General features: G+C 65.0%; 57 protein-coding genes (1 of these 57 only partly in view). 31 read left to right on the top strand and 26 right to left on the bottom strand.

All coding sequences use genetic code 11. The features are described 5' to 3' along the window. Positions 1 to 248 (bottom strand): hypothetical protein (locus BA190_RS24390; protein ID WP_156771689.1); only part of this gene is annotated, 248 nt, incomplete at its 3' end. Positions 249 to 576: 328 nt separating this feature from the next. Between BA190_RS24390 and BA190_RS24395 the strand changes: the two genes are divergently transcribed. Both BA190_RS24395 and BA190_RS24400 read left to right on the top strand, forming a co-directional pair. Continuing rightward, on the top strand, positions 577 to 822 hold the full coding sequence (locus BA190_RS24395) for a hypothetical protein (RefSeq protein ID WP_068293733.1): 246 nt from the start codon (positions 577 to 579) through the stop codon (positions 820 to 822). Positions 823 to 931: 109 nt separating this feature from the next. After that, entirely contained in the window at positions 932 to 1153 is a 222-nt protein-coding gene (locus tag BA190_RS24400) for a hypothetical protein (protein ID WP_068293736.1), read from the top strand. A gap of 186 nt (positions 1154 to 1339) precedes the next feature. On the opposite strand, the gene BA190_RS24405 is transcribed toward BA190_RS24400, so the two are convergent. Then, positions 1340 to 2077: an SDR family NAD(P)-dependent oxidoreductase gene (locus BA190_RS24405; protein ID WP_068293739.1), complete on the bottom strand. Its 738-nt coding sequence runs from the start codon at positions 2075 to 2077 to the stop codon at positions 1340 to 1342. An 81-nt stretch (positions 2078 to 2158) separates the two neighbouring features. Here BA190_RS24405 and BA190_RS24410 point away from each other — a divergent pair, with 81 nt between their 5' ends. The 4 genes from BA190_RS24410 to BA190_RS24425 all read left to right on the top strand — a co-directional run bounded on the left by BA190_RS24410 (position 2159) and on the right by BA190_RS24425 (position 5780). Beyond that, a complete protein-coding gene (locus tag BA190_RS24410) occupies positions 2159 to 2827 on the top strand; it encodes a TetR/AcrR family transcriptional regulator (RefSeq protein WP_068293742.1) in 669 nt (222 codons plus the stop codon). Positions 2828 to 2928: 101 nt separating this feature from the next. Continuing rightward, positions 2929 to 3660, top strand: a complete 732-nt coding sequence (locus BA190_RS24415) for a DUF2459 domain-containing protein (RefSeq protein WP_068293744.1) — start codon at positions 2929 to 2931, stop codon at positions 3658 to 3660. Positions 3661 to 3862: 202 nt separating this feature from the next. Then, entirely contained in the window at positions 3863 to 4645 is a 783-nt protein-coding gene (locus BA190_RS24420; RefSeq protein ID WP_068293747.1) for a L,D-transpeptidase, read from the top strand. Positions 4646 to 4883: 238 nt separating this feature from the next. Then, positions 4884 to 5780 carry a DUF937 domain-containing protein gene (locus BA190_RS24425; protein ID WP_068293749.1) on the top strand — a complete coding sequence of 299 codons (897 nt, stop codon included), beginning with the start codon at positions 4884 to 4886 and terminating at the stop codon, positions 5778 to 5780. Positions 5781 to 5970: 190 nt separating this feature from the next. Here BA190_RS24425 and BA190_RS24430 read toward each other — a convergent pair whose 3' ends face one another. Together BA190_RS24430 and BA190_RS24435 are read right to left on the bottom strand one after the other, a co-directional pair. After that, positions 5971 to 6228, bottom strand: coding sequence for a DUF1150 domain-containing protein (locus tag BA190_RS24430; RefSeq protein ID WP_068293752.1), 258 nt, complete (start codon positions 6226 to 6228; stop codon positions 5971 to 5973). Positions 6229 to 6277: 49 nt separating this feature from the next. Then, positions 6278 to 6706 (bottom strand): Hsp20 family protein, encoded by a 429-nt coding sequence (locus BA190_RS24435; protein WP_068293755.1) that lies wholly within the window; start codon positions 6704 to 6706, stop codon positions 6278 to 6280. A 369-nt stretch (positions 6707 to 7075) separates the two neighbouring features. Between BA190_RS24435 and BA190_RS24440 the strand changes: the two genes are divergently transcribed. Beyond that, complete coding sequence (locus BA190_RS24440; protein ID WP_068293758.1) at positions 7076 to 8419, top strand: cobyrinate a,c-diamide synthase; 1344 nt, start codon at positions 7076 to 7078, stop codon at positions 8417 to 8419. A gap of 160 nt (positions 8420 to 8579) precedes the next feature. Here BA190_RS24440 and BA190_RS24445 read toward each other — a convergent pair whose 3' ends face one another. Continuing rightward, positions 8580 to 9131, bottom strand: a complete 552-nt coding sequence (locus tag BA190_RS24445) for a DUF924 family protein (protein WP_202908519.1) — start codon at positions 9129 to 9131, stop codon at positions 8580 to 8582. Between the two features lie 147 nt (positions 9132 to 9278). On the opposite strand from BA190_RS24445, the gene hrcA reads away from it, so the two are divergent. Next, entirely contained in the window at positions 9279 to 10352 is a 1074-nt protein-coding gene (gene hrcA, locus BA190_RS24450; RefSeq protein ID WP_371260387.1) for a heat-inducible transcriptional repressor HrcA, read from the top strand. A gap of 47 nt (positions 10353 to 10399) precedes the next feature. Here hrcA and BA190_RS24455 read toward each other — a convergent pair whose 3' ends face one another. From BA190_RS24455 to BA190_RS24480, 6 genes are all read right to left on the bottom strand, one after another. Further along, positions 10400 to 11389, bottom strand: a complete 990-nt coding sequence (locus BA190_RS24455; protein WP_068293768.1) for a GlxA family transcriptional regulator — start codon at positions 11387 to 11389, stop codon at positions 10400 to 10402. A 119-nt stretch (positions 11390 to 11508) separates the two neighbouring features. Next, the gene (locus tag BA190_RS24460; protein WP_068293770.1) at positions 11509 to 11916 is read right to left on the bottom strand and encodes a VOC family protein; all 408 of its coding nucleotides are present in this window, start codon (positions 11914 to 11916) and stop codon (positions 11509 to 11511) included. A gap of 34 nt (positions 11917 to 11950) precedes the next feature. Next, positions 11951 to 12478: a molybdopterin adenylyltransferase gene (mog, locus tag BA190_RS24465; protein WP_068294058.1), complete on the bottom strand. Its 528-nt coding sequence runs from the start codon at positions 12476 to 12478 to the stop codon at positions 11951 to 11953. 5 nt (positions 12479 to 12483) lie between these two features. Next, positions 12484 to 13362 carry a transglutaminase family protein gene (locus tag BA190_RS24470; protein ID WP_068293773.1) on the bottom strand — a complete coding sequence of 293 codons (879 nt, stop codon included), beginning with the start codon at positions 13360 to 13362 and terminating at the stop codon, positions 12484 to 12486. A 77-nt stretch (positions 13363 to 13439) separates the two neighbouring features. Continuing rightward, positions 13440 to 15971, bottom strand: coding sequence for a circularly permuted type 2 ATP-grasp protein (locus BA190_RS24475; protein ID WP_068293775.1), 2532 nt, complete (start codon positions 15969 to 15971; stop codon positions 13440 to 13442). A 229-nt stretch (positions 15972 to 16200) separates the two neighbouring features. Next, a complete protein-coding gene (locus BA190_RS24480) occupies positions 16201 to 19560 on the bottom strand; it encodes a DUF2126 domain-containing protein (RefSeq protein ID WP_068293778.1) in 3360 nt (1119 codons plus the stop codon). Positions 19561 to 19766: 206 nt separating this feature from the next. Here BA190_RS24480 and BA190_RS24485 point away from each other — a divergent pair, with 206 nt between their 5' ends. The 3 genes from BA190_RS24485 (at position 19767) to BA190_RS24495 (ending at position 20982) form a co-directional block, all read left to right on the top strand. After that, the gene (locus BA190_RS24485; RefSeq protein WP_068293780.1) at positions 19767 to 20096 is read left to right on the top strand and encodes a hypothetical protein; all 330 of its coding nucleotides are present in this window, start codon (positions 19767 to 19769) and stop codon (positions 20094 to 20096) included. Positions 20097 to 20416: 320 nt separating this feature from the next. Beyond that, positions 20417 to 20671: an antitoxin gene (locus BA190_RS24490; protein ID WP_068293783.1), complete on the top strand. Its 255-nt coding sequence runs from the start codon at positions 20417 to 20419 to the stop codon at positions 20669 to 20671. Further along, positions 20668 to 20982, top strand: a complete 315-nt coding sequence (locus tag BA190_RS24495) for a type II toxin-antitoxin system RelE/ParE family toxin (RefSeq protein WP_068293786.1) — start codon at positions 20668 to 20670, stop codon at positions 20980 to 20982. Before BA190_RS24490 ends, BA190_RS24495 begins: the two co-directional genes overlap by 4 nt. Positions 20983 to 21236: 254 nt before the next feature. Here the strand turns inward: BA190_RS24495 and BA190_RS24500 are convergent, their stop codons facing one another. Continuing rightward, positions 21237 to 22319 carry a cobalt-precorrin-5B (C(1))-methyltransferase gene (locus BA190_RS24500; protein ID WP_068293788.1) on the bottom strand — a complete coding sequence of 361 codons (1083 nt, stop codon included), beginning with the start codon at positions 22317 to 22319 and terminating at the stop codon, positions 21237 to 21239. A gap of 171 nt (positions 22320 to 22490) precedes the next feature. Here BA190_RS24500 and BA190_RS24505 point away from each other — a divergent pair, with 171 nt between their 5' ends. Beyond that, on the top strand, positions 22491 to 23111 hold the full coding sequence (locus BA190_RS24505; RefSeq protein WP_068293791.1) for a 2,3-bisphosphoglycerate-dependent phosphoglycerate mutase: 621 nt from the start codon (positions 22491 to 22493) through the stop codon (positions 23109 to 23111). Positions 23112 to 23234: 123 nt separating this feature from the next. Then, complete coding sequence (lldD, locus tag BA190_RS24510; RefSeq protein WP_068293794.1) at positions 23235 to 24368, top strand: FMN-dependent L-lactate dehydrogenase LldD; 1134 nt, start codon at positions 23235 to 23237, stop codon at positions 24366 to 24368. Between the two features lie 85 nt (positions 24369 to 24453). On the opposite strand, the gene BA190_RS24515 is transcribed toward lldD, so the two are convergent. Both BA190_RS24515 and BA190_RS24520 read right to left on the bottom strand, forming a co-directional pair. Then, on the bottom strand, positions 24454 to 25356 hold the full coding sequence (locus BA190_RS24515) for a bifunctional helix-turn-helix domain-containing protein/methylated-DNA--[protein]-cysteine S-methyltransferase (protein WP_068293806.1): 903 nt from the start codon (positions 25354 to 25356) through the stop codon (positions 24454 to 24456). A gap of 85 nt (positions 25357 to 25441) precedes the next feature. Next, positions 25442 to 25927, bottom strand: a complete 486-nt coding sequence (locus tag BA190_RS24520; RefSeq protein ID WP_082980025.1) for a DUF2244 domain-containing protein — start codon at positions 25925 to 25927, stop codon at positions 25442 to 25444. Between the two features lie 55 nt (positions 25928 to 25982). Here BA190_RS24520 and nth point away from each other — a divergent pair, with 55 nt between their 5' ends. From nth to BA190_RS24555, 7 genes are all read left to right on the top strand, one after another. Continuing rightward, a complete protein-coding gene (gene nth / locus BA190_RS24525) occupies positions 25983 to 26765 on the top strand; it encodes an endonuclease III (protein ID WP_082980013.1) in 783 nt (260 codons plus the stop codon). A 222-nt stretch (positions 26766 to 26987) separates the two neighbouring features. Further along, on the top strand, positions 26988 to 28205 hold the full coding sequence (locus BA190_RS24530) for an MFS transporter (RefSeq protein ID WP_068293810.1): 1218 nt from the start codon (positions 26988 to 26990) through the stop codon (positions 28203 to 28205). A gap of 162 nt (positions 28206 to 28367) precedes the next feature. Further along, positions 28368 to 28937 carry a peptide deformylase gene (def, locus tag BA190_RS24535; protein ID WP_068293812.1) on the top strand — a complete coding sequence of 190 codons (570 nt, stop codon included), beginning with the start codon at positions 28368 to 28370 and terminating at the stop codon, positions 28935 to 28937. A 4-nt stretch (positions 28938 to 28941) separates the two neighbouring features. Then, positions 28942 to 29868: a methionyl-tRNA formyltransferase gene (gene fmt, locus BA190_RS24540; RefSeq protein WP_068293815.1), complete on the top strand. Its 927-nt coding sequence runs from the start codon at positions 28942 to 28944 to the stop codon at positions 29866 to 29868. A gap of 261 nt (positions 29869 to 30129) precedes the next feature. After that, positions 30130 to 30873 (top strand): tRNA pseudouridine(38-40) synthase TruA, encoded by a 744-nt coding sequence (gene truA / locus BA190_RS24545; RefSeq protein WP_068293818.1) that lies wholly within the window; start codon positions 30130 to 30132, stop codon positions 30871 to 30873. A gap of 99 nt (positions 30874 to 30972) precedes the next feature. Beyond that, positions 30973 to 31278 carry an NIPSNAP family protein gene (locus BA190_RS24550; RefSeq protein ID WP_068293821.1) on the top strand — a complete coding sequence of 102 codons (306 nt, stop codon included), beginning with the start codon at positions 30973 to 30975 and terminating at the stop codon, positions 31276 to 31278. Positions 31279 to 31334: 56 nt separating this feature from the next. Further along, a complete protein-coding gene (locus tag BA190_RS24555) occupies positions 31335 to 31898 on the top strand; it encodes a sugar O-acetyltransferase (protein WP_068294064.1) in 564 nt (187 codons plus the stop codon). A 47-nt stretch (positions 31899 to 31945) separates the two neighbouring features. Here the strand turns inward: BA190_RS24555 and murJ are convergent, their stop codons facing one another. Further along, positions 31946 to 33517, bottom strand: a complete 1572-nt coding sequence (murJ, locus tag BA190_RS24560; protein ID WP_068294067.1) for a murein biosynthesis integral membrane protein MurJ — start codon at positions 33515 to 33517, stop codon at positions 31946 to 31948. Between the two features lie 102 nt (positions 33518 to 33619). On the opposite strand from murJ, the gene BA190_RS24565 reads away from it, so the two are divergent. Continuing rightward, the gene (locus tag BA190_RS24565) at positions 33620 to 34636 is read left to right on the top strand and encodes an adenosine kinase (RefSeq protein WP_068293826.1); all 1017 of its coding nucleotides are present in this window, start codon (positions 33620 to 33622) and stop codon (positions 34634 to 34636) included. Between the two features lie 105 nt (positions 34637 to 34741). Here the strand turns inward: BA190_RS24565 and BA190_RS24570 are convergent, their stop codons facing one another. After that, positions 34742 to 35332, bottom strand: a complete 591-nt coding sequence (locus BA190_RS24570; RefSeq protein ID WP_068293836.1) for a nucleoside 2-deoxyribosyltransferase — start codon at positions 35330 to 35332, stop codon at positions 34742 to 34744. A gap of 199 nt (positions 35333 to 35531) precedes the next feature. Then, positions 35532 to 36536, bottom strand: a complete 1005-nt coding sequence (locus BA190_RS24575) for a D-glycerate dehydrogenase (protein WP_068293839.1) — start codon at positions 36534 to 36536, stop codon at positions 35532 to 35534. A gap of 150 nt (positions 36537 to 36686) precedes the next feature. Between BA190_RS24575 and BA190_RS24580 the strand changes: the two genes are divergently transcribed. The 3 genes from BA190_RS24580 (at position 36687) to BA190_RS24590 (ending at position 38654) form a co-directional block, all read left to right on the top strand. Beyond that, entirely contained in the window at positions 36687 to 37406 is a 720-nt protein-coding gene (locus BA190_RS24580) for an SH3 domain-containing protein (protein ID WP_082980016.1), read from the top strand. 9 nt (positions 37407 to 37415) lie between these two features. Continuing rightward, positions 37416 to 38021 (top strand): hypothetical protein, encoded by a 606-nt coding sequence (locus tag BA190_RS24585; protein ID WP_068293844.1) that lies wholly within the window; start codon positions 37416 to 37418, stop codon positions 38019 to 38021. Positions 38022 to 38132: 111 nt separating this feature from the next. Further along, positions 38133 to 38654, top strand: a complete 522-nt coding sequence (locus BA190_RS24590) for a YegJ family protein (protein WP_068293847.1) — start codon at positions 38133 to 38135, stop codon at positions 38652 to 38654. A gap of 45 nt (positions 38655 to 38699) precedes the next feature. Here the strand turns inward: BA190_RS24590 and BA190_RS24595 are convergent, their stop codons facing one another. Beyond that, the gene (locus tag BA190_RS24595) at positions 38700 to 39614 is read right to left on the bottom strand and encodes an alpha/beta fold hydrolase (RefSeq protein ID WP_245314947.1); all 915 of its coding nucleotides are present in this window, start codon (positions 39612 to 39614) and stop codon (positions 38700 to 38702) included. A gap of 82 nt (positions 39615 to 39696) precedes the next feature. Here BA190_RS24595 and BA190_RS24600 point away from each other — a divergent pair, with 82 nt between their 5' ends. Then, positions 39697 to 40377 carry a TetR/AcrR family transcriptional regulator gene (locus BA190_RS24600; protein WP_082980017.1) on the top strand — a complete coding sequence of 227 codons (681 nt, stop codon included), beginning with the start codon at positions 39697 to 39699 and terminating at the stop codon, positions 40375 to 40377. 192 nt (positions 40378 to 40569) lie between these two features. After that, positions 40570 to 41214, top strand: a complete 645-nt coding sequence (locus BA190_RS24605) for a dihydrofolate reductase family protein (protein ID WP_068293852.1) — start codon at positions 40570 to 40572, stop codon at positions 41212 to 41214. A gap of 5 nt (positions 41215 to 41219) precedes the next feature. Here BA190_RS24605 and rtcR read toward each other — a convergent pair whose 3' ends face one another. After that, the gene (gene rtcR / locus BA190_RS24610; protein ID WP_068293856.1) at positions 41220 to 42815 is read right to left on the bottom strand and encodes an RNA repair transcriptional activator RtcR; all 1596 of its coding nucleotides are present in this window, start codon (positions 42813 to 42815) and stop codon (positions 41220 to 41222) included. A 276-nt stretch (positions 42816 to 43091) separates the two neighbouring features. On the opposite strand from rtcR, the gene BA190_RS24615 reads away from it, so the two are divergent. After that, complete coding sequence (locus BA190_RS24615; RefSeq protein ID WP_068293870.1) at positions 43092 to 44648, top strand: TROVE domain-containing protein; 1557 nt, start codon at positions 43092 to 43094, stop codon at positions 44646 to 44648. Between the two features lie 1494 nt (positions 44649 to 46142). Here the strand turns inward: BA190_RS24615 and BA190_RS24625 are convergent. After that, positions 46143 to 46610, bottom strand: coding sequence for a MarR family winged helix-turn-helix transcriptional regulator (locus BA190_RS24625; RefSeq protein WP_068293875.1), 468 nt, complete (start codon positions 46608 to 46610; stop codon positions 46143 to 46145). A gap of 53 nt (positions 46611 to 46663) precedes the next feature. Here BA190_RS24625 and BA190_RS24630 point away from each other — a divergent pair, with 53 nt between their 5' ends. Continuing rightward, the gene (locus BA190_RS24630) at positions 46664 to 47089 is read left to right on the top strand and encodes a DUF1772 domain-containing protein (RefSeq protein ID WP_068294076.1); all 426 of its coding nucleotides are present in this window, start codon (positions 46664 to 46666) and stop codon (positions 47087 to 47089) included. Here BA190_RS24630 and BA190_RS24635 read toward each other — a convergent pair. Next, positions 47068 to 47979: a LysR substrate-binding domain-containing protein gene (locus BA190_RS24635; RefSeq protein ID WP_068293878.1), complete on the bottom strand. Its 912-nt coding sequence runs from the start codon at positions 47977 to 47979 to the stop codon at positions 47068 to 47070. The genes BA190_RS24630 and BA190_RS24635 overlap by 22 nt on opposite strands. A 94-nt stretch (positions 47980 to 48073) precedes the next feature. On the opposite strand from BA190_RS24635, the gene BA190_RS24640 reads away from it, so the two are divergent. Beyond that, on the top strand, positions 48074 to 48331 hold the full coding sequence (locus BA190_RS24640; RefSeq protein ID WP_068293883.1) for a hypothetical protein: 258 nt from the start codon (positions 48074 to 48076) through the stop codon (positions 48329 to 48331). Positions 48332 to 48359: 28 nt separating this feature from the next. Here the strand turns inward: BA190_RS24640 and BA190_RS24645 are convergent, their stop codons facing one another. Beyond that, a complete protein-coding gene (locus tag BA190_RS24645) occupies positions 48360 to 48839 on the bottom strand; it encodes a VOC family protein (protein ID WP_068293886.1) in 480 nt (159 codons plus the stop codon). Between the two features lie 246 nt (positions 48840 to 49085). After that, complete coding sequence (locus BA190_RS24650; RefSeq protein ID WP_068293889.1) at positions 49086 to 49976, bottom strand: LysR family transcriptional regulator; 891 nt, start codon at positions 49974 to 49976, stop codon at positions 49086 to 49088. A 182-nt stretch (positions 49977 to 50158) separates the two neighbouring features. Between BA190_RS24650 and BA190_RS24655 the strand changes: the two genes are divergently transcribed. Continuing rightward, positions 50159 to 51691 carry an MFS transporter gene (locus BA190_RS24655; RefSeq protein ID WP_068293890.1) on the top strand — a complete coding sequence of 511 codons (1533 nt, stop codon included), beginning with the start codon at positions 50159 to 50161 and terminating at the stop codon, positions 51689 to 51691. 99 nt (positions 51692 to 51790) lie between these two features. On the opposite strand, the gene BA190_RS24660 is transcribed toward BA190_RS24655, so the two are convergent. The 3 genes from BA190_RS24660 to hutC all read right to left on the bottom strand — a co-directional run bounded on the left by BA190_RS24660 (position 51791) and on the right by hutC (position 55988). Beyond that, entirely contained in the window at positions 51791 to 52981 is a 1191-nt protein-coding gene (locus tag BA190_RS24660; protein WP_162275206.1) for a porin, read from the bottom strand. 446 nt (positions 52982 to 53427) lie between these two features. After that, positions 53428 to 55101 (bottom strand): urocanate hydratase, encoded by a 1674-nt coding sequence (hutU, locus tag BA190_RS24665; RefSeq protein ID WP_068294078.1) that lies wholly within the window; start codon positions 55099 to 55101, stop codon positions 53428 to 53430. Positions 55102 to 55184: 83 nt separating this feature from the next. After that, positions 55185 to 55988: a histidine utilization repressor gene (gene hutC / locus BA190_RS24670; protein WP_068293892.1), complete on the bottom strand. Its 804-nt coding sequence runs from the start codon at positions 55986 to 55988 to the stop codon at positions 55185 to 55187. A gap of 113 nt (positions 55989 to 56101) precedes the next feature. Here hutC and BA190_RS24675 point away from each other — a divergent pair, with 113 nt between their 5' ends. Then, on the top strand, positions 56102 to 56274 hold the start of the coding sequence (locus BA190_RS24675; protein ID WP_068293897.1) for a formimidoylglutamate deiminase. 1234 nt of this gene lie beyond the right edge of the window; 173 of the gene's 1407 nt are visible here — the first part of the coding sequence; the start codon lies at positions 56102 to 56104; the stop codon falls past the right edge of the window.

A 56274-nucleotide genomic window follows, 5' to 3' on the forward strand; every position in this document is an offset into this window, starting at 1 on the left:
TCGCGGGCTTCAGGGGGGATCGGCAGCAGGCCGGAGCCCCGCAGCATCGCCTCGATCGCCGTGTTGGCATGGTCGAGCGCGCTGCCGGCGGCATAGTCTCCGTCCAGCCAGTCCGGCAATTCGTTCAGCACATTGGTGAGGCAGGCGAGCAGCATCGCCTCGTTGTCGGACAGGCTCGCCTTGATACGCTGATACTCGGCCGCGAGAACTGTCGGGTGCTCGTCATAGTCCAAGGGTCGAAATGCCATATACTGCAGCCCCGTCGCGATGTTGCAGGCCTGGCAAATTGCGTTCAGGCGCGCGTCAGAGCGTTTTGCGATTTGGCGGTGACGCCAAGAATCGCAAAACGCCTCGAACCAAAGAGTGAGAGCAAACAAGCGTTGCCATCTAAACGCGCCTTGCTCTGGAGATCACTGGCTTATCGCGTGTGACCGCCACGTTACAAGGCTCGCGATTGTCTCCGGGACAGACGACTTTGCACAAGGCCTGCGACGGAAGGTCCCAAAAGCCCGGTCACGCCCCTATCACGCCCCTGAGGGATTGTTAGCCTACAAACAGAACCAGGGGAGAATAACGATGGCAATACATCTGACCGGTCCGCGCAGCGGCCAGGAACCGTGCCTGTTGTTCGAGGATTGCGGCGTTCTCTCCGCCGAGCGGCTGGAGCGTGGCATTCCCTGTCTCTACTTCGCCTCTCCGAATTGCGCGACGAGCGGCGTCGCCGCCCTGAAGGCCAAACTCGCCGTCCGCAAGGCCATGGCGCGCGTGCATGATCGCCTGAAGGCAATCGATGCCGAGCGCAATAGCCGCGGGCCCGGTTGAACGACGGCCTCGACAAGATTCGTGCCCGCGAACCGCTGCGTTATGGTATGGAGCCGACGATCACGCTACCGCCACGAAGTTCCGCGACACTCCGGCCGAATGCAAGGCCATGCCGGATGTGGCCGTCTGGGGAGAACTCACCATGCGCGCCATTCTATCCTTGTTGATCATCGTCTATCTGATCGGGGTGGGCGTCGAACTGGCGCCGGTGGTCCAGGGGCAATGGAGCAGCGGTTCGGCCTCTGATTTTGCCAGCAGCATCGCCCGAGCGCTTCCCGATGCCCTGACCTGGCCGGCCAAGGTCTATCGCAGCCTGACCGACAAGGCCTGAGCGCGCGCTTCGATACGCGAAAGCGGCTGGTTCGTTCAGTTGGACCCGCTGTCCGGCCGACCTGTCCGAGATACCTCTATCGTGCTTGGAGAATCGGCCCCGAACGATCCTGGCAGATTGGTCCTTGCCGAGCCGCGGGCGGAAGAGACCGGCCATTGGCCGGTCCCCGTGCGACAGGCCCCCACCTCAGGTCGTCTGTCCTCCATCCACCGTCAGAATGGCGCCCGTGATCTGCCGTGAGGAAGGGCTCGCCAGAAAGGCGACAGCGGCGGCGACATCCTCCGGCGTGCCATAACGCCCAAGCGGGCTCAGGCTGCGCTGGAAGTCGGAGAACTCGCCATTGGCGGGGTTCATGTCGGTGTCGGTCGACCCCGGCTGGACCAGGTTGACGGTGACATCGCGCGGTCCGAGCTCCTGGGCAAGGCCCCGCGTGAACGAGTGCAAGGCAGATTTGGTCATATAGTAGAATGTGCCGGGATGTCCGACGATACGCTCGGCACCCGCGGAGCCGATCGTGACGATGCGTCCGCCAGCGTTAAGATGCGGAATGGCGGCCTGCGCCGCAAGCACAGGGCCGCGTACATTGACGTCGAGCATCGCATCGATCGTCTCTACGCTGATCTCGGCGGTCGATGCATAAAGCGCAATCGCGGCATTGTTGACGAGGATGTCGAGACCGCCCAGCGCCTCGGCCGCTTCGTTGACAGAGCGCTTGATCGCAGCCGGATCGGCGCTGTCCGCTTGAATGGCGACAGCCTTGCGCCCCTCGCCCTCGATCGCCCGAACGACCGCGGCAGCGCGATCGGCTGACTTCTCATAGGTGAGCGCCACATCCGCGCCCTTTTGCGCAAGCGCGATCGCTATTGCGGCGCCGATGCCGCGAGACCCGCCCGTCACGAGCGCACGCTTTCCAGACAATTCCATGGCAACAGCCTTTATCTAGTGATCGATACAGAAATGCTAAAGCCATTGCCTCGAGCGGTCAACGGATTTATGTAGTGATCGATGCAAAATTCTGATCCGAGCCCCGACACACCCCCTGCGCCTCCCCCCCTGCGCGGGCGGCCGCGTGCGTTCGACCGGAACGCTGCACTGGCGCAGGCGACCCGCCTGTTCTGGACCAAGGGTTTCGAAGCGACCTCCATTGCCGATTTGACGCACGCCATGGGTATCGGCGCGCCCAGCCTCTATGCCGCATTCCAATCGAAGGAGGCCCTTTATGCCGAGGCGCTCCGCCACTATGCCGAGACCAACGAGGGATATGTCTGGGCAGGGTTTCATTCCGCAGCGACTGCGCGCGATGCCGTCCGGTCTCTCCTGATGGATTCGGCCGCTGCCCTGACCGGCTGCGTCGCGGATATTCCCCGCGGTTGCATGATCACGCTTTCGTCGGTCGGCAGCGAAGGCCATACGGAATTGGGCGAGTTGGTGCGGTCCGCGCGAGCCGTCACGCTCGAACGGCTATTGACGCGCCTCGACAAGGCGGTGGCGGATGGCGAGATCGCAGCCTCGACCGATCTTCGCGCACTCGCGCGCTTCGTACAGACCATCCAGAACGGCATGTCGATCCTTGCCCGCGACGGGGCGAACTGCGCCGAACTGGAGTCGGTAGCCGATGTCGCCATGGCGGGATGGGACGCCCGGACCGTCAGACCTGAGGACGGCGCGGGTTGACCCATCGCCTTTCCCCCAACCGGGACTTATGATCCGATCGGCTCGTTCGGTTCGCGCGCACTGTGTCATCATGGGGGAAGCCTTGCAGGCGTCTTCGCAGCATGCCTGATCCCGCCGGCGGATTTGCAGCCGGAACGGTGGCACGCACCAGGCTTTCGCACAGCCTGCGCCTTCTTTTCGCGCTTGCGGCCCTGCCGTTCCTGGCCGTCATCGTCTTCATGCTCGTCGCCATCGGCTTTGCCCTCCTGCCCGCAACAGGGCGAACCCAGCAGGCCGGTGGAGAGCCGACGCTCTATTTGTGCGCCTCCCTCGCCCATGCCGACATCGTGATGCCGAGCCGGGATGCGCTGGTCGATTGGGCGGGGCTGTTTCCGGCCGTCATGCCCCCCAATCTGCCCAGCGAGGCCTATCTGGCCTTCGGTTGGGGCGATCTCGTCTTTTTCCAGGAAACGCCGACCTGGGCCGACACCAGGATGTCGACGGCCCTGGCGGCACTGGCCGGCCGGCACGACACCGCCCTCCGGGTGGTCGCCGTCAATCCGCCGGTGGCCAACCCCGATTGCCTGCCGCTTGCGGTCGACAGGGAGGGGCGGCAGGCCCTGATCGCCCATATCCGCGCAAGCCTCCAGCCGGACGGCGCCGGCAGGGCCCAGCAGCGCCCCGGCGGCATGGGGCTCGAAGCCTTCTATCTCGCCAGGGGCCGCTACGGACCGTTCAACACCTGCAACCAATGGGTGGCCGAGGCCCTCGCGGCCGCCGGCCTGCCCCATGCCCGCTTCGCCCCCTTCAGCTTCAGCGTGACCTGGCCTCTCGGGAAAGGCCGTACCGGATAGAGCAAGCGGCACGTTGCGCACGAGAGTCCTTGTTGCCGGAAGAACACACCCTCGGGCGCTTTTGCACCCGCCGCCGACAAGCTCGCTGCGGGCGCACAATCCTGCCGCAATGGCTACCTACGCCGACCTCACCGAGACGCCGCCGCCGCTCCCAAGCCCGGCAGGCGCCGACGAATAAGAACAGCACATATCTGGACTAGAAATGATACTGGCACGAAGCATTATCCTTCTGGCCTTGCCGCTGATGCTTGCAAGCTGCGTCACGACAAGCGCGAAGATCGACACCTCTCTGGCAACCCCGGCCGTTGCGCCGCAGGCGGGCGCAGCCGCACAACTCGCAGCCTTGCCTGCGATCAAGCCCGAGGAGGCCCAGAACGCCCCCACCGCTGCACCGGAAACGGCCGAGGCGATCGACCCCCATTACGCCGCCCTCTATGCCGGTTCCAAGGACGGCGCCTATGCGATCAAGGCCGTCAACCTGGCCAGCGTGGCACCGCGCTTCTGGCGCCGCGAGGTTGCCTACGACTCGTCGGAAAAGACCGGCACCATCATCGTCGATCCCAACAAGCGCTTTCTCTATCTGATCCAGGGCAACGGCAAGGCGCTGCGCTACGGGGTCGGCGTCGGCAAGGTCGCGGACTATAATTTCCAGGGCGAGGCGATCATCGCGCGCAAGGCCACCTGGCCGCGTTGGACCCCGACGCCCACCATGATCGCCCGCAATCCCAAGCAATATGGCCGCTATCGTGCCGGCATGGCCGGCGGCCCCGGCAATCCGCTGGGCGCCCGTGCGCTCTATCTCTATAGCGGAGGCCGCGACACGCTGTATCGCCTGCACGGCACCACCAATCCGTCAGCCATCGGCACCAAGGTTTCGTCCGGCTGCATCCGGCTGACCAACCAGGACATCATCGATCTCTACAAGCGCATTCCCGTCGGCACCAAGGTGATCGTGCTGCCGGTGGGCAGCAGCCGTTCGGCCTGACCGATCAGAGAGCTGGATGGCCTTCGATCGGCCAGGCGGCCGCCCACGAAGCGGCACCCGGCGCCGCAGGCGAAATTCAAATCTTTTCCATTCCGTAAAGGAATTTGAATTCTATCAGAAACTCATCCTGCCGGGCACTTGCCCGGCAGCAAGAACAGCCAGCCCGGCGTCATTGAATTTTGCAACGGAGACGATTGGGTACTAAGGTATCCATAAATTTTCTGACACGAGGAATGAAATGGCCATCAATCTTCCCAGCCTCGTCTCCCAGTTGATCACCCCCGACCTCATCGAACGCGCCGCCGCAATCATCGGCATCGACCCGGCACTGGCCGGAAAACTGGTCGGCGCCGCCATTCCCTCCGTGCTGGGGGCCTTCGCCAGCGAAGCCTCTTCTCCCGATGGCGCCAAGGGCATTTCCGATCTGATATCCAGCCAGGATCCGGGCCTGTTCGACACGCTGTCCGCCGGCGTGACCAGCGGCGATGCCAACGCCCTGGCCAGCGGCGGCAACGTGCTGACCTCCCTGCTGGGCGCCGAAGGCGTCAACCAACTGGCCAATGTCCTCGGGCAGGCCACTGGCGCCCCGCCGCAGGCTGCCGCTTCCATATTGAGCCTCGTGGGCCCGGCCGTCGTCGGCGCCCTCGGCAACCAATCGCCGGAGAACTGGGCGGACGGCAATGCGGTGGCCTCGCTCTTTGCAGGCGAGAAACAGGCGATCACGGCGGCACTCCCGGCCAGCCTCGCGGCAGGGCTTGCCGATAGCGGCTTCCTGCAGGGCCTGGACACGGCGGTAAGCGGCGCCTTCCGGACCGCGCCGCCCCAATCCACGCTGGGTTCGGCAACACCGGGACCTCAGGCGGGCACGTCGACCCTCGGATCCGGCGAAACGGCAGCACCAGCCGGCCGCTCGACACTCGACACCAAGCCGTCTCCCAGCCCCCAGGTCCAGCACCAAGCCGCCCCGCCGCCACCACCACAATCGAGCGGCAGCATGACCTGGCTCTATCTCATCATCGCCATCCTGGTCGTCGGCGGCCTCGCCTGGTACTTCCTCTACAAGCGCCCCCAGGCGAGCACACCGGCCACAACCGGACAGATCGAGATGCCCACCGCATCACCCCCGCTCGGCTGAAGCGCGACGACGCCGAGGCATATCCCGGTATGAAAAAGGCGACGAAGCTTGCGCTTCGTCGGTTGATCTCGGCACAAGAAAGGCGACGAAGCTTGCGCTTCGTCGGTTGATCTCGGCACAAGAAAGGCGACGAAGCTTGCGCTTCGTCGCCCTGGATCCGCTCCTGGCGGATACACTTCCCGTGAGCTGATCAGTGCAGGGAAACCGGCTCCAGTTCCTGTTCCCAGGCATTGGCCACCGCACCCTCGGCCGAATCAGAAATCATGATGGGCGTGCCGTCGGCGGCGTTGAGAGTGAACAGCTTCAAGCCGGGACGGATTTCACCGATCTGCGGGTAGAGGCGCATGGCATCCTCCGACATGATCGGCTTGACATAGGCGACATGCCCGGCGCCCAGGGCGGCCAGCATCTCGGGAGTAGGCACAGAAGTCTTGTCGTTCCGGATCATGGGACCCTCCTGAACGTTGAAAATGATGAAAATAGGGGCAAGCGGTTCGTCAGTCCCGCACCGCAATGTCGATGCGCTTGGCGACGCGCTCGGGCTCCGGACGGATCAGGTCGACGGAAAGCAGGCCGTTCTTCAGATCCGCGCCCATCACCTCCATGCCGTCGGCAAGGAGAAAGGTGCGCTGGAACTGGCGGGCTGCGATACCGCGATGCAGGAAGACGCGGGATTTGTCGTCCACCTGGCGCCCGCGGATGACGAGCTGGTTTTCCTCGATCGAGACGTCAAGCTCCTCGCGGCTGAAGCCAGCGACGGCAAGCGTGATTCTCAGCCGCTCCGGTGGCCGATCACAGGAACCGACCCGCTCGATATTGTAAGGCGGATAGCCGTCATTGGCGGCTTTGGCGACCCTGTCCAGCGCTCGTTCGATCTCGTCGAAACCGAGCAGGAAGGGCGAATTCAAGGTTGGTACGCGCGACATTGCAAAGCCCTCGCAGGAAGCGACTTTGGAGTGGGACCCTGACGGCATCCCCGTTCCGGCAACTCCGGAACAATCTCAATATGGGCAAGCGCAAGGGGGTTTCAAGAGGGGCCCGGAAATGCGGTGAGGATTTCCGGATCGAGCCCTCCGGAGTAAGGCGCGTTTTGGTGAAAAACGCGGTTTTTCTACCAAGTCGCGAAACGATTGACCGATGCATGTCGCTTCTGGGATCGCAGGTATCCTTGCCTGCTCTTGGAAACACTCCGTCAGACGGATGGGAAGAGCAGGCAAGGATGCCTGCGATCCCAGGATTGCCTCCTGTCGCAAAACGCTCTTGCGCGCCGCTCCGGGGCGGGGCAGGAACGGCATATGATCCCTCCCGGCCTTCTCATTGCCGCACCCCGCTCCGGTTCCGGCAAGACCACCCTGGTGCTCGGCCTGCTGCGCGCCCTTGCCCGCAGCGGCATTGCCGTGCAGCCGATGAAATGCGGCCCCGACTATATCGACCCCGGCTTTCATGCCGCGGCCGCCTCCCGCGTGAGCTATAACCTCGACAGCTGGGCGATGCGCCCGGCCCTCCTCGACAGCCTGATCCACCAGGCCGGCAGCGATGCCGAGCTCTTCATCGGCGAGGCGCTGATGGGGCTGTTCGACGGCGTTGTCAGCAACGGCGCCAGCGGGGATGGCTCCTCGTCCGGCCTCGCGGCGCGGCAGGGATGGCCGGTGCTGCTGGTTCTCGACATTTCCGGCCAGTCCCAGTCTGCCGGCGCCGTCGCCAAGGGCTTCGCCAGTTTCCGCCCCGATGTGCGCATCGCCGGCGTGGTGCTCAACAAGGTCGCCAGCCCGCGGCACGAGGCTTTGGCACGCAAGGGCATCGAGGAAGCCGGCCTGCCCGTGGTCGGCGTACTGCCCCGCAATGCCGACCTCGTGCTGCCCGAGCGCCATCTCGGCCTGGTCCAGGCCGACGAGACCGCCGAACTCGACCAGCGGCTGGAGGCCTTGGCGGATTTCGTCGAGGCCCATTGCAGCATCGAGGCCATCCGGGCCCTCGCCGGGCCGACCAACCTGCCGACAGGGCTGGACGAGGCAGGTCTTCCACCGGACGGTATCGAGGATGCGGGCTTGCGCCCGCCCGGCCAGCGCATCGCGCTGGCCCGCGACGCCGCCTTCTCCTTCGTCTATCCGCACCTCATCGCCGGCTGGCGCCGCCAAGGCGCCGAGATCATTCCCTTTTCGCCGCTGGCCGACGAGGGGCCGGCGGAAGATGCGGACGTCACCTGGCTGCCAGGCGGCTATCCTGAACTGCATGGCGCGCGGCTTGCCACCGCAACCCACTTCCACCGCACCCTGCGCCAGTTCGCGCAGACGCGCCCGGTACATGGCGAATGCGGGGGCTACATGGTGCTCGGCCAGGTCCTGATCGATGCAGAGGGCACGGCCCACCGCATGACCGGCCTGCTCGATCTCGAGACGAGCTTTGCCAAACGCCGCATGAATCTGGGCTACCGCCTCGCGGCTCTGAAGCAGGATTGTCCGCTCGGCAAACGTGGCAGCCTGGTGCGCGGCCATGAGTTCCACTACTCGACAACCTTGCGTTCCGACGATGCGCCGCTCTTCGACGTCAGCGATGCCAACGCCACCTCCCTGGGCGCCCTCGGCGGGCGCCGCGGCCAGGTCACCGGTTCCTTCTTCCACGTGATCGACAGGGCCTAGGGCGTGTCGTGATTTGGCGGAGACGTCGGACTTGCGTCATTGCGAGCGCAGCGAAGCAATCCACGAGTCGCGTGATTTACCAAGACTGGATTGCTTCGCTACGCTCGCAATGACGGAAAAATGCCATCGCAATCGTATTTGCGACTGGAATGCCAGGGCCTCAACCGGCAAAGCCTCCGTCGTCCAGGAAGCGCTGTTCTTCCGGCGTGCAAATGCGGCCGAGAATGGCGTTGCGATGAGGAAAACGACCGAAGCGGGCGATGATGTCGCGATGTTCCTGGGCATAGCGCAGATAGTCGCCTTCCAGCGTCCGGCACAGAGAGAGGCAGCGCTCCTGGTCGGCGAGTTCCTCCGAATGCATGAGGGGCAGGTAGAAGAAGATGCGCAACTCCGGGTCGATGCTGTGGTCATGCCCGGCCGCCAGCGCCGCGGCGGCAACCTGCCGTGCCCGGCGATCGCCGGCATACATGGCCGGCGTATCGCGAAAGGCATTGCGCGGAAACTGGTCGAGCAGCAGCACCAGCGCGAGCGCCCCGGGCGCCGTCGCCTCCCAGCCTTCGAGTTCGCCGCGCATCGCAGCCTGATGCAGGGTGAGGAAACGCTGGCGAAAATCGCGATCGAACCCTTCGTCCTTCTCGAACCAGCGTTCGGGGCCGGCATCGGTCCAGAAATCGACGACGGCACTCGCGGAAGGTGGAACCGAATCGACCACGACCACGTTCTCCTTGCGCTGACGAGACTACAGGCGAAATTTCAACGAGCGAGGAATCTGCATAGCGCTGCGGAAACCGCAATTCCACCATTGAACAATCGCTGAATGCTCGTCACATTAGCGTCGAGGAGACAGACCTTGTCCGCTGTGACGCCGACCATACCTTCGAGTGAACTTGCCCAGCTGAACGAACGCTCGCGCGAGATATTCCGTCAGATCGTCGATTCCTACCTTGCGACGGGCGAACCTGTCGGCTCCCGCAACATTTCGCGCCTGCTGCCGACCTCCCTGTCCCCCGCCTCGGTGCGCAACGTCATGCAGGACCTGGAAGTGCTCGGCCTGATCCAGGCGCCGCACACCAGCGCCGGGCGTCTGCCGACCGAACTCGGCTTGCGCTTCTTCGTCGACGCCATGCTGGAATTCGGCGATCTCGCCGCGCAGGACCGTGCCCAGATCGATGCGCAGATCCGGGCAAGGACGTCTTCGCGCTCCCTCGAGGACGTGCTGATCGAGGCGTCGGCCACCCTGTCCGGCCTGTCGCGCGGCGCGGGGGTCGTCGTCACCGGCAAGCGTGACCAGCGGCTGAAGCATATCGAATTCGTGCGCCTCGAACCCACCCAGGCCCTGGTCATCCTGGTCTCCGAGGAAGGCGCGGTGGAGAACCGTGTCATCACCGTGCCGGTCGGGCTGCCGACATCGGCGCTGGTGGAGGCCTCCAACTATCTCAACGCCCGCGCCCGCGGCAAGACGCTCGATGACCTCAGGCGCGAGATGAGCAGCGCCCTCGACGCCGGGCGCGCCGAACTCGATGACCTCACCACCAAGCTGATCAATACCGGCCTGGCAAGCTGGAGCGGCGGCCCTTCCGACATGCCGCAGCAGCTCATCGTGCGCGGCCAGGCCAATCTCCTGGAAGACCTGCATGCCGGCGAGGACCTTGAGCGTATCCGCCTGCTCTTTGCCGACATCGAGGCCAAGAAGGACCTGATCGACCTGCTCGGCCGTGCCGAAGGCGGCGACGGCGTGCGCATCTTCATCGGATCGGAGAACAAGCTGTTCTCGCTCTCGGGCTCCTCGATGATCGCCGCGCCCTTCCGGGATGCCAACCAGAAGATCGTGGGCGTGCTCGGCGTGATCGGGCCGACTCGGCTGAACTATGCCCGCGTGGTGCCGATGGTCGACTATACCGCCAAGGTCATCGGGAAGCTGCTCAAGCCCTGACTCGGCAGACCAGGGGGCGGCCGGCGACACGCCCGTCCCTGCCCCCATCAGCGCTTTTGAACGCCGGGATTCTCGCCTTCCCGCCGATCTTCGCGCGGTGTTATCGCAAAATGCGCGCGATAAGATCGCGAAAGACATGATGCGGAGGAGTAGCCGCAGGCCATGGCGATCTCCATCACGCTCATGTCGGTCTGGCGCAGCAGCAGGCGGGCGCGCTGCAGCCTGAGCTGCAGATAGTAATTGGCCGGCGAATCCTTGAGCTCGGCCCGGAACAGGCGTTCGAGCTGGCGGGCGGAGACGCCGGACAGGGCCGCCAGGGCCTTGGCGTCGAGCGGCGTCTCCAGATTGGCCTCCATCGCCGCCACCACGCGGATCAGCTTGCCATTGGCGACGCCCAACCGCTTGGGCAGGCTCATGCGCTGGCGGTCGTGGCGCGGGCGCAGCCTGTCATGGATGAACTGCTCCGACACCGCCACCGCCAGGGCCTGCCCATATTGGCGGGCGATCATGTCGAGCATCAGGTCGAGCGCCGCCGTGCCGCCGGCGCAGGTGAAGTATTTGGCCGACACCTCGAACAGGGCTTCGCTGATCTCGATGTCCGGAAAGGCCTCGGCAAAGCCGGGCGCCGCCTCCCAATGCATGGTGGCCTTGCCGCCGCTGAGTAGGCCGGCGGCAGCAAGGATCCAGGCCCCGGTGTCGAGTGCGCCGATCTCGGTGCCACGGCGGGCGAGATGGCGCAGACGCGCCAGCATCGCCTTGCTGGCATAGTGCTCCGGCTCGAAGCTGGAGCAGACGATCAGGGTGGGAATATCGCCACTGGAGGGCAGAGCGCCTCCCACCGGGATGGGCCAGCCATTGGAAGCCTTGACCGGCTCGCCATCCATCGACCAGGCCCGCCAGTCGAAGACTTGCCGCCTAGCCATGCGATTGGCGACGCGCAACGGCTCGACGGCAGCCGAGAACGCCATCATCGAGAATTGCGGAACCAGCAGGAAATCGATCCGGATTGGCCCGGGCCCCGCATGCGGCTTGAACACGACTATTGCTCCGGGCGGTCAAAGCATTTTCGAGAAAAGTTGCTCGACTTTTCGATTAAGAAAATGCGCCAAAACAAAGGATTAGAGAAAATCTCGATCTCTTCGAATCGCAATTTTCTCTATGGCGCAATCAAGTCGCCACGATAGACAATATGGATCTTGTTGCCATCGGGATCGCGCAGATAGGCACCGTAATAGCCCTTGCCGTAATGCGACCTTTCGCCTGGTCGCCCCTCGTCGACACCACCCATCGCCATGCCCGCGGCATAGGCAGCCTCGACCGCTTCCGGCGAGGCTGCCTGGAAGGCGACCATGCTGCCATTGCCCGCCGTGGCGGGATGCCGGTCGAAGGGACGATAGGCATAGAAACACGGCAGCGGCCTGACAGGATCGCCCCAGCATCGCCAGGGAGGGCCATCATCCGGCGTGAAGGGACGCTGGCGCAGCCCGAGCGGCGTCAGCAGGGCGTCGTAGAAGCGGGCGGCACGCTCGAGGTCGCCGACGCCGACCGTGACATGACTGAACATGGCCTCGTTCCTTGCTCGAAGTCCTGGTTGCCGATCAGCCGCCCGGCCTGAACGCCTTGCAGACAGCCGGATCGGTCTCCAGCCGCGGCCCTTCGATCAGGTCGATGCAATAGGGGATGGCGGGGAAGACCGCCATCAGGCACTGCTCGATGGAGGCCGGCTTACCCGGCAGGTTGACGATCAGGCTCTGGCCGCGAATCCCAGCCGTCTGGCGCGACAGGATGGCGGTCGGCACATATTTCAGGCTTTCCTGGCGCATCAGTTCGCCGAAACCCGGCATCATCTTGGCGCACACCGCCTCGGTGGCCTCCGGCGTGACGTCGCGCCGGGCCGGGCCGGTGCCACCGGTGGTGCAGATGAGGCAACAGCCTGCCTCGTCGGCGAGTTCGACCAGCGTGCGCTCGATCAGATCCTGCTCGTCGGCGATGACCCGCACCACCGGCTCCCAGGGCGAAGTCAGCACGCGTTGCATGAAGCCGGCGATGGCCGGGCCGCTCTTGTCCTCGTAGATCCCGGCGCTGGCGCGATCCGAGATGGTCAGAATTCCGATCCTGGCAGTCATTTCGATCATCCTAACGGCGCGACATCCACAGAGACGCGCAGGCTGTGGCCGGCCGAGGCGACGACGACGCCGTCCACCGGGGCGACATCGGCATAGTCGCGCCCGACCGCGACGCGCACATGGTCCTCATTGGCGGGCACCGCGTTGGTCGGATCGAGATCGACCCAGCCGAGCCCGGCGCCGCACCATACCGAAACCCAGGCATGGCTGGCATCCGCCCCCACCAGCCGTTCCTGGCCGGGCGGCGGATGGGTTCGCAAATAACCCGAAACATAGGCGGCGGGAATACCGATCGCACGCAATCCCGCCAGCATCCAATGCGCGAAGTCCTGGCAGACACCATGGCGCGTGCGGGCCACCACGTCGAGCGGAGTCGAGATGTCGGTGGCGTTGGGATCATAGACGAAATCGCGATGAATGCGCTTCATCATCTCGATTGCCCCGTCAAGTACCGGGCGTCCCGGTTCGAAGGAGACAAGCGCGTAGTCGCGCGCCTCCGCGAGCAGGGGCACGAAACGGCTGGCGAACAGATAATGCGCCGGCGCCGAGCCGCCGAGATCGGGCACGACCAGCGCCCCCTGGCGGACCTCCTGCCAGGACGGGGTCAGCAGGGCATGGGGCGTCTCACGCGGCTGGACCTCGATGCGCACGCGCGACTCGAAGCGGTGCCGGGTGACAGCCCCCGCAAAGCGCACATGGGTGGTGCGGTTGCCGAAGAAGTCGACAGCCTCGATCTGCTCCAGGGGCCTGGGGGTGATGGTGAGCTGGGCCGAGAATACCCGCTGGTGGCCACCGCTTTCAGGCTGGAGATGCAGCGTGCAGCGAGCCGCTGCGACCTCGGTGCGGTAGAGATAGGTGGTGGTGTGGCGGATGAGGTAGAGCACCGGTATTTCCGCTTCAGCCTAGAGATTTCGGAATTCTAGCGTGGCGAAACAACCCGCGCCTGATGGTCTGGATGACATCACCCCAGCCCCTCGGCAATCTCGGCCATGGCTTCGTCCTGGTTGAAATAGCGGGCCGAGAGCTCCGAGGACAAGGCGAGCAGCCGGTTTTCGAAGCCGAGGATCAGGCGGTCGTCGACATCGATGGCCTGCGTCGTCTCGATCTCGGCCCGCATCAGGCGGATGGCGCGGGTGAGCGCATCCACTTCCCCATCCCGGGACGTGCGCGGCAGGGCCGCCAGATGCTCGGCGGCATGAATGATCTGATAGGCAACCGAGCGCGGATTGCCGTCATCGAGCAGGACGAGATCGAGCACCGGCAGGCGCAGCGTTCCCATCAGATAGCGGGCCCGATAGGTGATGCGGCTGTCCGTCACGCGCAGCAGGGCGTCGAGCATGTCGGCGCTGGCGCTCTCATCCGCCAGGCGGCGGACGAGGCGGCAGGTCTGGATGGATCGTTCGATATGATGGCCGATGCGCAGGAAACGCCAGCCCGAGAGCTGGTTCATGTTCTCATGCGCGAGACCCGACAGCGCTGCCAGCGTGTGCAGATAGCGATCGGCCCTGTCGGCCGAGGCCAGCGTACGGTCTCCCACGACCATGGCGTCGAGGTCGGCGATGGCCTGGGTCGCATCGCGCGACAGCCTTTCGCGAATGGCGGAGGCGGTGCGTGCCGCTGCGCCGATCAAAGCGGGCATGCCGCCATATTCCTCGCCGTCGAGCACGTCGCGCAGGATGCCTTCGGCGATCGCGACCGGCTCGACCGCCGCCCTGGCGGTTCGGCGGGAGGCTGCAGGCCCCGGCTTCTCGCTCTTGGCGGCTCCCCAATTCTTGGCGGCTCCCCAGGCGACCAGCAGGTCGGTGAGGCGCTGCGTGGCGGCGACAACCTCCTCGTCGGCTTCCGCCGCAATCTCGCCCACGGCCCGCACGACGCGCAGGGTCGCCTCAGCGCGTTCGAGATAGCGCCCGAGCCAGAACAGATTATCGGCCGCCCGGCTCGGCAGATGGCCGAGGCTGCGCTTGATCGCGACCTTGCCGGGCGCCGGCAGCAGGCTGACATGATCGACCGGCCGTTCCGACGTCACCCAGGCATCGGCGGAACGGCCGCCAAACTGCATGGACAGGGCCCGCGGATCATTGCTGTCGCCGACACGGCAGAAGCCGCCGCGCATCACCTTCCAGCCCTCCGGCGTCGCGACGGCATAGACCCGCAGCGTGAAGGGGTGCGGTTCCAGGCGCTTGCCGTTCCAGACCGGCATGGTCGAGAGCCTGACGACTTCCTGCGCCACCACCTCGAGGGGATGGGCCTTCACCACCTCGCGCAGGCGCGCCTGGCCCTTTTTATCCAGGTCGGCCACGGCGCTGGCGCTGCCGCGCGTCAGGCCGGCGACCTCGCGCGTGAAGGCCGGCAGGACTGCCAGCCGTTCGAAATCGCGCAGGACCTCCTCGCGTGCCCCGGCCTCGCCGCACCACCAGGTGGCGACATTCGGCAGGATGAGGTCGCTGCCGGTGAGCCGGCGTGCCAGGGCCGGCATGAAAGCCAGCATGGCCGGCGCCTCGACCAGGCCGGCCCCCAGGCTGTTGGCCAGGGCCACCGAGCCCTGCCGGACGGCCTGGACCAGGCCGGGCACGCCGAGCCGCGAGCCGGCATTGAGTTCGAGCGGATCGGCAAAGTCGGCATCGAGGCGCCGCACCAGGGCATCGATGCGCTTCAGCCCCTCGATGGTGCGGACATAGACGATACCGTCCTGCACGGTGAGATCGGCGCCCTCTACCAGCAGGAGACCGAGATAGCGGGCGAGATAGGCGTGTTCGAAATAGGTCTCGTTGGCCGGCCCCGGCGTCAGCAGGCCGATACGCGATCCCTCCCGCCCGGCCTTGGCGGCAAGGGTGGAACGCATGGCCTGGAAGAAACCCGCCAGGCGTTCCACCTGCATGTCGCGGTAGAGCGCCGGCAGAGCGGCCGAGATGGCGAGCCGGTTCTCCAGGGCGTATCCCATGCCGGAGGGCGCCTGGGCGCGATCCTTGAGTACCCACCAGCGGCCGTCGGGACCACGGCCGAGATCGGCGGCGTAGATGACCAGATGCTCGCCGCCGAGCGGCGTGCTGCCGGCCACGGCGCGCTGGAAATCTGGATTGCCCGCAATCACGGCCGCAGGCAGGGCGCCGTCCCGCACCAGCGTTGCCGGCCCGTAGAGATCCGACAGCACGGTTTCGAGCAGTTGCGCCCGCTGTGCGATGCCCGCCTCGATGCCGCGCCATTCGGCATCGGGGATCACCAGCGGCACATGGGCGAGGGGCCAGGGCCGGTCACGCCCGTCCGGCGTGTCGTAAACGCGGTAATAGACGCCGGAATTCTTGATCTGGCGATCGGCAACCGCAAAGCGCTGCGAGACGACGGCGGGCCGGTAGCGTGCCATCTCGTTGAGCACCGGCAGCCAGTGCGGACGCACCTCTCCCGCCGCCGTCATCAACTCGTCGGCTACACCGGGCAAGGGCCGATAGTCCGCGAGCAGGGAGCGCAAGCCGGGATTGCGGGACCTGGCGAGCATCAGGGCGGCCCGGACGTGTGGATGCCACCCAACGCAAACGCATCAGAACGAAACCCCTTCTCCCCTTGCGGGAGAAGGCCCCGGCAGGGGGATGAGGGGTTTTGCGACCTCGACAAGGCAAACTCACGGCTGGGAACGGATGGCACTTCCACAGGAAGTGCCCGGTCCCACAAGGGGAGAAGGAGCGCCGCACCCGCTTCGCCACTACAAAAATGCGAAGACACTCCCCTCATCGCGCAGCCCTGCGCAGGTCGAGCGTGAAGGGAAACTCCCCATTGCTTTCCTCAGGCGGTATCGCGTGCCAGCCCGGCGTGTGGCCAATGGGCTGGAAGCGGGCGAGGCGCCGGGCCTGTGCCTCATAGGCGTTGACCGGGAAGGTCTCGTAATTGCGTCCGCCCGGATGGGCGACATGATAGGTGCAGCCGCCGAGCGAGCGATTCGACCAGGTATCGATGACATCGAAGGTCAGCGGTGCATGCACGGGGATGGTGGGATGCAGGCCGGAGGCGGGCTGCCAGGCCTTGAAGCGCACGCCGGCGACGGCCTCTCCGGCCCGGCCGGTGGCGTTCATGGGCAGGCGCCGGCCATTGCAGGCGATGACGTGACGGGCCGGATTGAAACCCTCGACCTTGACCTGCAGCCGCTCGGTTGAACTATCCACGTATCGCACCGTCCCCCCGGCGAAGCCCTCCTCGCCCAGCACGTGCCAGGGCTCGAGGGCCTGGCGCACTTCCAGGCTCACCCCTTCATAATCGACCTTGCCGTAGAACGGGAAGCGGAATTCGAGCTGGGCCTGGTACCACACCGGATCGAAGGCATAGCCGGCGCGGGAGAGGTCGGCCAGCACGTCCTGGAAATCGGCCCAGACGAAATGGGGCAGCATGAAGCGGTCATGCAGCTGGCTGCCCCAGCGCACGAAGCCTCCCTCCTGCGGTTCGCGCCAGAACCAGGCGACCAGCGCTCGCAACAGCAATTGCTGGGCCAGCGACATGCGGTAATCCGGCGGCATCTCGAAGGATCGGAACTCGATCAGGCCGAGACGGCCGGTGGCGGAATCCGGCGAGTAGAGCTTGTCGATGCAGATCTCGGCGCGATGGGTATTGCCGGAGACGTCGACCAGGAGGTTGCGGAAAAGACGGTCGACCAACCAGGGCGGGGGGTTGTCGGCGCGATTGGCGCCATGGGGCCCCCGCACCCTCTCCATGGCGATCTCGAGTTCGTAGAGGCTGTCATGCCGGGCCTCGTCGATGCGCGGCGCCTGGCTGGTCGGTCCGATGAACAGCCCCGAGAACAGATAGGACAGGCTGGGATGGCGCTGCCAATAGAGCACGATGCTCTTGAGCAGGTCCGGCCTTCGCAGGAAGGGGCTGTCGGCGGGGGTGACGCCACCGAGCACGACATGGTTGCCGCCGCCGGTGCCGACATGACGCCCGTCGATCATGAACTTGTCCGCCCCGAGCCGGCTGAGCCTGGCCTCCTCATAGATGGTCGAGGTGATCGCCACCGTCTCGGCCCAGGAGGCACCGGGCTGGATATTGACCTCGATCACGCCGGGGTCGGGCGTGACCTTGATCACCTGGATGCGCGGATCATAGGGCGGCGGATAGCCCTCGATATGCACGGTGAGGCCGTTGGCCTCGGCCGTCTCCTCGACGGCGGCCAGCAATTCGAGATAATCCTGGACGCCGGCCACCGGCGGCATGAACACGCACAGCACGCCGTCGCGGATTTCGAAGGCCAGCGCCGTGCGCACCACGCCGGTGCCGAACTCCTGGCCGACCTGCGCCTGCTGCTTGAGGCTGCCCTCATTGTTGCCATCGATGCGCCGGAACTGGCGCGCCAACTCGGATCGGTCCGGCAGCTGGCCGCGCGGCACGATCGGATCGGCCACATGCACATGCGGAAAGGCCGCGGGCGCGACATGGGGCAGGCCCGACAGCGGCAGCCGGTAGCCGGCAGGCGAATCGCCGGGCACCAGGAAAAGCCGGCCCCTGCGCATGCGCCAGAACTCGCTGACCCAGCCATCGCGCCGCTCGGCGTTCCAGCGCTGCACGGGCAGGACATAGGCGGCCGGCTGGTCCAGCCCGCGATCGAAGACACGGGCGATGCGGGCCCGGTCCTCGGGATCGGCGAGCTTGGAGTCCATCGGATCGACATTGTCGGGAAGCTGGGCCTCCTGCAGGATCCAGTGGGCGGCGTCCTCATAGGCCGGCACGGCGAAGTCGGGCTCGATGCCCAGCCGCTCCGCCACGCCCTCGGCCAGGAGGCGCATCGGCTTGGGATCGAAGACCTTGCGGATCGGATGCTTGCCGTTCGGGCCGCCCGCCGGCTTCGGCTCGCGGGCGATCAGCGCGGCATTGCGCCAGATCGGCTGGCCGTCCTTGCGCCAATAGAGCGCGAAGGCCCAGCGCGGCAGGGATTCGCCCGGATACCATTTGCCCTGGCCGTAATGCAGGAAGCCGCCGGGCGCGAAGGCCGTGCGCAGGCGGCGGATCAGCGTGTCGGCAAGGCCGCGCTTGGTCGGGCCGACGGCGCCCGTATTCCACTCCTCGCCCTGGTAGTCGTCGATGGAGACGAAAGTGGGCTCGCCGCCCAGCGTCAGGCGCACGTCCTGGCCGACGAGGTCGGTCTCGACCTCCTGGCCCAGCGCATCGAGCTCGCGCCAGCTCTCATCGGAGAAGGGGAAGGTCACGCGCGGGGCTTCGGCGATGCGCCGCACCGGCATCTCGAAGGAGAACTCGGTATTCACAGGCCCGGCTGCGCTGAGCGAACCACTGATCGGCGCCGCCGAGGCATAGTGGGGCGTGGCCGCCAGCGGGATATGGCCTTCGCCGGTGAGCAGCCCCGAGGTGGCATCCATGCCGATCCAGCCCGCACCCGGCAGGTAGACTTCGGCCCAGGCATGCAGATCGGCGAAATCGGCATCGACGCCACGCGGACCGTCGAGCGCCTTGAGATCATGGGTGAGCTGGATCGAATAGCCGGAGACGAAACGAGCGGCGAGGCCGAGCCGGCGCAGCACCTGTACCAGCAGCCAGGCGCTGTCGCGGCAGGAACCCGAGCGCAGGGCCAGCGTCTCCTCCGGGCTCTGCACCCCCGCCTCCATGCGGATCGTGTAGGCGACCTCGCGCTGCAGGCGCTGGTTGAGCTCGACCAGGAAATCGACGACCTGCTTCCCGCCCATGTCGATCGAAGCCATGAAGGCGGCCAGCCCCTCGCCTGCCGGCTCGATCTCGAGATAGGGCGCGAGCTCATGCGCCAGTTCGGCCGGATAGGCGAAGGGCAGATGGGTCGCGTAATCCTCCACGAAGAAATCGAAGGGATTGATCACCGAAAAATCGGCAACGAGATCGACCTCGATCTGGAAACGGGTCGCCGGTTCCGGAAACACGAAGCGGGCGAGCCAATTGCCGTGCGGATCCTGCTGCCAGTTGATGAAATGTTGGGCAGGCTCCACCTTCAAGGCATAGCTGACGATGCGCGTTCGGGAATGAGGGGCGGGCCGGAGCCGGACGATCTGGGGAGACAGCATCACCGGACGATCATAATCATAGGTCGTGCGGTGATAGAGGGCGGCAACGATCGACAAAAGAGAACCCCCCGACCATGGAACGTCCGCAGCGTATCGGTTTGCCCTCGAACTAGGCAAGCCTATTGAGAAGGCAAAAATAGGCAAGGGCTGCCCAATCCGAGTTCGTCGGGCATGATGCTCGGCGACGTTTTTTTAACACGGGCAGGGTAAGCAGGCCGAGCGATGCCCTTTTGGCAGCGCCCTTTCGGTCGAGGAATACCATCATGAAGCGTCCGGCGTCCGGTTTCGCCGCTCTCTTGCTCTGCCTGTCCGCCTTCTGCGCGGGTGCCCTGCCCGCCCAGGCCACCACCTTGCCGGTCTACCAGTACAAGCTGTTCTGTCAGCAACTCGGCAAGGGAAATCCCGTGATGATCCAGAACTGCGAGACGCAGGAAATCATGTCCTACAACCAGTTGCGCCGGATCTGGCGCGCGCCGCCCGCCGCCGAGGTGCAGGACCGCTGTTTTGCCCGCCACCAGCCTGCTCCGCGCACCGGCCTGGGCTCCTATGTGAAATTCCTCAACTGCATCATCACCAATACCGGGCACGGCTGACCTGGAAGTTGGCGGCGGGCCAGTTCGGATGTCCGCTACGCATAGCCGCGTTGGATAATTTTTCGGCTACCGGACAGTCGGAACGCGACCACGACAACGTTGCAAAAATCCCTCGCACGATGGGACTTTTGCATCCGGCTTTTGCAACAACTAGAACGCTGCGATGTCAGCGGATGGTCGACATGTCGAAAAAGTCAGGAGTTGCGCGACACGCAGGACCGACCGGGCAGGTCACGTCACCCATACGGGGCAAGGCTGAATGGCTTTGCACCCTCCTATGTGCTAATGTGGGTTTGTGGTAATCTATGGGAGTTTGTCGCATGAGCCGATTGACCATCGACCTCACGGACCAGCAGCACCAAAGCCTCAAGGCGCTTTCAGCTCTGCAAGGCAAGACGATCAAGCAATACGCGCTCGAACGGCTGTTCCCGGGTGACACCAACGCCGATCAGGCGTGGCAGGAGCTGAAAATTCTGCTTGGCGACCGGATCAAAGCCGGGTTGTCCGGCAAGGTCTCGGATAAGAGCATCGACCAGATTCTTGATGAAGAACTTGCCGAGGGTGGCCGGGTTTGAACTACACCCTGACCGCCGACGCGGAGACCGACTTGCGTGCCATCGTCCGCTACACGCACAAGGAATGGGGCGCGGCGCAGGCGCGAACCTACATCGCAAAACTGAAAGCGGGCATTGCCCGCGTCGCGGCCGGGCAGGGCGTATTCAAAGAACTCGATGCGCTCTATCCGGCGCTACGCATGGCCCGTTGCGAGCATCATTACGTGTTTTGCCTGCCGCGTCAGGACGCGCCTGCGCTGATCGTCGCGATCTTCCACGAGCGCATGGACCTGATGGCGCGCTTGGCTGACAGGCTCAATGAATCTCAATGAATATAGAACGGTCGACCCGCTGCGGGACTTTTGCGACGACGAAAATGCTGCGATGTCAGCGGATGGTCGACCCGCCGAAAAAGTCCGGATTTTTGCGAAATCGGCCGCTCACCTTCAGTCGGTCGCTAGACCGGATATCTCAAGCCGCAGTCCTATGTTCTCATCAGCTGGAACGACTCGACTAAAGAGCCCGATTTTTGTGAAATCGCGGCTGGGATGAAACCTTAAATTCAAACGAACTCATGGCCCGGATTTCAATCCGCGCGTGCCAGCAGCCCCCCGTCACGATCGAAAACGGCGATGTCCAGGCTGATCTCGGCATCGCGCAGCACCGCCTTTGCCGTCTTCAAGGCATGCCGTGCCACCAGAGGCGGCAGATCGAGACCGGCCTCGCCGGCGATCTCCAGGGCCTCGATCGCGGTATTGGCCTGCGAGACGCGATAGGCCGTCTCGCCGGTGCCCCCCAATTCCTCCACCCGCTCCGCCAGCCAGCGCAAATCCACCGGGCCGGCGCGCGAATGAAGATCCAGGAGGCCCTGGCCTAGCTTGGTGATCTTGGCAAAGCCGCCGGCCACGGTGACGCGCGGCACCGGATGCACCCTGAGATATTTCAGCATGCCGCCGACGAAATCCCCCATGTCGATCAGGGCGATCTCCGGCAGGCCGTAGAGCCTGGCCACGGCCTCCTCCGAGGCCGCGCCCGTGGCGCCGGCGACATGGTCGAGCCCGGCCCCGCGCGCCACGTCGATGCCGCGATGGATCGAATGGATCCAGGCCGAGCAGGAGAAGGGCACGACGATGCCGGTCGTGCCGAGCACGGAGAGGCCGCCCACGATGCCGAGCCGGCCGTTCAGGGTCTTGCGTGCGATCACCTCGCCATCGGCGATGGCGACGGTCACTTCAACGTCCCCGGTGGCGCCATGCGCGGCCGCGATCTCGGCAATGGCCGCGGCGATCATACCCCTTGGTCCCGGATTGATGGCGGGTTCGCCCACCGGCAGGGGCAAGCCCGGCCTCGTGACGGTTCCGACGCCCTCCCCCGCCCGGAAGGTGACCCCGGTGCCCGGCTCGCCAAGGCGCACCGTCGAGGAGACCAGGGCTCCATGGGTCACGTCGGGATCGTCGCCCGCATCCTTGACGATGGTGGCACGGGCGTAGCCCTGGCCTCTCTCGTGCCGCGCCAAGGCGAAGGCCGGCTGCTCGCCACGCGGCAGGGTGATGACGACAGGATCGGGAAACTCCCCGCCGAGCAGCGCCGCATAGGCGGCCTTCGCGGCAGCCGCCGCGCAGGCGCCGGTGGTCCAGCCATAGCGCAGAGGGGAGGTTTGATCACGCACGAGAAGAACCGGACAACATCGTCAATGGGGCTGCCGCCTGAAACGCGCACCGACGAAAAGCCGCGACGGCGACATTGGCTGTTTTGCCAGTCCCCGGCGCATTCGGCCAGTGCAATTAATTGCAATCCCGGTTATGTCAGCGCTATTGCGACCTGAAACGGGATCCCTTTGATGACTGCCACTCTCGTGCTCTGCCGCCACGGCCAAAGCGACTGGAACCTCAAGAACCTGTTCACCGGCTGGCGCGATCCCGGCCTGACGGAGAAGGGCGTGGCCGAGGCGCATGAGGCTGGGCGTCGCCTCAAGGCGCTCGGGCTGCAGGCCGACATCGCCTTCACCTCCGTGCTGTCGCGAGCCCAGCACACCACCAAGATCATTCTCGGCGAACTCGGCCAGGAAGACCTCGAGACCATCCGCGACCAGGCCCTCAACGAGCGCGACTATGGCGATCTCTCCGGGCTCAACAAGGACGAGGCCCGCGTGAAGTTCGGCGAGGAGCAGGTGCATATCTGGCGCCGTTCCTACGACGTGCCGCCGCCCGGCGGTGAGAGCCTGAAGGATACGGCCGCGCGCGTGCTGCCCTACTACATCCACCGCATCCAGCCCCAGGTGATGGCCGGCAAGACCGTGCTGGTCGGCGCCCACGGCAATTCGCTGCGCGCCCTGATCATGGCCCTGGAAGGCCTGACGGGCGAGGAGATCGTCAAGCGCGAGCTCGATACCGGCGTGCCGATCGTCTACCGCCTGAACCCGGACACCACCATCGCCAGCAAGCAGGAACTGAAGGGCTGAAGTTCCCGCAGCCAGGTGCGCTCTGGCGCACTTGTCTTACAAAATAACGGGGAAGGCATAGCCATCCCCGCCAATAATGCTTAAACGGAGAGAAACGATCTCCTTACGGCTTCCTGCGTTCCCATGATCATTGCCTCCCCTTCCGACTATCGTGCCGCCGCCATGCGCAGACTGCCGCGCTTCATGTTCGACTATGTCGACGGTGGCGCCTATGCCGAGCACACGCTGCGGGCCAATGTCTCCGATCTCGAAGGGATCAGCCTCAGGCAGCGCATCCTCAAGAATGTCGACAAGCTGAGCCTGGAGACCGAGATCTTCGGGCGCAAATTCGCCATGCCGGTGATCCTCGCTCCGGTCGGCATCACCGGCATGCTGGCCCGTCGCGGCGAGGTGCAGGTAGCCAAGGCGGCTGCCGCCAAGGGCATCGCCATGACGCTCTCGACCGTCTCGATCTGCCCGATCGAGGAGGTGGTGCCGGCAAGCCCCGCCCCGATCTGGTTCCAGCTCTACGTGCTGCGCGATCGCGGCTTCATGAAGAACGCCCTGGAGCGGGCCCAGGCCGCCGGCATCACCACGCTGGTCTTCACCGTCGACATGCCAACGCCCGGCGCGCGCTATCGCGATCCGCATTCGGGCATGTCGGGGCCCTTCGGCCCGCAGCGCCGCATCCTGCAGTCGATGTTCAAGCCGCAATGGGCGCTCGATGTCGGGCTGATGGGCAAACCGCACGATCTCGGCAATGTCTCGCGCTATCTCGGCAAGCCCACGGGCCTGGCCGACTATATCGGCTGGCTCGCCAAGAATTTCGATCCCTCGATCAGCTGGTCGGATCTCGAATGGATCCGCGAATTCTGGAAGGGACCGATGATCATCAAGGGCATTCTCGACCCTGAGGATGCGCGCGACGCCGTCACCTTCGGTGCCGACGGCATCGTGGTTTCCAACCATGGCGGCCGCCAGCTCGACGGCGTGCTCTCCAGCGCGAGGGCCTTGCCGGCGATCGCAGACGCCGTCGGCGGCGACCTCACCGTGCTCGCCGACTCAGGCATCCGTTCCGGCCTCGACGTGGTGCGCATGCTGGCCCTGGGTGCCAAGGGCGTCATGCTCGGCCGCGCCTTCGCCTATGCGCTGGCAAGCGCCGGCCAGGCGGGGGTGGAGAACCTGCTCGACATCATCGCCAAGGAAATGCGGGTGGCGATGACGCTGACCGGCGTGGAGCGCATAGACCAGATCGGCCGCGGCAGCCTGGCGGGTTGACTTGGAGCGCGGACATCCTGTCCGCTCTTGGAACCGCGACGCTTATCGAGAGAAAGAGCGGACAGGATGTCCGCGCTCCAAGGGGTCACTCCGTGCCGCTGCGCACCCGCCCGCCTTCCCAGCCCAGCATGGCCTGCTTGCGGGTGAGACCCCAGTGATAGCCGGTCAATTCGCCGGAACGGCCGATCACACGGTGGCAGGGCACCACGAAGGACAACGGATTCCTGCCCACCGCGGCCCCCACGGCGCGCGAGGCCTTGGGATTGCCGATATGGCTGGCGATATTGCCATAGGTGGTGGCCCGCCCCATCGGGATCTTCAGCAAAGTGCGCCAGACGCGGACTTCGAAATCGGTGCCGATCATCACCACGTTGAGCGGCCTGTCGGCCTGCCATCGGCTCGGATCGAAGATGCGGCCGGCATAGGGTGCCGTCACCATCGAATCCTCGCGCAGTTCCGCATTGGGCCAGCGCTTGCGCATGTCGGCCAGCGCGATGGCCTCCTCGCCCGGATCGGCAAAGGCGACGCCGGCGAGGCCCAGCGGCGCCACCATCACCAGTGCCGTGCCGAAGGGCGAGGGATGGAAGCCGTAGGAGATGGTCAGGCCCGCCCCGCCCGTCTTGAAGGAGCCCGGGGTCATCGCCTCATGGGTCACGAACAGATCGTGCAGCCGGGCCGGGCCTGAGAGACCGAGCTCATAGGTGGCATCGAGGATCGAGGCTGAGTCGCGCAGGAGGTCGCGGGCCCGGTCCAGCGTCACCGCCGCCAGGAAATCCTTGGGCGTGATGCCGGCCCAGCGCCGGAAGAGATGATGGAAATGCGAGACCGACAGGCCGACATGGCCGGCAATGTCCTCAAGCGAGGGCTGGTGCTGGGCTTTGCGCGTGATGTAGGCGACCGCCTTGCGGATGCGGTCATAATCCTCGGGGGAATTGGCGAGAGGCGAAGCCAGCGGCACATCGTCGAAGTCAGGCAGGGTTATGGACATGGAACGTCTCCAGGCATGATCACTTGTACCCTGGATAGACCTGCTTCAACGGGCTTCCCACCCGAAACCTGCGGCATTGGCGCGTTCAGACGCGCCGCGCCTTGTTCAGTGCCCGGGAGAAGGCGTCCGCGAAGTCGCCCTTCTCGGAAGCGCCGAGGAAACGGGCGATTTCCACCTCGCGGCCGCGCTGCACCAGGGCCAGGCGCATCACGCCGAACTCCTCGTGCTCGTCGCGCTGCAGCCGCACCCAGCGCGGGTTGAAGACCCATTCCCGGCGCTGCCCCTTGGGATCGATGCGCGAGAACAGGAGCCGGACGGGCGTCAGCAGCACATGCTCCCGCAGCCTGGCCCCCCGATAATTGAGCTTGAACATCAAATAGAGCAGGCCGACATCGAGCCCGAAGAAGCCGACCACCGGCCACGCCCCCATCATGTAGAAGGGGATGGAGAGCAGCGTCGAGGCACAGCCGACCACAACGAGGAGATTGCGAAACCCCCGCGGCCCGAGCGAACGATGCGGATAGAGCACCGCATCGAAGACCGGCTCTTCCAGAGACCCCGCCTCGGGCATCTCAAGGCACGTTTCTCGGCGCGTTTCTTCGGGCGTTTTCGGGTTGGCGCTTTGCATGGCCGCCAACTATAAGCCTTTCATGTCCCGCCGCCAGACACAAATGCCCGCCCTCTCCTTTGCCTCCCCTGCGACAAAATCGGCAGGCCGGACCAAGGCGAAGGCCAATGCCGCCGCGGCCTCGGCCGGCACGCAGCGCGCCGCCCTGCCGCAGGCCGAGATCACCGAGATCTTTCGGCGGTTCGCCGAGGCCCTGCCCGAGCCCAAGGGTGAGCTCGACTATGTCAACGCCTATACGCTCTTGGTGGCGGTGGTGCTTTCGGCCCAGGCGACCGATGTCGGCGTCAACAAGGCGACCAAGGCGTTGTTCGCCATCGCCGATACGCCGGCCAAGATGATCGATCTCGGCGAGGAAGCCCTGATCGGCCACATCAAGACCATCGGCCTGTTCCGCACCAAGGCCAAGAACGTCATCGCCCTCTCCCGAATGCTGGTGGACGAGCATGGCGGCGAGGTGCCCCGCTCGCGCGAGATCCTCGAAACGCTGCCGGGCGTCGGCCGCAAGACCGCCAATGTCGTGCTCAACATCGCCTTCGGCCTGCCGACCATCGCCGTCGACACCCATCTCTTCCGGGTGGCCAACCGCACCGGCCTCGCGCCCGGCAAGACGCCTCTGACGGTGGAACTGGGTCTGGAGAAGGTGGTGCCGGCGACCTATGCCCGCCATGCTCATCACTGGCTCATCCTGCATGGGCGCTATGTCTGCAAGGCGATCAAGCCCGCCTGCCCCGCCTGCCTGATCCGCGACATCTGCCTGTTCGAGGACAAGACCACGACTTGAACGTCGAAAGATTCAACCTTGGCGTCAGGCAGGCTTCGCCAAATACACGCATCAGTTGAATCAGCATATTTTTGTGGCGCTTCTGCGATTTCAGGACTTCTATGGCCGACAGGGGGCTTCCTTGGCGACGTTCATTGCGTCGATCCGAGCAAATGCGGCTGCGGGAATGGCAATGACTGTCCCTTTCCTGCGGCCGGCCGATGGCCATAAGGGAGAAATCGCTTGCCCCTCAGTTCACAACAGAAAAAGACCGTCCTCGCCTCCTTTCTCGGCTGGACACTCGATGCCTTCGATTTCTTCCTCCTGACCTTCCTGCTCACGGATATCGCCGCCGAATTCCAGGTCGGCGTGCCCGCCGTTTCCGAAGCCCTGTTCTTCACTCTGGCGACCCGGTTCATCGGCGCCTTCATCTTCGGCAGGCTGGCCGATCGCTTCGGGCGCAAGCCGATCCTGATGCTCAACATCGTCAGCTATTCGGTGATCGGCGCCCTGGCCGCCTTCTCGCCCAATCTCACAACGTTCCTGATCCTGCGCGCCATCTTCGGCATCGCCATGGGCGGCGAATGGGGCCTCGGCAGCTCGCTTGCGATGGAATCGATCCCACCATCGGCCCGCGGCCTGGTCTCGGGCCTGCTCCAGGCGGGCTATCCGGCCGGCTACCTGCTGGCGGCGATCGTCTACGGCCTGATCTATGGCCAGAACATCGGCGGTCATGTGGTCGGCTGGCGCACCATGTTCCTGCTCAGCGTCCTGCCGGCCCTGATCGTGCTCTTCATCCGGTCGCACGTTCCGGAATCACCGGCTTTCGTCGAAGCTCGGGAGCAGGTGAAACCCAGTCTCGGGGAGACCCTGCGGCGACATTGGGGCATTGCCCTCTATGCCGTGGTGCTGATGATGTTCTTCAATTTCTTCAGCCACGGCACGCAGGACCTCTATCCGACCTTCCTGAAGAAACAGCACGGCTTCGATGCCCATACGGTGAGCTGGATCACCATTGTCGCCAATCTGGGCGCGATCGCCGGCGGCCTGCTCTTCGGGTCTCTGTCCGAGCGGATCGGGCGCGTCAATGCCATCACCATCGCCTGCCTGATCGCACTGCCAGTCCTGCCGCTGTGGGCCTATAGCACCACACCCGCCATGCTGGCGGTGGGTGCCTTCGTGATGCAGATTTCGGTCCAGGGTGCCTGGGGTGTCATTCCCGTGCACCTCAACGAACTTTCGCCGGGCTCGGTGCGGGCAACGCTGCCCGGTTTCATCTATCAGGCCGGCAATCTCGCTGCCTCCTATGGCGGCCCCTACCAGGCCGGCATCGCCGAGGCCCCCGGCAGCAGCTATGGCTATGCACTGGCTCTCTTCGCCGGTGTCGTCGCCATCTGCATCATCATCGTCATCCGTTTCAGCCCGGAACGGCGTGGGCAGGTGATGACCGTGCTGGAATAGGGCGTTTCGTACCGTTTCTCCTGGGACCGCCGGCATCCTGCCGGCTCTTCCTCTCCTGCAAGCGCGGTGGTTCCAAAGGCCGGCAGGATGCCGGCGGTCCCAGGAGCGTCTCCAACCCGCTTTCGCATTGACGCCTCGCGCGCGGCATCCTATCTGCCTGACATGGCCATCAAACCGATCATCATCCTGCCCGACTCCAAGCTCCGCCTCGTCTCCGCGCCGATCGAGCGCGTCGATGCGGAGCTGCTCCAGCTCGCCGACGACATGCTGGAAACCATGTATGACGCACCCGGCATCGGCCTGGCGGCAATCCAGATCGCCGTGCCGCGCCGCCTCGTGGTCATCGACCTCGCCAAGGAAGACGAGCCGCCGGAGCCGCAGGTCTTCATCAATCCGGAGATCGTGTGGTCGTCGGACGAGCGCAGCGTCTACGAGGAAGGGTGCCTGTCCATCCCCGACTACTATGCCGAGGTCGAGCGTCCGGCCACGGTGCGCGTCGCCTATATCGACCGCGAGGGCAAAAAAGCCGAGCTCGAGGCCGACGGGCTGATGGCGACCTGCCTGCAGCACGAGATCGACCATCTCAACGGCGAATTGTTCATCGATCACATCTCCAAGCTCAAGCGCGACATGGTGATCCGCAAGTTCACCAAGGCGGTCAAGACCGGCGAACTGCCGCAGTTCAAGCGGGAGAAACGCGAGCGCGAAGCGCCCCGGCCGGCGGAAAGCTGAGGGCATGCGCGTCGTTTTCATGGGCACGCCGGAATTCGCCCGGCCGGTGCTGGCCGAGATTCTCAGCCAGGGCCATGAGGTCGTCGCCGTCTATACCCGTCCGCCGGCGCCTGCCGGCCGCGGCATGGCCCTGGTGCCCTCGCCCGTGCACAAGCTGGCCGAGGGCTTCGGCATTCCCGTGTTCACGCCCAGGAGCTTCCGCGACGAGGAGGTGATCGCCACCTTCGCCGGCCTCGGTGCCGATGTTGCCGTGGTGGTCGCCTATGGCCTGATCCTGCCCAAGGCCGCCCTGGAGGCGCCCGTGGAAGGCTGCCTCAATCTGCATGCCTCGCTGCTGCCGCGCTGGCGCGGTGCCGCTCCGATCCAGCGCGCCATCATGGCAGGCGACACCAAGACCGGCGTGATGGTGATGCGCATGGAGGAAGGCCTCGACACTGGTCCCGTGGCGCTGGCCGACACCGTTGAGATCGAGCCGGACATGACGGCCGGCGAGCTGCATGACCGCCTCTCCCTCCTTGGCGCCGACCTGATGGCCCGGGCGCTCGGTGCCCTCTCGCGCGGCACGCTGACCTTCACGGCCCAGAGCGAAGAGGGCGTGACCTATGCCCGCAAGATCGACAAGGCCGAAGCCCGCATCGACTGGTCGCGCCCGGCCGAAGAAATCCATAACCACATTTGCGGTCTATCTCCCTTCCCCGGTGCCTGGTTCGAAGCCGATTGGGGCCAGGGCCCGCAGCGAGTAAAGGCGTTGCACGCACAATTTGCCGAAGGCTATGGCGTCGCAGGCACGCTGCTCGACGACGAATTGACGGTCGCCTGCGGCAGTGGCGCCATCCGCCTCGTCCAGGTCCAGCGTGCCGGCAAGACCCCGATGGGTGCCGCCGAATTCCTCAAGGGTGCGCCGCTGGCGCAGGGCAAACGGCTGGCGTGATCGGCCGGAGCGCGGACATCTTGTCCGCCCTTCCAACCGGCAAATGTGACGTTTCCAAGAGCAGACAAGATGTCCGCGCTCCGGGAAGGTGCCTCCTCAGGCGCGCTGTAACGAATGATTGACTCGAATTCGGAACCCCTGATTTAGCCCCGCCCTGCACTGACAGATTCGCCCCCTATGCCGCTCCAAAGACCGGTCTCCAAAAGGTGACTCTCGCTTCCGATTGGCGTAGAGGCCTTGCTTCAGCAACGAAGTCTCCGAATGCCGCGTTACAAACTCCTGATCGAATATGACGGTACGCCCTATGTCGGCTGGCAGGCCCAGGCCAATGGTCGCTCGGCGCAACAGGCGATCGAGGAGGCGATCCTGGCTTTCACCGGCCAGACCCTGCGCATCCAGGGTGCCGGCCGTACCGATGCGGGGGTGCATGCCTCCGGGCAGGTCGCCTCGGTGATGCTGGCCAAGGATTGGACCACCGACAGGGTACGCGATGCGCTCAACGCCCATCTCACCCTGCAGGACGACTATGTGACCATCCTCGGCGTCGAGAAGATGCCCGACAGTTTCGACGCCCGCTTCTCCGCCAAGGGCCGGCGCTATCTCTACCGCCTGATCGACCGTCGCCCACCCTTGGCGCTGGAGCGTCATCGCGCCTGGCACATCCGCAAGGCCCTGGACGCGGACGCCATGCACGAGGCGGCGCAGGGGCTCATCGGCCATCACGACTTCACCACCTTCCGCTCGGCCGACTGCCAGGCTCAGAGCCCGATGAAGACGCTCGACCGCCTCGACGTGGCCAGGGTGGGCGCCGAGATCCATGTCATCGCCACCGCCCGCTCCTTCCTGCACAACCAGGTCCGCTCCATGGTGGGATCGCTGCGCCGGGTCGGCTCCGGCGACTGGAGCAAGGCGGATCTGGTGGCGGTGCTGGAAGCGCGTGACCGCACCCGCTGCGCGGCGCTTGCGCCGCCGCATGGGCTCTATCTCACCGGTGTCGACTACTGACCGCCTTCCTCGGCAGCATCGGACCTGATTCAGAATCAGATCCGATGTTGTAGGAAACTCGCATCCCTTTCCGGCACGATTCAAGCTGCGAGGCCGTCCGTGATCACCTGCTATCTGAAATATGTCATCGATCCCTGGAAGCTCGAGGCCTTCGAGGCCTATGCCAAGGCCTGGATTCCCGTGGTCAACCGCATGGGTGGCAACCATCACGGCTATTTCCTGCCGCATGAGGGCGCCAGCGACATCGCCTATGCGCTGTTCAGCTTCCCCAGCCTCGCTGCCTATGAAGACTACCGCAAGCGCCTGGCGGTGGATCCGGAATGCCAGGCCATCCTGGCCGAGGAAAAGCAGGTCCGCAGCATCATGAGCTATGAGCGCAGCTTCATGCGGCCGGTGTTCGGCTGAGCCATATTTCTGGAAGACAGGAGGTCCCGGTGGATCTGGAGGCCCAGCGCGCCCTGATGCTCAGCGGCGCGGTTTACAACGACCTTACCCCCGAACTGATCGCCGCTCGCACCAAGGCGGTCGAGCTGACCAGCGCCTATCACCGCAGCCTTGGCGAGCCGGCCGAAGCGCGCGAGGCGATTCTGCGAAGCCTTTTGAAATCGGTCGGCCCCGGCGCCCTGTTCGAGCCGAGCTTTCGTTGCGAGTTCGGCTTCAACATCAGCATCGGGCACTCCTTCTACGCCAATTTCGACTGCGTGATCCTCGATGGCGCCAGCGTCGAGATCGGGGATTATGTCCTGCTCGGGCCGCGGGTCGGCATCTACACCGCCAACCATGCCATCGACCCGATCGAGCGCGCTGCCGGCGCCTGCCAGGCCAAACCAGTGCGGATCGGCCACCGGGTCTGGGTCGGCGCCGGTGTCCATATCAATCCGGGCGTGACCATCGGCGACAATGCCATCGTCGGATCCGGCAGCGTGGTGACGCGCGACATCCCGTCGAACGTGATTGCCGCCGGCGTTCCGGCCCAGGTCATCCGGGGCATCACAGTAGCCGACCGCACGGGCTTCAAGCCCTGACAGGACAAAAGCGTCTCCGCGGCGGCCCCCTCAATGACGTCCCATGGTTACCCGCCGGCCTCCGGCGCACGGCCTGCCAGTAGCGCCCGCAACCCGGCCTTGCGGTCGATGCCTCCCAGCAGCAGGCACGCGCCCAGGTAGAAAATCAGCCCGCCCCCGCAGAGCAGGGCAAGCATCGCCACCCGCACCGCCAGGGGTTGCCCTGCGGCCAGCCAGCTTTCCACCGCCTCCGACACTCCATAAACGGCGGCCAGCATCAGGGCGGCGGCGGCGGCGATCCGGGGCAGGCGGCGGCGAGCGGACATGTCGAGTTGCAGCAGCCCGCTGCGCCAAGCCATCAGGGCCAGCAGGACGAGGTTGACCCAGCCCGATGCGGCGGCGGCGACGGCAATGCCGGCCTGGCGCCAGACCGGAAAGAGGGCGAGCGACAGGGCTACATCGACGACGGCGCCGATCAGCGCGATCATGAAGGGCAGGCGCATGCGGGCACGCGCGAAGAAAAGCGGCTGCAGCACCTTGGCCCCGGCAAAGGCCGGCAGGCCGGCGGCAAACCCCGCCAGGGCCAAGGCCGTGGCGGCGCTGTCACCCGCCGAGAAGGCACCCCGCTCGAACAGGACGGAGACGATGGGGCCGGCCAGCACGATCAGCGCCAGGGCTGCCGGCAGGCTAAGAAAGGCCGCGAATTCGACGGCCCGGCTGAGAATGCCGCTTTCGGCCTGCCGGTCGCCCCGGCTGCTGGCCTGGGCGAGTTCCGGCAGCAAGGCATTGCCGAGCGCCACCGCCACGATGCCCAGCGGCAACTGGTAGAGGCGATCGGCATAATAGAGCCAGGTGACGGCGCCGGGATCGGCGGAAGCCACGATCAGGCCGATAAAGGCGTTGACCTGCGTCGCCCCCGCCGTCAGCACGCCGGGCAACGCGAGCAGGAAGAAGCGCCGGACGGCGGGCGTCCAGCGCGGCCTGACCAGCCGCAGCCTCAGGCGAGCCTGATGGAGAGCCCAGAAAACCAGCCCGCCCTGGGCGAGGCCTCCGACGAAGATCGACCATGCCAGCAGGCGCGCCAACGCCTCCTGGTCGGAGCGAACCAGCAAGGGGGCGCCGAGCAGGGCGGCGATGGTGACGACATTGACGAGAGCCGGCGCGTAGGCGGCCGCCGTGAAGCGGCCATGCACGTTGAGCACGGCCGACGCCACCACCATCAGGGCCGTGGCCAGGCAATAGGTGAAGGTGATGCGCGACAGGGCGACGGCAAGCTCTACACGCCCTCCTCCGGTTCCAAAGCCGGGTGCGATCAGATCGATCAGCAGCGGCATCGCTGCGAGGGCCAGGGCCGAGGCCAGGAAGAAAACCAGGGCGACCTGCGTGAAGACCTGGTCGGAAAAGGCTTCGCCCTCGCCACGCCGTTCGGCCTCGGCATGCAGCGGCACGAAAGCCGTATTCACCGCCCCCTCCGCGAACAGCCGGCGCATCAGGCTGGGCAGGCGGAAGGCGACCACGAAGGCATCCGCCACCGGTCCGGCACCGAGCGCTGCCGCCACCATGGTGTCACGGATAAAACCGAGAATGCGGGAGGCGAGGGTCGCGAATCCAACCGAGGCAGCGTTACGCAGGAAGGCCATCAAAACTCCGAGCCGAAGCGGCGGCAGCGGTTGCATCGCAACTCTTTCTTGCCGCAACGCAGCACATCGCTATAGTCCGCGCGCGCAAAACAGAGATACTGCATGCCCAAATCCCCTTCCAGCGCGAAACCTCGTTTCGACGTTCTCACCATCGGCAACGCCATTGTCGATGTCTTTGCCCAGACCGAAGACGATTTCCTGGTCCGCGAAGGCCTCGCCAAGGGCGCCATGATCCTCACGAGCGAGGAACGGGCCGACCACCTCTACGCCGCCATGGGCCAGAGCATCGAGATCTCGGGTGGATCGGCCGCCAATACGGCGGTCGGCGTCGCCTCCCTCGGCGGCAAGACTGCCTATTTCGGCAAGGTGAAGCAGGACGAGGCCGGCAAGGTCTTCACCCGCGACCTGCGCGCCCAGGGCACGCATTTCGAGACGGTGCCGCTGGCGGAAGGTCCCTCCACCGCCAAGAGCTTCATCTTCATCACGCCCGATGGCGAGCGCACGATGAACACCTATCTCGGCGCCTGCCATCTGCTCGGCCCGGCTGATATCGAAGAGAGCGTCGTGCAGGGGGCGGCCATCACCTATATGGAAGGCTATCTGTGGGATCCGCAGGATGCCAAGGACGCCTTCCTGAAAGCCGCCGATATCGCCCACAAGGCCGGGCGGCGCGTGGCGATCACCCTGTCCGACTCCTTCTGCGTCGACCGCTTCCGCGGCGAGTTCCTCCACCTCATGCGCTCGGGCGTGGTCGACACCGTGTTCGCCAACACCCAGGAGATCAAGTCGCTCTACGAGACTTCCGATTTCGAGACGGCGCTCGCCCAGGTCGAGAAGGACTGCCGCCTCGCCATCGTGACGCGCTCGGAAGACGGGGCACTGGCGATCGAGGGCGGCACGCGCGTCTCGGTGCCAGCTTTCCCGATCGACAAGCTGGTCGATACCACCGGCGCCGGCGATCTCTTCGCCTCCGGCTTCCTGTTCGGCCTCGCCCGCGGCCTGCCGCACCTGGCTTCGCTCAAGCTCGGCGCACTGTCCGCTGCGGAAGTGATCCAGCATGTCGGCGCCCGCCCGCAGACCAATCTGCGTGTGCTGGCTCAGGAGAACGGGCTGCTCTGAGCTGAGGCGAGCGCGAGCACGGAGTGCCGATCTCCGGATCGACATTCCGGGAGGCGCTACGCACGGGGCAAGAATGTCGATCTGAAGATCGACACTCCCCAGCCGCTACGACGAAGAAGACGGCTTGCCGCCCTGCAACAGCCGCCCGGCGGCGATCCTCAGGCATTCCTCGAAGGCGGCAAGATCCTCGAAGAGCCGGCCCGGCGCCGCCGAGCGCGTGACGAAGGTGCCGCCGCGCGCCTCGATGCCGCCGTCGAGCATCAGATTTTCGGCCATGTCGAAATCCTCGACCGCCAGGCCGTCGGAGCCGCGCGGCCGGCCCTGCGCATCATCGGCGATCCGGCCGTCATAGTAGATCTGCAGCCGCTCGAAATGCGATTGGGCCACATTGGAGAAGGCGAAGGCGGGGCAGCCGCGGGCGCACATGAAGCCAAGCTCATAGACCGTGCCGGTATCGGCGGCGATGCCGCGGAACGGCGTGAGATTGGCGATGATGGCATCGGCGCTCAGCATCAGCTTTTCATTGACCGCGCTGATGGCCAGGCCGAAAGCACGCTTGGTCGGCTGCGCCGGGATTTCCAGATCGCCGGGCGAGACCGGGATGAAGCCATGGCGCCGCGTGAGCTCGATCTTGGCGTCGAGCACCGCGCGGGCGTTGGGCAGGAAGACTTCGGGGCCGGCCAGATAAACACGCATTGGGGGGGTGCCCTTTCTACCGATCTACATAAGTCCGACCTGTCATTCCCGGCCGAGCGCAGCGAGGGGAAGGGAATCCAGGAGCAGCAGGACGCATTCGTGGCCCCTGGATTCCCTTCCCGCTGCCTTCGGCAGCGCCGGGAATGACAGCGCCCCAACTCGCATGCATGGGTCGATCCGGAGATCGACCCACCTGGTTTCACAGCATCTCCGGCAAGACCTTGTCCGGCGGACTGTGCCCGTCCATGAAGGCACGGATGTTGACGATGACCTTCTCGCCCATGTCGGTCCGGCCCTCGATGGTGGCCGAGCCCATATGCGGCAGCAGCACCACGCGCCCGCTCTTGGCGAGCTTGACCAGGCGGGGATTGACCGCCGGCTCGTGCTCGAACACGTCGAGGCCAGCACCGGCGATCTCGCCGGCATCGAGCATCTTGGCGAGCGTGGTCTCGTCGATCACCTCGCCGCGCGCCGTGTTGATCACCAGGGCCTCGCGCTTGAGCAATTTCAACCGCCGGGCCGAGAGCAGATGATAGGTGGCCGGCGTGTGCGGGCAATTGACCGAGATGATGTCCATGCGGGCCAGCATCTGGTCGAGCGAATCCCAATAGGTCGCCTCCAGCTCGGCCTCGAGGGCAGGGTCGACATGGTGGCGGTTGTGGTAATGTACCTGCAGGCCGAAGGCCTTGGCGCGGCGCGCCAGCGCCTGGCCGATGCGGCCCATGCCGATGATGCCGAGGCGCTTGCCGGTGATGCGGCGCCCGAGCATCCAGGTCGGCGACCAGCCGGGCCAGGCATTGTCGCCCTCGGGAATCACCCTGGAGCCCTCGGTCACGCGCCGGGCCACGGCGAGAATCAGCGCCATGGTCATGTCGGCAGTGTCCTCGGTGAGGACACGGGGCGTGTTGGTCACGGTGATCTTGCGGGCGACCGCTGCCTCGACGTCGATATTGTCGACGCCATTGCCGAAATTGGCGATCAGCTTGAGATTGCTGCCGGCCGCCTCGATCAGGGCCTTGTCGATACGGTCATTGATGGTGGGCACCAGGACGTCGGCCGTCTTGACGGCCTCGATCAGGGCCTCCTGCGACATCTTCTCATCGGTCAGGTTGAGCTGCGCATCGAACAATTCGCGCATGCGGGTTTCCACGCTGTCCGGCAGGCGGCGTGTGACCACGACCCGCGGTTTTTTTCGTAACGACATGCCGACCTCCCGCAAACTTTAAGACGGCGTTCACCGCCCTCAGACAAACTGCGCCGATAAGCCCGCAGCCCGTCGCTGTCCTTCCTCTAACAGACAGGCAAGCGCAGCAACAGAGGTGGTTGCGGGCGAGAGTGTGCGTCGAGGTCCGGCATGTCCCATTACGAAGAAGAAGCGCCCCGTTTAAGTCCCATTGCCAAGATCGGTTTTGCCGGTGCCTTCTGCGCCCTCGTCGTCGCCGGCGGGGTCTACTATCTCCATCACAAGCGGCTGAAGCAACCGCTGGACACGGCCTCCGCAAGCATCAGCGCCGACACCCTCGCCGATCCCACCGTGGCGGCCTTCATCGCCGGTGCGGGCAAGGCCGCCATCCCGGACAAGCAGGCCGACGACGTCACCGGCTCTTTGCCCGATCCCAAGGCCGGCAAGGACCAGCTCGGCCCGGTCTCCGGCCTGCCGATGCCGCGCTTCGTCAGCCTGAAGCCCGACCGGGTGAATGTGCGCCAGGGCCCCTCGCGCGACCAGACCGTGTCCTTCATCTACCAGAAGTCCAACCTGCCGGTGGAAGTGATCGCCGAATTCGAGAACTGGCGGCGCATCCGCGACGCCGACGGCTCCGAAGGCTGGGTGCTGCAGAACCTGCTCTCGGGCAAGCGCACCGCCCTGATCGCGCCCTGGTCCAAGCAGCAGACGCTGCCGCTGCATGCCACCGCCGACGCCAAGGCGACGGCTGTCGCCATGCTGCAGCCCGGCGTGCAGGCCTCGATCAAGACCTGCACCTCGAACTGGTGCCGTATCCAGGGCGAAGGCTTCGACGGCTGGATCCAAGAAAGCAATCTGTGGGGCGCCTATCCCGGCGAAGCGATCGACTGAGACGGGACGGTGCCGCGCCTTCGCCTGATGATCAGCGGGGTCATTTCCCGCGAGCAAGCCGGCGCAGCGGTCGAGGCGGGCGCCGATGCCATCGGGCTCGACCCTGCCGCCTTCCCGCAGGCGGGCCCGGAAGGCAGCGCGATACTGGCGGAGATTGCGCTCGCTTTGCCGCCGGCGGTCACGCCGATCCTGATTACCCCGGCCCTGACGGCCGGCGCCGTGGCCCAGCAGGTCGACGCCTCGGCGGCGCTCGCCGTTCGCCTGGCCAGGCCGATCGCCACCAGCGAATATCCCGGCCTCAAGCGCATCATCCGCGGCCGCAAGATCATCCAGTCCGTCGACCCTGGGAGCAGGGATGCCGATGCCCTGGTGGAGGCCTATGCGTCCCTCCCCGACGCTGTGCATCTGCACGTCGGCAGCGGGGATGATCTGAGCGCCTGCCGGCGCCTGATCGAACTGGCTGACCTGCCTTGCTTTCTCGGGCTGACGGAGCCGACGCTCCTGCCGGCCGCCGCCGCGTTGCGGCCCCACGCCATCGATTTCCAACTCACCGGCGAGGGCACCTTCGATGCGCCGGCCCTGGACCGTTTCGCTGCAACGCTGGCGACCTTCTGACACCAAGTTTCAAAAATACCACACCACCATGGGCCTGGTTTCCCGGGATCGCCCCCGGTTGCGATCCAGCCCGTCCTGCCGCTACGATGGCGCGCCCAATCGGAGCCACCGATGACGAGAGCATTCCTCTTTGCTGCAACAGGCCTCGCCTTTCTGGGCCTGTCCTCAGCCAGCGCCGAAACCGTGACACAGAAGGCCGGCCGGGATGCCACCTTCAAGGCCAGGGACGACGATCCCGCCATGAAGGCCGCCTTCGCCAAGGCCCAGGAAAGCCTGCCCGATTTCATCGACGCCCTGGACGGCAAGGTCAGCGGCGCGAGTGGCTTTGCCGTGAAGGTGCCGATCATCCAGGGCATCCAGACCGAATATTTCTGGCTCAACGAGGTCAGCCACAGGGGAGACCGCTTCACCGGCAAGATCAACAACCGCCCGGAACTGGTGGGCAATGTGACGTTCGGCCAGCCGCTCACCTTTCTGAGGAGCCGGATCCGGGACTGGGGCTACTATCGCGACGGCAAGCTTCAGGGCAATTTCACCACCTGCGTCCTGCTGGCCAAGGAGGATCCGCGCGAGGCCCAGGAACTGAAGGACCAGATCGGCCTGAGTTGCGAAGGCGGCGCCTCGCCGCAATAAGTCGTCGGCCCGCTTCTTTCTCAACCAATAGGGCCTGCCCGCCCCTCACCCCGCCGTCTCGAAACGGCGGTGCGGCCAGGGGTTCACCCCATCCCGCAACCAGGCCAGCGTATCCTGCCAGAAGCCGGCCCGATGTCGGTCATGAAACAGGCTGAAATGACCGATCTCGGCCAGGTTGTAGTCTTGCGGCGTCAGGCGCACCGCGGTCGCCGGGCTCGACCGGTAATAGGCCAGCGCGCGCCGGATGGCCGGCACGGTGCCGAACTCGTCGTCGGACATGGTCACTGCCAGGATCGGTGCGGAAACCGCGGCAAAACGCGCGAGGATCTCCGCCCGCTCCCGGCGCGGATGGCTGTTCTCGGCATGCTTGCCGCGAAAACTCCATTCCAGGGCCACGCCCGCCGGCAGGTCTTCCAGCCAGCCGAGCCGCCGGCCCGGGAAATAGCCGCATATCGCCGTAAGCAGGGGCATGAGCACATGCCAGCGCCAGACCAGCCCCAGGCGGCGGCGCCAGGCATAATCGGGCCAGTAGGCATATTGGGCGCCGACGGTCAGCATCCGATCGATCCAGCGGGCGTTGCCGGCAAGCCCCGGCAGGAAACCACCGATGCTGTGGCCGACCACGAAGAGAGGCCCGTCGGGCCGGTGCTGCCGGGCAAAGCCCAGCACTGCCTCGAAATCACGCGTTCCCCATTCGCTCCAGCGATAGCCGCAACGCTTCAGATCCGCTGGGCGCGACAGACCGATGCCGCGATAGTCATAGGTGACGGCATCGAAGCCCTGCTCGGCAAGGAAGCGCGCATAACGGTGATAGTAGCGGGCAAGCACGCCCGTCGCGGCATTGATGACGACCGTGCCCGCTCCCCCTCTGCCCTCCGCCAGCCAGAGATGGCCGGCGAGAACGACCCCGTCCCCGCAGGTGATCGCGACCGGCGTGGCCGGTGTCATGTCCATCGCCATCGACACTCCTCACTCGCAGGAAGGGATAGCATGGCCGGCGGCAACGGTTATACTCACTTGTCAGTATACGTGAGGGCAAGCCATGTCTGAGCCTGCAACCACCACGCGCGAGCGTATCGTTTCGGCGGCCGCGCGCCTGTTCTACGACAAGGGCATCCGCAATGTCGGCGTCGACGCGGTTGCCGCCAAGGCCGGCATCACCAAGCGCACGCTCTATTATCACTTTACCAGCAAGGACGACCTGATCGCCGCCTATCTGGCGGCACGCGACCAACCCAATCTCGCTCTGTTCCGACGCTGGTTTGGCGAGGCGCAGGGAGACGTCGCGGCCAAGGTCGAGGCGATCTTCTCAAATCTCGCCGTGGCGGCCCGTCATCCGCGCTGGAAGGGATGCGGCTTCCTGCGCACCGCCGCCGAACTCGCCGACCTGCCGGGCCACCCCGCCATCAAGATCGGTGCCGCACACAAGAAGAGCTTTGAAGCCTGGCTGCGGCTCGAACTGGAAAACGCAGGGCTCGACGACACGGCCTTGTTGGCCCGGCAAGTCGTACTCCTGCTCGACGGCAGCTTTGCCGTCGTCCTGCTGCATCGCGACCCCGACTATATGGAAGCTGCCGGCAAGGCGGCCGCCACGCTGATCACCGCCGCTGTCGACAGCAAGGGACTTGGCGGCAAGGGACTTGGCGGCAAGGGACTTGGCGGCAAGAGACTTGGCGGCAAGAGACTTGGCACCAAAGCACCTCCCTCTTCCACGGCAGCCTAGTTATCAATAGCCGGCAAATTCATTGCCCGCCACTGCCGGGCAGCTGCGGATTCATATCAAGGATGGCACCACCCAGGCCACTGGCTTGCCGGCGCACCAGGCTTCGCCCCAACGAAACTGATTGCAAATCAAGATCGGTTATCATAACGTCAAACCAGTTTCGATCTGCAGTCGGTTTTGGAGCGACCTCCCATGTCCAAACTTGTCGTCCGCGGTTTCTCTCTGTCGCTTGATGGCTATGGCGCCGGGCCGGACCAGAGCCTCGACAATCCGCTCGGCGTGAACGGCACCAAATTGCACGGTTGGGCCTGGACGACACGGACCTTTCGCAAGATGTTCGGTGAGGACGGTGGGGAAACGGGCATCGACGACGATTTCGCGGCGCGCAGCATGGAGAATCTCGGCGCCTGGATTCTAGGGCGCAACATGTTCGGCCCGATCCGCGGCCCCTGGCCCGACATGGACTGGAAGGGCTGGTGGGGCGACAATCCTCCTTATCACGTGCCCATCTTCGTGCTGACACATCATGCCCGTGCCCCTCTCGAGATGGAGGGCGGCACGACCTTCCATTTCGTCACGGACGGCATCGAATCCGCGCTGCGGCAAGCAAGGACCGCGGCCGGCGACAAGGACGTGCGGGTCGGCGGCGGAGTCTCGACCGTGCATCAATATCTCAAGGCGCGCCTCATCGACGACATGCATCTGGTCGTTTCACCGGTCCTGCTCGGCAAGGGCGAGAACTTCTTCGAGGGGATCGATCTGCCAGCCCTCGGCTATCGCTTCGCCGAACGCGTTACGACACCGATGGCCACCCATCTCACCATTGTCAGGAGTTGATGCACTCAGCCCTGCCTCACCACCTCCCAATCCAGCTCGAAACGCGCCAGATATTTGCGCAGGCGATCGGCATCGTTCGAGCTCGCCTTGGCCTGGCGCGATGCCGCGAACAGCGCACGGCCGGCCGCGCTGAGGGACGCGTTGGAGCGGCAGACGCGCACCACCTCGGCCAGTTGCACCTGGTCGAAACGGTCGATACCGGCGACACGCTCCTCACCGAGGAGATCGGCCAGCAACCTGTCCGCGCCCTCGACGTCGCCAGCTCGCCAATGCCGGACGAGGCGGGCGATTTCCTCGGCAACCCCATCCTCGGTGATGCGCCCACCCGGCGCCAGGGTCGCCATGCGGGTGACGGAAGCCGAGAGGTCGCGAAAATTGGCGGTCCAGCGCGCTTCCGGCGCCGTCGCAAAGCTGAGATAGCGGGCGCGCGCCTCGCGATTGAAGGCGATGTTTTCGCCCTCGCGCTCGGCATAACGCGTGAGTTCGAAATCGAGATTGGGCTCGATGTCCTCGCGGCGCGCGGCCAGGCCCGGCAATTCGAAAGTCCAGAGATTGAGGCGCGCCAGCAGGTCCTCACGGAACTTGCCCGAACGCACATCCACCGAAAGGTCGCGATTGGTGCCGGCGATCAACTGGAAATCGCTGACCGCCTCCTTGTCGGCGCCGACCGGCAGGAAGCGCTTCTCCTCGATGGCCCTGAGGATCATGGCCTGCTCGTCGAGGCCGAGTTCACCGATCTCGTCCATGAACAGCAATCCGCCATCGGCCGCCCGCAGGAGCCCGGCCCGGTCGGTCTGGGCGCCGGTGAAAGCCCCCCTGATATGGCCGAACAGGGCCGACATCGTATGGTCGCCGCGCAAGGTAGCACAGTTGACCTCGACGAAATCGCCCGCGAGCTGGCGCCGCGCCTGCTTGAGCTCGAAGATGCGCCGGGCCAGCAGCGACTTGCCGGCCCCGGTCGGCCCCGTCAGCAGCACCGGCGCGCGCGAGCGCATCGCCACCCGCTCGATCTGGTCGATCATGGCGTTGAAGGCGGAATTGCGGGTCGGGATACCGGATTTGAGGAAGGAGGTCGCCTCGTGTGCCTCGGCCCGGAAGCGGCTGGCGATGGCATCGTAACGCGAGAGGTCGAGATCCACGATCGAATAGGAACCGGCGACACCTTCGCCCTGGCGCTTGGGCGGCGAGAGCTGGATCAGTTTGCCGGGCACATAATGAGCCTCGGTCAGCAGGAACCAGCAGATCTGGGCGACATGGGTGCCGGTGGTGATGTTGACGAGATACTCCTCCTCCTCGGCATCGAAGGGATAGGCCCTGGCGAAATCATAGAGGGCCCCGTAGACCTCCTGGAAATCCCAGGCATCGGCGAGATTCATGATGTGCCTGACAACCTGCGTGTCCGGCGAGATCACGGCGATGTCGCCCGCGATCCGCTCGGCTAGCGAGGTTGCCCTGATGTCGTGGATCAGTTCGAGGCGGTCGATGGGCAGGTCCCCCTGCTGGCAGAGCGCCACGGTCGGCCGCCAGCGCTCCCAGCGCTTGTCGCGCTTGCCGCTGTCCAGGCTGACGCCGAGGAAGCCGATGGCCACACGCTTCTTCATTCGATCCCCCCTGGGAACGCAATGTTTTCAGGAAAGAGCAGGCTGGAGGCCTGCGATCCCAGGAACGACCCGTCGCTTTGTAAGTTATATCATGGGATATCTTGTTATCGGAAAATATAAATTCTGGACTCAAGCTTTCCGCTCAAGAAATTCACTTTAAGCTCGCTGGATTTTTTTATCATTCAAAATCAATATCTTATAAAATAATTCCCGCCCCCCTCTCCACTTGGCACGCTCCCTGCTATCAGATCCCCGTAACAAACGAGGATGATTGTCATGGCAAATAAGTCGCTGTTTGCCTCCTTTGTGGGGAAGATGCTGCCGAAGGCCGATACCGCCAACAAGCACGGGGCCCCGGCCTATAAGTTCACCCCGCGCCACGCACTGGCCCAGCTCGCCGTCACCGGCACGCTGAACCGCACCTTCTATGCCAGCGCCACGGCGCAGCTCGACGAGACGCTCAAGGCGGTCTGCGAGGTGGAGAGCGCGTTCATTGCCAAGGCGGCCATCTATGCCCGCCAGCGCGGCCATATGAAGGATATGCCGGCCTTGCTGCTCGCCTATCTTTCCATGCTGCAGACGGGCGATTTCGCCAAGGCGTTTCCGCGCGTGGTCGACAACGGCAAGATGCTGCGCAACTTCGTCCAGGTGATGCGTTCGGGCGCCGTCGGCCGTAAGTCTCTCGGGACCCGGCCGAAGAAGCTGGTCCAAGCCTGGCTCGAGACCGCCTCGGACATCGAGATCATGCGCGCCAGCGTCGGCAATGCGCCCTCGCTCGCGGACGTGATCAAGATGGTCCACCCCAAGCCCGCCGACAAGGCGCGCGAGGCGCTCTATGCCTGGCTGATCGGGCGCCCCTACGATGTGACGGCTCTGCCTGACGTCGCTCGGGCGTTCGAGGCCTTCAAGCAGGATCCGTCACTGCCGGTACCGGCCGTGCCGTTCCAGATGCTGACGGCGCTGCCGCTCACCCGGCAGCACTGGGCCGCCATCGCCGACAAGGCAGGCTGGCAGATGCTGCGGATGAACCTCGCCACCTTCGCGCGCCACGGCGTGTTCGAGGTGGAGGGCTTCGCCGAAAAGCTTGCCAAGCGGCTCGCCGATGGCGAGGCCATCAAGCGGGCACGGGTGTTCCCGTATCAGCTGATGATGGCCTATGCGCAGGCCGGGCAGGACGTCCCGTCCGTCGTGCGCGAGGCGCTGCATGACGCGATGGAGATCGCGGTCGCCAACGTGCCAGCGATCAAGGGCCGCGTGGTCGTCTGCCCGGACGTTTCGGGTTCGATGTCCTCGCCGGTCACCGGCTATCGTCCAGGCGCGACCACGCAGGTGCGCTGCATCGACGTGGCCGGCCTGGTGGCGGCTTCGGTGCTTCGGGCCAATCCGTCGGCCCGGGTGATCCCGTTCGAGCAGGCCGTGGTCCGCGTGGACCTCGAGCCGCGCGACACGGTGATGACCAATGCACGCAAGCTCGCCTCCATCGGCGGCGGCGGCACCAACTGCTCGGCGCCGCTGGAGAAGCTGGCGAACGAGCGGGCCAAGGTGGATCTGGTGATCTTCGTCTCGGACAACCAGTCCTGGATCGATGCGCGCCGGGGCGGCGAGGCCACGCAGATGATGCAGCTGTGGGAGCGGGTGAAGACCGGCAATCCCAGTGCCAAGCTCGTCTGCCTGGACATCCAGCCCTACACGACCACCCAGGTGCAGGAGCGCGCCGACGTGATGAACATCGGTGGCTTCTCGGACGCAGTGTTCGACACCATCGCGGCCTTCAAGAAGGGCGAGATGGGCGCAGAGCACTGGGTCGGCGAGATCGAGAAGATCGAGCTCTGATACGACATGATTTCCGGTCGGCGGCTTCGTGCTGCCGGCCGGAGCCAAAGCCGCGGCGAATGCCTGGGGAATTACAGCTTCAGGTGATCGTTGGCCCCCGACGCTCACGTCGCAAGACGAAGCTGCCGGAACAGGCGCGATGCCGTCTCGACCGCTTCGGCGGGCAAGGCGGCCGTCGTTTCCCACAACCTCGTCGCTGCGGCCTATTCATTGGAGATTTTTTCAGACGCCACGGCAAATGCCGACGGAACTACAGACTTTGAATCCCGGGGTCGCGGGTTCGAATCCCGCTGCGGCGCAAGCTGCATAGCTCAGATGGTTAGAGCACGGACCGCCGCAAGGCGGTAACGTTTCGTCATTCTTGTTGCCGTGGCCGTCATCATCAGGAGATTTCTATCGAAACGGCGAATGCCGGTGGAACTACAGCCTTCACGCTCCAGGTCGCGGGTTCAATTCCCGCCAGGCCGCAAGGCCTGTAGCTCAGTGGGTAGAGCGGGATGTTTCACCATTCCTCGTCGCCGTGGCCGATCCCGGCTATTGCAACCAGCGGCGAATGCCGTCGGGACTACAGGTAGAACACCCTTCCAAAGCAAAGGGAGCCGGCGCATCAAGGCGCCCCGCGCAAGCGGTAGTTCAGCAGCAACCGTCCCGTCATGCCTCGTCGCCGCACCTATTTCGACTGAAAGGAATTTCGACACGTCACGGCGAATGCGAATGGGAATACAGCACCACAGGGCGCTGCAGCCGCGAACTGCACCCGACTCACCGTTATCGGGAGCCCGTTCTCATCCCTCTCGTCGCCGTGGCCCTTTGACGATACCGAGCAGAGCGGCGAATGCCGATGGAACTACATGGTCCTCCTGGTTCGAATCCGGAACCTTGCGCCAGGCCGAAAGGCCCCGCGCGGGTGAAGAGGTTTCATCCCTTTCGTCGCCGCGTCTGCCCGGCCTGATTTGGAACGTTGCGGCGAATGCCGGCGGAACTACATGGCTATTCCCCAAGTGATGCGGGTTCGAGTCCCGTCGGGTCCACCATAGGGCGTCTCGTCGGTTATGGTTCGGAGTTTGATGAGGTCAAAAATGGCGAGATGGGAGGAGCGAGCGCTGCCAAGACTTTCGTCTTGGCAAGCGAAGCGACACTGCAGATGGCCATTTTTCACCTCACCGCTTTGCGGCGGGACGCTTTTGGCCGATGAGCACGTCGGGTTTCGTAGCAAGCCGTGAGGCTTGCGTCCTCCCCCTCCTTCTCCTCGGCCAAAATCGCTCCCGTCAAACCCAAAACCATAACCGACGAGACGCCCTATGGGCCCGTAGCTCAATGGTAGAGCATATGTTTCGCCATTCCTCGTCGCCGCAGCGTTCCTTTCTACTTCCGGCGAATGCCGGCAGGGCTTTCATCTTGATTAGGCGCAAGCCACCGGCCTGAAAAGTCGGTGATCGTCCGAAAACGGACATCGGATGCCTGCCACTTCTCGTCGCCGTCCCGCCCCTTCCGCTACTCCGGATCGGCTTCCGCCTCCAGCCGACAGCGCAGCGTACTTATCAGGCGCAGGCAGGCCGCCACATCCTCAGCCGCCAATCCCTGCGCAAGGGCGTCCACCCAAGGCTTCTGCAGCCGGTTCGCCGCCTCGTAGGCAGCCTTTCCCCTTGCCGTCATCACCACCAGCCTGGCCCGGCGATGATGGGGATTGTCGCGGAAGTCGAGAATGCCCTCTTGCGCCAATTCGTTGACGATACGCTGCACGCCCTGGCGGTTGAGGCCCATGGAACGGGCAAGATGGGCCACGGGCTGCGGCGTGCCGGCCAGCGCGACGGCGCCGAGGACCTGCCAGCGCGCACTGCTCAACCCCACTCCTGACACCAGCCGGTCGCCGGCCGCAAGCAGGCGGCCATTCAGGCGGAACACCTCGAGGATGAGGGCCGTGACGCCTTCGCCGGCCAAAGCGGGGTCCGATTCGTTCATTGACAATATATATCCAATTTGACAACATATTGTCAAATTGGAGTTGCCCCATGCTGATTGGCCAGATCGCGCTCGTCCTTGCAGCCGCCTTCACCGGGGCGGCCATCTACATCAATGTTGCCGAACAGCCGGCCCGCCTCAGCCTCGACGACGCCTCCCTGCTGGCGCAATGGAAGCCCAGCTATGCGCGCGGCTTCGCCATGCAGGCCAGCCTCGCCGTCGTCTCCGGTCTTGCCGGCATCGCGGCCGCCTGGCTCGCCGGCGGCTGGCTCTGGCTGGTCGGTGCCGCGCTGATCCTGGCGAACTGGCCCTATACCTTGCTGGGCATCATGCCGACCAACCGGCTCCTGGAGGCAACGCCGAACCATGAGGCAGGGGCGCGGACGCGCCTGCTCATCCGGCGTTGGGGTGGGCTGCACGCTGTCCGCACCGCACTCGGCGCGACGGCAACACTGGCCTATCTCGTCGCTTCGCTGTGAGGTCCGCCCCCGACATCGGCCAGCTCGGCCCGCAACCAGGTATCGAAGGCCTTTACCTTGGGTGAAGGCCTGCGGCGCGCCGAGCTCACCAGCCAATAGGCCAGGCCGGTCTGAACGGGGCGCGGGAACGGCGAAACCAGGCGGCCGTCGCGCAGCGCGTCCTGGGCCAGGGTCTGCCAGCCGATCGACACGCCCTGGCCGGCGATCGCGGCATCGAGACAAAGCGCTGCATCCGAAAAGGCGGGGCCAGCCGCGAGCGGCAGATCCGCCTTGCCATAGGCGGCCAGCCAGATCGGCCAGCTTTCCGGGGAGTTATAGTCGATGATGGCGGGAAGCCGCACCAGATCCTCGATCTCCCGAATGCCGGCCGCCAGGGCAGGCGAGCAGAGCGGAAACAGGCTCTGATCCATGAGGTAGTCCGCCCTTACGCCCGGCCAGGGTCCCGCACCGACGCGCACGCCGACATCGACGTCCGAGGTGTCGAAATCCACCCGCTCAACCGAGGCATCGATACGCAACTGCAGGCCCGGATGCGCCTCATGGAAGCGATGCAGGCGCGGCACCAGCCATTTGGCGGCGAGAACCGGCGCGACCGTCACCGTCAGCACATGCTCGGCCCGGGCTTCGGCCGTGGCCAAGGCCTGTGAGATCTCCCGGAAGCCGCGGGTGAGGCCCGCGAGCAGGGACTGCCCGAGCGGTGTCGGCACCAGCCCCTTCGGCCCGCGCGTGAAGATCGGTCGTCCCAAGCGCTGCTCAGCCTTGAGCACCTGCTGGCTGACCGCGCCCACGGTGACGCCGAGCTCCTCGGCGGCCTTCGCCATCGAGCCCAGGCGCCCGGCAGCCTCGACCGCCCGCAAGGCGCCGAGCTGATATCGCAGCAGACTGTCCATATAGTTTTTCTATAGGATGATCGCGCAGAACTCCATTTCTTTCCTCCCCTGTTTGCAGGAAATTCGAGAGCAAGAACCGAGGTATATTTCTCACATGCTGACCATCAGGATACTCAAGACCCTTAAGCAGCGCTGGACCGGTCTTCGGTTGATGCCGGCCGGTGGCCTGGAGCCGCTCGACCATCCCAGCCTGCAGGCCATGTCCCTGCGGGAACTGGCCGACCTGCCGCTGGAGCCGCCACCGGCACCCGGCCATGATGCGGGTGTGCTCGCGTGCAATCCAGGCAAGGCGACCGCCTGTCGGACACCGGCACACCAGGCCTTACGGGGAACCGCAATCGCCGCGCGCTAGCCAGGTATCGAGGACGCCCTGGGACCTGCTACTCCACTCCGTCATATGCCTTCTGCAGCGCCGTGATGTCGAACTTGATCGCCTGCAGCACGGCGGCCATGACGCGCTGTGCCTTGGCCTGGTCGGGATCGGCCAGCAGCGTGGGCAGGATCGAGGGCACGATCTGCCAGTGCACGCCATAGCGGTCCTTGAGCCAGCCGCAATGGATCAACTCGCCCTTTTCGCCCAGCGCCCCCCACAGCCGGTCGATCTCGGCCTGGTCGGCGCAGTCGATATGGAAGGAAACGGCGTGGTTATAGTCGCATTTTTCGCCGCCATTGAGGGCGAGATAGCTCTCGCCGGCGAGGGTGAAGCGGACCATCAGCACAGTGCCGGCTTTGCCGCCCGGGCCATCGGCAACGTTGCGCTGCACATGGTCGATGCGCGAATCCGGCAGCAGCGACACATAGAAATTGGCGGCCTCCTCGGCCTCTCCCGCAAACCACAGGCATGGCGAAATCTTGGACATGACGTTCTCCTCCGAGGCCTCATCGCGGCCTGATGCCCCAAGGACGAAGGAAGACCTGCCGATCCGACAAGACCGTCAAATTTGGCCATGCATCTCGGCTGCGAATTTTATGTTTAGGGACAGTTCAAGAATAGGCGCTCTGATCGATTGTCATCCCCGGCGCCGCCGCAGGCGGCGGGAAGGGGATCGCTTCGCTCACGAGAAGCTCGGCCGGGAATGACAGTGCGCTTATTCTTGAACGGTCCCTTACATGCCGCTGAGCCGGGCCTGCATGAAGTCCACGAAGACACGGACTTTCGGCGAGAGATGCCGGTTGGACGGCCATATCATGTTGAAGTTGCGCGGCCCGCCCACGTGGTCCGGCAGCACGGTCCGCAGCGTTCCGGCCTCGACGGCATCGTGCACCAGGAAATCCGGCATGACGCCAATGCCGAGGCCACCGAGCGTGGCGCCACGCATGGCTTCCATGTTGTTGCAGGTGAAGATGGTGCGCGTACGCGGCTCCGCCTCGTCCGGCGGCAGGATCAAGGGCCATTCCAGCATCCTGCCGCTGTTGAGGAAGCGGTAGCGGATGGCAAGGTGACCGTCGAGATCGCGCAGCTTCAGCGGCGTGCCGTGGCGCTCCAGATAGGCCGGCGAAGCGAACAGCATCTGCCGGAAGGAGCAGAACACGCGCGACATCAGCCGGGAATCCGGGAGCTCGCCACTACGGACGGCAATATCGACGCCTTCCTCCACCAGGTCGACCAGCCGGTCGTTGAAATCGAAATCGAGCTCGATCTCCGGATAGAGCGCGGTGAACTCCGGCATCAGGGGCATGAGGATGTGGTAGGTGACGACCGGCGTCGAAACCCGCAACCTGCCCCGTGGGGCGTCACGCGAACCGGCCACGATGGCCCAGGCATCGTCGAGATCGTCGAGGATGCGGCGGCAGCGCTCGTGAAACAGGCGCCCTTCCTCGGTGAGGCGGATGGTGCGGGTGGTACGCTGGAACAAGCGGACGCCGAGATCCTGCTCCAGCTTGGCGACAGCCTTGCCGACGGCCGAGGCCGAGAGGCCGAGCACCCGTCCGGCCGCGGCGAAGCTGCCAAGGTCCGCCGTGCGCACGAAGGCGGTGAGATTGCCGCTCCTGTCCATAGTCTCTCCGCCATTCCGGAATTTCATTCCGTTATCTTCGGAACACAGCCCCTATTTTACCAATAATGCGGCAAGAATAGATTGCTCGCAACGGGTCGGGCCATTTTCACCAGGCAAACCTCCACGCGGGGCGCCCTGGATCGGGCCGGTGACTTGCCACCCATCTTTCGAGCATCGATTTCATGACAGACCCAACCTTGGCTCCGAGCGCGGCCCGCAAGGCGCTCATCCTGCTCTCCGTCTGCCTTACCGCCATCGCCATGCCCTTGACCTTCACCGGACCGGCGGTCGTGCTGACCGCGATCGCGCAAACACTGGGCGGCAGTCCGGTCGCCCTGAACTGGGTGACAAACGCCTTCATGCTAACCTTCGGCAGTGCCCTGATGGCCGCCGGCGCCCTGTCGGACAGCTTCGGCCGCAAGCGCGTCTTCCTGACCGGCGTTGCCGGCTTCGCCCTGGCCTCGCTGGCCCTGGTTGGGGCGCACTCCATCCTGATCTTCGACCTGCTGCGCGCTCTGCAGGGGCTTGCCGCTGCCGCGGCCTTCGCCGGCGGCATGGCGGCGCTGGCGCAGGAATTTTCCGGCGGCGCACGCATGCGGGCCTTCAGCGTCGTCGGCGCCAGCTTCGGCGCCGGCCTGTCCTTCGGCCCGATCAGTTCAGGCCTGATGAGCGCGACCTTCGGCTGGCCCAGCATCTTCCTGGCGGTCGTCGCGCTGACAGCGGCCTCCTTCATCATCGGCATCATCGTGCTCAGGGAATCCCGCGATCCCCTGGCTCGCGGACTGGATTGGCCGGGCGCGACCAGCTTCACCCTCGCCTTGACCCTGTTCACCTATGGCGTCCTGCAGGCCCCCGAAAGCGGCTGGACCGACCCGCTCGTCGGCGCCCTGCTCCTCGGCGCTCTCGCCCTGATGGCACTGTTCGTACGCATCGAGCTCAACTCGCCCCGCCCGATGCTCGACCTCAGCCTGTTCCGCTACGGCCGCTTCGTCGGCGTGCAATTGCTGGCGGCCGCGCCCGCCTATGCCTTCGTGGTGCTGCTGATCCTGCTGCCGATCCGTCTCGTCGGTATCGAGGGTGTCGGCGGGGTGACCGCCGGCCTGATGATGATGGCCCTGTCCGCCCCACTGCTGGTTCTGCCGCTCCTGGCCGGCTGGCTTTCGCGCTGGATCGCACCGGCCCTGATCTGCGGTCTCGGCCTGCTGGTCTCAGCAGTTGGACTGGCCTGGCTGAGCTTCATCCCCGTCGGCGGCGACGTCAACGCCATGCTCTTGCCCATGGCCGTGATCGGCATCGGCATCAGCCTGCCCTGGGGCCTGATGGACGGCCTCGCCGTCTCCGTGGTGCCGAGCGAGCGCGCCGGCATGGCGACCGGCATCTTCTCCACCGTCCGCGTTGCCGGGGAAGGCGTGGCGCTTGCCATCGTCAGCGCCGTGCTCTCGGCCCTGACATCAGGCCACCTTGCCGGCGAACACACCCGGGAAGGGGCTCAGAAGCTGGTGACGGGCGATGTTGCCGGTGCCGCCGGCGCGCTGCCGCAATTGGCCCGTCCGGCGCTGATCCAGGCTTATGGCGAGGCTTTCGCCACGCTGCTCCTGCTGCTTGCCGCCATCACCGTGGTCACCGCCGTCGTGGTCTTCGTCTTCCTCGGGCGCCGGGAAATGCCACGGGACGACGTCCCGGCAGAGACGGTCTGCGCCTCGGCGAACGGCTGAACGCCTCACACCGGCAACCAGCCTGAAGACCAAGGAAAAGGGGGCCGAAGAGCCCCCTTTTCTCATATGCCCAGCCGGTGTCGATTTGCGGCAATGCCCTCAGAACATCCGCTTGATGCGGATGCCGCCGACCACCGAGTTGAGCTTCTCCTTCGGCTTGGCATCGGAGAAGGTCTCGGTGCCGAGTTCGCGATCGAACTCCGAGCGGATGTAGGAGACCTCGCCCGTCACGGAGAGGCCCTTGACGATCATGTAGGTCAGGTTGCCGGTGATGGCATATTCCTTGGCCTTCAGGTCCTGGCCATTGCTGCCGGCGCCGTCATAGCGCGTGTCGATATAGCTCGGCACGATGTTGAAGCCCCATTGCGGCGTGAAATTGCCGCCCAGCTCCGCCGTGACAGACCAGCCCTTGCCGGCTTCGAGCCGCGAAAACCCGTTGCGGTAATAGAAGTCCTGCGAGCGGAGGGCATAGAGGTTGTCGGCGCCGAGATAGTCCAGCGCGCCATCGGCATACTGGCCTTCGATCACCAGATGCCCGTCCTGGAGCTGCGGGATCTTGATCAGCACGTCGCCGCCGATCGCATAGCCCCATTTGTTCTGGTGCCGCAGGGCGACGTCATCGGCTGGATCGTCCGGCGTACCATTGTCATAGCGCGAGGCGCTGCGGAACTGGTGGGCTGCCGCCTGGAGCGCCACCGTACCCCATTCCTGGTCGAGCCGGAGGACGCCGACGACATCCGGCACCTGCTGGCCGCCCTGATAGGCGAACACGTCGTTCTGGCGGTGATCACGGCCATCTTCGACCGACAGGGTGGCCGAGAAGCCGCCGCCGAACTGTGCCGTGTAGGCGATGAGGTTCACCGTGTTCGACTGGGCGTAATAGGGGCCGAAGATGGTGTTGCCATAGTCATTGTCGTAGAAGCCGAAGAAGGAATGCGCATAACCGGCCGTCAGCCCGCCGAACTGGATGAAGGCCTTGTCGATGGTGAAGCGGTTGCGCTGCTCCGTCCCGTTGATCCGCGTGGCGGTGTTGCTGTCCGCATTGATCTGGAAATAGGAGCGCAGCAGGCCCCATTCGGTCTCGGTGCGGGCATCGAACCAGACACGGGCCTGGGCGTTGAAGGCAGTGCGATTGTCGTCGCGATTGAACTTGCCGCCGCCATAGACGCGATAGTCTATGCGGAACTCGCTGCCGATGCGCAGGCAGGTGTCGCTGCCCGGAATATAGAAGAAGCCAGGTCCAAAGGCCGTACAGACCTTCACATATTCAACGGCCTCGCCCTTGGTCATGGGAAGATCCGCCGCATGGGCAGCCGCAAAACTGGTAAGGCCGGCCACAGCCCCCAAAATAAATGATTTTTTTATCATGATTTCCTCCAAGAAAACATCTGCCGACTGACAAAAGATGGAAGGTCTTCGGATTAAAATCCTATCGGCATCAGAAGCAAAATTACGAAATTAAAAAATTTACCAGCCGAATCTGGACCAATCGGACCAGGGCGACAATACAAATTCTTATCACATGCCTGAAAATGGCCGCTTTTTAGCCTCCTTGTTACTGAAAAGTCACAATGCAGCAGCGGCATGATGCAACTCCGCCTTGCACCAGTGGTGACCAGAGTGCGCTGCCTGGCCAAGGGGAGAGCCCCATCCGGGCACAAAAAAGGCGGGCCCGGGGACCCGCCTTGCAGCCAACCGGCACGGGTTGGCCATGATTGTTTTTCCGACTGGCAGCCTTACTTGTTCAGCATCGGCAGGTTCATGCCCTGCTGCTTGGCCCAGTCGATGGCGATGTCGTAGCCGGCATCCGCATGGCGCATCACGCCGGTGCCGGGATCGTTGACCAGCACGCGGGCGAGGCGCCGGTCGGCGTCCTCGGTGCCATCGCAGACGATGACCATGCCCGAATGCTGCGAATAGCCCATGCCGACACCGCCGCCGTGATGCAGCGACACCCAGGTCGCACCCGAGGCGCAGTTGAGCAGGGCGTTGAGCAGTGGCCAGTCGGACACGGCGTCCGAGCCGTCACGCATGGATTCCGTCTCGCGGTTGGGCGAGGCGACCGAGCCACTATCGAGATGGTCGCGGCCGATGACGACCGGCGCGGAGAGCTCGCCATTGCGCACCATCTCGTTGAAGGCAAGGCCGAGGCGGTGGCGCTGCCCGAGGCCGACCCAGCAGATGCGCGCGGGCAGGCCCTGGAAGGCGATGCGCTCGGCAGCCATGTCGAGCCAGTTGTGCAGGTGCTTGTCGTCCGGGATCAGTTCCTTGACCTTGGCGTCGGTCTTGGCGATGTCGGCCGGGTCGCCGGACAGCGCGGCCCAGCGGAACGGACCGATGCCGCGACAGAACAGCGGACGGATATAGGCCGGCACGAAGCCCGGGAAATCGAAGGCGTTGTCGACGCCGACTTCCTTGGCCATCTGGCGGATATTGTTGCCGTAGTCGAAGGTGGGCACGCCCATCTTCTGGAAGTCGAGCATGGCGCGCACATGCACGGCCATCGACTTCTTGGCTTCCTCGACGACGCGGGCCGGCTCGGTGCGGGCACGCTCCTTGTACTCCTCCCAGGTCCAGCCGATCGGCAGATAGCCGTTCAGCGGATCATGGGCGGAGGTCTGGTCGGTGACCATGTCGGGGCGGACGCCGCGACGCACCAGTTCGGGCAGGATCTCGGCGGCATTGCCAAGCAAAGCGATCGAAACGGCTTCCTTGCGGTCGCAATGCTGCTTGATCAGCTCAAGCGCGTGATCAAGATCGCGGGCCTGCTTGTCGACATAACGGGTGCGCAGGCGGAAATCGATGCTCTGCTGCTGGCATTCGATGTTCAGCGACACCGCACCGGCCAGGGTCGCGGCCAGCGGCTGCGCGCCGCCCATGCCGCCGAGACCGGCAGTGAGCACCCAGCGGCCGGCGAGGTCGCCGCCATAATGCTGGCGCCCGGCTTCGACGAAGGTCTCATAGGTGCCCTGCACGATGCCCTGGGAGCCGATATAGATCCAGGAGCCGGCCGTCATCTGGCCGTACATCATCAGGCCTTCGGCATCGAGCTGGTTGAACTTCTCCCAGGTCGCCCAATGCGGCACCAGGTTGGAATTGGCGATCAGGACGCGCGGCGCGTCGGCATGGGTCTTGAACACGCCGACCGGCTTGCCGGACTGCACCAGCAGCGTCTCGTCATTGTTGAGGTTCTTCAACTCGCGCACGATGGTGTCGAAGCACTCCCAGTCGCGGGCGGCGCGGCCGATACCGCCATAGACCACCAATTCCTTGGGGTTCTCGGCCACGTCGGGATCGAGATTGTTCATGAGCATGCGCAGCGGCGCTTCGGTCAACCAGCTCTTGGCATTGAGCTGAGTGCCACGCGGGGCGCGGATCTCGACATCGCGGAAACGGGCATTGCTGAGCATGTACATGACCTCTTGTTGCTTGTATATACAAGTTAGCAGCAAATCGGCTCCGCTGTCAAGGACCGCCGAGCCCTTCGGAACATTTAACCCACGCGGTTGGAATGTCGCCTGTGCTCGATGCGATAGCGCCCGCCCGGCAGCAGCAGGCGCACCGCGGTGACGACATGCTGCACGGCCTCCTCGTCGTCACCGGCCTCCGGAGCCGGCGCCCCCACCCATCCGGTCGCGAAGGTGCGGCGCCGGATCAGCAGGCAGGGATCGGCCCGCGAGATCGCCAGCAGCTTGCACTCCCAGGCCTGCGGCAGCACCGCCTCGATGCGATGCTCCGCCTCGCTCCACGGCACCACCGCGCTGAGCACCTCATTGGGCGTCACCTTGGAGAAATCATGATCGAGATAGCCCGGCGCCACCGCGGGATTGACGAAACGATCTTCGAGCTGGATCGGCACATCATTGTCGCAATGCACGATAATTGAATGAAAAACCGGGCTTCCGATCGGCAATTCGAGCAAATCGGCGATATCCGGCGTCGCCTTCAGCGTGTCGAGCAGCAGGACCTGCGCACTGTAGTCATGGCCGCGCGCGCGGATTTCCTCGGCGATATTGGTGACGGCGAACACATCCGAATGACTGTTGCCGCCCGCCACGAAGGAGCCCCTGCCCTGCATGCGCACCAGCACGCCCTCGAGGCTGAGCTCGCGCAACGCCCTGTTCACCGTCATGCGGCTGACCCCGAGCTGCTCGACCAATTCGCTTTCGGAAGGGATGCGATGATCCGGCGGCCACTCGCCACTGCGCACCCGCGCGAGGATGTGCTGCTTTACCTCGGCATAGAGCGGCGTGGCTGATATGGCGGGCTCCGGCTTCCGGTCCGGCGACATGCTCATGACGACGTCATTCCTCAAAAAATCGACTCACCGCTTCACACGGCCCTTGTCACGATCGCAAAAATATGTATAAAACTTATACATACAAGTTGCGAACTCGTCGGTACACAAACATGCCCGATTTCCGCCCACAACTCCAGAGCCACCACAGCCTTTACGCCAGCCAGGCCCTGCTGCCCGAGGGCTGGGCCCGGAATGTGCGCATCGAGATCGATGGTTCAGGCCGGATCAGCGCCGTGACCCCCGATGCCACGGCCGATGGCGCCGAGGTCGCCGCCGGCCCTGT

The sequence above is a fragment of the Labrys sp. WJW genome (genome assembly GCF_001676615.1).
Classification (GTDB): domain Bacteria; phylum Pseudomonadota; class Alphaproteobacteria; order Rhizobiales; family Labraceae; genus Labrys; species Labrys sedimenti.

Coding starts and splice junctions, on each gene's coding strand:
- BA190_RS24505 (WP_068293791.1), top strand. CDS start 22,491: ATGACTGCCACTCTCGTGCTCTGCCGCCACGGCCAAAGCGACTGGAAC.
- BA190_RS24400 (WP_068293736.1), top strand. CDS start 932: ATGCCGGATGTGGCCGTCTGGGGAGAACTCACCATGCGCGCCATTCTA.
- BA190_RS24490 (WP_068293783.1), top strand. CDS start 20,417: ATGAGCCGATTGACCATCGACCTCACGGACCAGCAGCACCAAAGCCTC.
- BA190_RS24515 (WP_068293806.1), bottom strand. CDS start 25,356: ATGTCCATAACCCTGCCTGACTTCGACGATGTGCCGCTGGCTTCGCCT.
- mog (WP_068294058.1), bottom strand. CDS start 12,478: ATGACTGCCAGGATCGGAATTCTGACCATCTCGGATCGCGCCAGCGCC.
- hutU (WP_068294078.1), bottom strand. CDS start 55,101: ATGCTCAGCAATGCCCGTTTCCGCGATGTCGAGATCCGCGCCCCGCGT.
- lldD (WP_068293794.1), top strand. CDS start 23,235: ATGATCATTGCCTCCCCTTCCGACTATCGTGCCGCCGCCATGCGCAGA.
- BA190_RS24405 (WP_068293739.1), bottom strand. CDS start 2,077: ATGGAATTGTCTGGAAAGCGTGCGCTCGTGACGGGCGGGTCTCGCGGC.
- BA190_RS24580 (WP_082980016.1), top strand. CDS start 36,687: ATGTCCCATTACGAAGAAGAAGCGCCCCGTTTAAGTCCCATTGCCAAG.
- BA190_RS24605 (WP_068293852.1), top strand. CDS start 40,570: ATGTCCAAACTTGTCGTCCGCGGTTTCTCTCTGTCGCTTGATGGCTAT.
- BA190_RS24555 (WP_068294064.1), top strand. CDS start 31,335: ATGCTCAGCGGCGCGGTTTACAACGACCTTACCCCCGAACTGATCGCC.
- BA190_RS24435 (WP_068293755.1), bottom strand. CDS start 6,706: ATGTCGCGCGTACCAACCTTGAATTCGCCCTTCCTGCTCGGTTTCGAC.
- BA190_RS24520 (WP_082980025.1), bottom strand. CDS start 25,927: ATGCCCGAGGCGGGGTCTCTGGAAGAGCCGGTCTTCGATGCGGTGCTC.
- BA190_RS24395 (WP_068293733.1), top strand. CDS start 577: ATGGCAATACATCTGACCGGTCCGCGCAGCGGCCAGGAACCGTGCCTG.
- BA190_RS24615 (WP_068293870.1), top strand. CDS start 43,092: ATGGCAAATAAGTCGCTGTTTGCCTCCTTTGTGGGGAAGATGCTGCCG.
- BA190_RS24420 (WP_068293747.1), top strand. CDS start 3,863: ATGATACTGGCACGAAGCATTATCCTTCTGGCCTTGCCGCTGATGCTT.
- BA190_RS24430 (WP_068293752.1), bottom strand. CDS start 6,228: ATGATCCGGAACGACAAGACTTCTGTGCCTACTCCCGAGATGCTGGCC.
- BA190_RS24645 (WP_068293886.1), bottom strand. CDS start 48,839: ATGTCCAAGATTTCGCCATGCCTGTGGTTTGCGGGAGAGGCCGAGGAG.
- BA190_RS24575 (WP_068293839.1), bottom strand. CDS start 36,536: ATGTCGTTACGAAAAAAACCGCGGGTCGTGGTCACACGCCGCCTGCCG.
- hutC (WP_068293892.1), bottom strand. CDS start 55,988: ATGAGCATGTCGCCGGACCGGAAGCCGGAGCCCGCCATATCAGCCACG.
- BA190_RS24475 (WP_068293775.1), bottom strand. CDS start 15,971: ATGCTCGCCAGGTCCCGCAATCCCGGCTTGCGCTCCCTGCTCGCGGAC.
- BA190_RS24590 (WP_068293847.1), top strand. CDS start 38,133: ATGACGAGAGCATTCCTCTTTGCTGCAACAGGCCTCGCCTTTCTGGGC.
- BA190_RS24640 (WP_068293883.1), top strand. CDS start 48,074: ATGCTGACCATCAGGATACTCAAGACCCTTAAGCAGCGCTGGACCGGT.
- BA190_RS24635 (WP_068293878.1), bottom strand. CDS start 47,979: ATGGACAGTCTGCTGCGATATCAGCTCGGCGCCTTGCGGGCGGTCGAG.
- BA190_RS24565 (WP_068293826.1), top strand. CDS start 33,620: ATGCCCAAATCCCCTTCCAGCGCGAAACCTCGTTTCGACGTTCTCACC.
- BA190_RS24570 (WP_068293836.1), bottom strand. CDS start 35,332: ATGCGTGTTTATCTGGCCGGCCCCGAAGTCTTCCTGCCCAACGCCCGC.
- murJ (WP_068294067.1), bottom strand. CDS start 33,517: ATGGCCTTCCTGCGTAACGCTGCCTCGGTTGGATTCGCGACCCTCGCC.
- truA (WP_068293818.1), top strand. CDS start 30,130: ATGCCGCGTTACAAACTCCTGATCGAATATGACGGTACGCCCTATGTC.
- BA190_RS24460 (WP_068293770.1), bottom strand. CDS start 11,916: ATGTTCAGTCATGTCACGGTCGGCGTCGGCGACCTCGAGCGTGCCGCC.
- BA190_RS24485 (WP_068293780.1), top strand. CDS start 19,767: ATGAAGCGTCCGGCGTCCGGTTTCGCCGCTCTCTTGCTCTGCCTGTCC.
- BA190_RS24595 (WP_245314947.1), bottom strand. CDS start 39,614: ATGGCGATGGACATGACACCGGCCACGCCGGTCGCGATCACCTGCGGG.
- BA190_RS24415 (WP_068293744.1), top strand. CDS start 2,929: ATGCCTGATCCCGCCGGCGGATTTGCAGCCGGAACGGTGGCACGCACC.
- def (WP_068293812.1), top strand. CDS start 28,368: ATGGCCATCAAACCGATCATCATCCTGCCCGACTCCAAGCTCCGCCTC.
- BA190_RS24440 (WP_068293758.1), top strand. CDS start 7,076: ATGATCCCTCCCGGCCTTCTCATTGCCGCACCCCGCTCCGGTTCCGGC.
- nth (WP_082980013.1), top strand. CDS start 25,983: ATGGCCGCCAACTATAAGCCTTTCATGTCCCGCCGCCAGACACAAATG.
- BA190_RS24425 (WP_068293749.1), top strand. CDS start 4,884: ATGGCCATCAATCTTCCCAGCCTCGTCTCCCAGTTGATCACCCCCGAC.
- BA190_RS24660 (WP_162275206.1), bottom strand. CDS start 52,981: ATGACCAAGGGCGAGGCCGTTGAATATGTGAAGGTCTGTACGGCCTTT.
- BA190_RS24655 (WP_068293890.1), top strand. CDS start 50,159: ATGACAGACCCAACCTTGGCTCCGAGCGCGGCCCGCAAGGCGCTCATC.
- BA190_RS24650 (WP_068293889.1), bottom strand. CDS start 49,976: ATGGACAGGAGCGGCAATCTCACCGCCTTCGTGCGCACGGCGGACCTT.
- rtcR (WP_068293856.1), bottom strand. CDS start 42,815: ATGAAGAAGCGTGTGGCCATCGGCTTCCTCGGCGTCAGCCTGGACAGC.
- fmt (WP_068293815.1), top strand. CDS start 28,942: ATGCGCGTCGTTTTCATGGGCACGCCGGAATTCGCCCGGCCGGTGCTG.
- BA190_RS24625 (WP_068293875.1), bottom strand. CDS start 46,610: ATGAACGAATCGGACCCCGCTTTGGCCGGCGAAGGCGTCACGGCCCTC.
- BA190_RS24410 (WP_068293742.1), top strand. CDS start 2,159: ATGCAAAATTCTGATCCGAGCCCCGACACACCCCCTGCGCCTCCCCCC.
- BA190_RS24600 (WP_082980017.1), top strand. CDS start 39,697: ATGTCTGAGCCTGCAACCACCACGCGCGAGCGTATCGTTTCGGCGGCC.